Here is a 56,563-nt window from a genome sequence, read left to right as displayed (position 1 = left end):
AAGGTGTCGTACTCACCGGTGCGCCGGTCGATCTCGACCCGAACGCTCACGTCCTGACCTTCGAAACGCTTGCGCGAGGCGCTCGCGAGCGCCGCCTCAACGGCTTCGAAGATCACGTCTCGGGGAACGCTCTTCTCGTTGGAGATGGCGTCAACGACCAGCAGTATCTCTTTGCTCATGCCTATGCCTCGCCGAAAAACCGGTTCTGTGGAAACGCCTTGCTCGCATCGAAGCGTGGATCCGGCGCCTCTTCTTGTGATCGATGGGTGGTGTCGACAGCGCGATCGGCGGCTACCGATCCACCGACAGTGATGTTCGGCGTCAGTCGTCGAACTGCGGCACGACGCGCGCTTGATCGATGCTCTCGATGGGGAAGCAGTACTCTTCGCCATCGATCTGCAGCAGCACATCGTCGTCCTCGACGCCGGCCAGCAGCCCCTGGAACTTGCGCCGGCCATCGAACGCCGTGCGCAGCTTCAGCTGCACGACGTGACCACGAAAACGCGAGAAGTGATCCAGGGTATAGAGCGGGCGGTCGAGCCCGGGAGAGGAGACTTCCAGGCTGTAATGGCTCGTGATCGGATCCTCGACATCGAGCACACCGCTCACCTGGCGGCTGACGTCGGCGCAGTCGTCCACCGAGATACCGTTGGGGCTATCGATGAAGATCATCAACTTGGAGTGCTTGCCCTGAGCCAGATACTCCAGGCCCCACAGCTCGAAACCCATGGCGGTGACCACGGGTTCGATGATCGCATATAGTGCTGCGTCCTTGGTGACCACAGACGACTCCTACAGCAGTTGCATCAGGCACCTGACCGGGAGTTGAGAGACATGCAAGGTGCTAGGTGGCTGACTGACGTTGGCGTCAGCAGGCTAAGTTGAGAACGACAAAGCCGCTAACAAAAAGCCCCTTCTCTTGAAGGGGCCTTTCAAAAAACTTGGTAGCGGGGGCCGGATTTGAACCGACGACCTTCGGGTTATGAGCCCGACGAGCTACCAGACTGCTCCACCCCGCAACATCAGGTTGGCGATTATAGGAACGGCTCCGCGATGGGTCAAGGAGCGCCGCTATTCACGCAATCAACCGGTTTCGTTCAGAGGTCTGGAATCCAGATCGATTCTCAGGCTTGACGATGGTGCCGAAGGCGGGACTTGAACCCGCACGACCGTAAGGTCACTACCCCCTCAAGATAGCGTGTCTACCAATTCCACCACTTCGGCATCAGGGGAGTGTCACGCTCGATAGCGTTGACACAGACTCACGAACCCTAACCTGGCACTCGCGAGTTTTCCTTCTCACTCAAGGATTTGACGATTTTTGCGGCGTCCCTTCCTCGAGTGCTGGCGCAGCATTATTCCCGGTTTGGTCGCCGTCGTCAAGGGTCGGCGCACCATTATGTTGCTGCTCGATCACCTGGGCGTCGGGAATGCCGCTCTGCGGCGCGCTGCTGGCGCTGGATGCGAAGTAGGCCAGCGCCAGCGAGGTGACGAAGAACAGCGCGGCCAGACCACCGGTCAGCTTGGACAGGAAGCCGCCGCTGCCGCGGGAGCCGAACACCGTCTGCGAGGAGCCACCGCCGAATGCCGCACCGGCCTCGGCGCCCTTGCCCTGCTGCAGCAGGACGAGCACCACCAGTGCGATGGCGATGAGTACGTGGATCATCAAAACTGCTATCTGCATGAAATCAACCTGCTGACTGACAAATCGCTATGAAATCGTCGACCTTGAGCGACGCACCGCCGATCAGGCCGCCGTCGATATCCTGCTGTGCGAGCAGCTCGGCGGCATTGCTCGCATTCATGCTCCCGCCGTAGAGCAGGCGCAGCTCTGCGGCGAGTTCGCGGTCGAACCCCGCCTGATAGGCGCGGATCGCCGCCATGACTTCCTGGGCCTGCGCCGGGGTCGCCGTGCGTCCGGTACCGATCGCCCACACCGGCTCGTAGGCGATCGTCAACTGACGTCGCTGCGCCGGCTCGAGCCGCGACATGACATAGCCCACCTGGCGCAGCACCACCTCTTCGGTGCGCCCGGCGTCGCGCTCTTCGAGCGTCTCACCGACGCACAGGATCGGGCGAATGCCGACCCCCAGCGCCGCGATCACGCGATCGAACACCGCCTCGTCGTCCTCGCGGTAGAGCTGACGCCGTTCGGAGTGGCCGACGAGCACCGACTCGACGCCGAACTCCTTGAGCATCTGGCCGCTCACCTCACCGGTACGTGCGCCGGCGTGTAGCGGATTGAGCGTCTGCGCGCCGAGCCCGATCGGCGTGGCGGCGAAGGCTTCCGACGCGGCCTGCAGATAGGGAAAGGGAGGATGGATCAGCACCTCGACCGACGCCGGCAGCGTCGTCTCGGCAAACGCCCGCGCGAAGGTCTCGACCAGTTCCGCCGAGCCATTCATCTTCCAGTTACCCGCGATCAGCGGCTTGCGCATGCTACCTCCCGTCGGTGGTGCGACATGGTATAAAAGCCTTGACAGCAAGACAACAAGAGAACTCGCGCTCCCTGCCGCCTCAGGTGATCAGATTCTCGACGCTCGCGGCGATACGCCCGGCCATCGCGGCGACGTCGAAGCGCGGACGCCCCTCCACCATGACCCGAATCAGTGGTTCGGTGCCCGAGGGGCGCAGCAGCACTCGACCGCCATCGCCGAGCTCCTGCTCCACCGCCGCCACGCTCTGGTGCAGCTCGGGGCTTTCGAGCAGCGCCTTGGCATCGCTGCCGCCGGGCAGGCGCACGTTGACCAGCGCCTGGGGGGCCTTCTCGAAACCCTCCAGCAGCTGCGACAGGGTAGCACTTTCGCGCACCATCACCGCGAGCACCTGCAGCGCCGAGACGATACCGTCGCCGGTGGTCTGCACGTGGCGGCAGAGAATGTGCCCGGAAGACTCGCCGCCCAGCAGCCAGTCGTTGGCCAGCAGGCGCTCGGTCACGTAGCGGTCGCCGACCTTGGCGCGCTCGAACGGAATCCCCTGGCGCTCGAACGCCGCGGCCAGGCCGAAGTTGCTCATCAGCGTCCCCACCACGCCGCCGCGCAGCTTGTCACGGGCGTGCAGGTCGCGGGCGATGATGTAGAGGATCTCGTCCCCGTCGACCAGGGTACCGTCGGCGCCGACCAGCAGCACGCGATCGCCGTCGCCATCGAAGGCGATGCCGAGGTCCGCCTCGCGCTCGCGTACCGCCGCCTGTAGACGCTCGGGATGAGTCGAGCCGACGCCGTTGTTGATGTTGAGCCCATCCGGCTCGGCGCCGATCACGCTGACATCGGCCCCGAGCTCACGGAAGACGTTGGGCGCAATGTGATAGGTGGCACCGTGGGCACAGTCGAGCACGATGCGCAGGCCGTGCAGCTCGAGCCGGTTGGGCACCGTCGACTTGCAGAACTCGATGTAGCGCCCGGCGGCATCGTTGATACGTACCGCACGCCCCAGGCGATGGGGGGCCATGGTCTCGAGCGGCTGGTCGAGCTCGGCCTCGATCTCCAGCTCGACCGCATCGGCGAGCTTGAGCCCCTCGGCGGAGAAGAACTTGATGCCGTTGTCCTGATAGGGGTTGTGCGAGGCCGAGATGACGATACCGGCGTCGGCGCGAAAGGTCCGCGTCAGGTAGGCGATCCCCGGCGTGGGCATCGGCCCCAGCAGCGAGACATCCGCCCCCGCCGCCGACAGACCGGCCTCCAGCGCCGACTCGAACATATAGCCCGAAATGCGCGTGTCCTTGCCGATCACCACCTTGGGCCGCGGTGCCTGCTGGGATTTCTGACGCGTTTGCTGGTCGGCGATCCGACGCGCCAGCACCCGCCCCATGGCCCAGCCCAGCTTGAGAATGAAGTCGGCGGTGATCGGCGCCTCGCCGACCGTGCCGCGAATACCGTCGGTACCGAAATAGCGTCTACTCATGGACCCCTCGCTCCTGCAGCACTGCCCAAGCCATGTCGATCGCGTCACGCGTGGGGGCGACGTCGTGCACGCGCAGGATGCGCGCGCCACGCTCGAGCGCCATCACCGCCAGCGCCAGCCCACCGGGGAGGCGCTGACTGACCTCACGTCCCAGCGTCTCGCCGATCATGCGCTTGCGCGACACCCCTACCAGCAGCGGCAGGTCGAGCGCGTCGAGTGCGCCCAGCCGGTTGAGCAGTTGAAGATTGTGTTCCAGTGTCTTGGCAAAACCGAAGCCCGGGTCGACCAGCAGCCGCGCCCGCGGGATCCCCGCCTGCTCGCAGGCGGCGACGCGCTGGCGCAGGAAGTCGATCACCGCCGCCTCGATCGGCTCGGCATAGTGCGGCGCCTGCTGCATGGTCTGGGGCTCGCCCTGCATGTGCATCAGGCAGATCGGCAAGGCGCTCTGCGCCGCCGCGGCCAGGGCACCGTCACGGGTCAGCGCGCGCACGTCGTTGATCAGCCCCACCCCCGCCTGCGCCGACTCGGTGATGATCTGCGGCGCACTGGTATCCACCGACACCAGGGCATCAAACTCGCGCACCAGCATCTCGACCACCGGCAGCACCCGCTCGCGCTCGGCGTCGAGCGCCACCGGCTGCGCCCCGGGGCGGGTCGACTCGCCACCGACATCGATGATATCGGCGCCCTCGGCGAGCATGCGCTCGGCATGGCGCCGGGCATCGTCGAGGCGCTGATGCCGGCCGCCATCGGAGAACGAATCCGGGGTGACGTTGAGAATCCCCATCACGCGGGGACGGGTGAGGTCTAAGAGGTGCTTGCCGCAGCGCAGCATCGATCCGGCGTGGGGCGTTTCCGTCATGGGCCTCGGCTCGCCAAGAAGCGGGAAAAAGGAATGGCTCGAAAAAAGAGAGTCACTCTAAGCAGCGCCGCCGCTGGACGCAAGCGCTTGGCTTCCGAGCACAAGCACTACGCACCGGACACGAGCACTAAGCCACCAGACACAAGGGCGCTGACAGACTCACACCGCCGAGAACGCAGCAGGGCGCCCTGTCGGCGCCCTGCTGCGAGTGGAACGGTGTAAGCGGCGTCCGGCTCAGGAACCGGCGGGCCCGCCCAGCGGATCGGAGGGGCGTCGACCCGGCTCCTCGTCCTTGGGCTCGTCCTCGTCCGGCTGTGCCTCGCCGCCGCCGACCGGCTCGCCGGTACCGGCGCTCGGCCCCTGATCGTCCCAGTCCTTCGGCGGACGCGGCTTGCGCCCTTCCATGATGTCCTTGAGCTGATCGGCGTCGATGGTCTCGTACTGCATCAGCGCTTCAGCCATCAGGTCGAGCTTGTCGCGGTTCTCCTCGAGGATCTTCTCCGCCGTGGTATAGCACTCGTCGATGATGCGGCGGATCTCCTTGTCGAGACGCGTCGAGGTCTCGCCGGAGTTGAGCTTGCCGCCGCCCTGACCCGGGCCACCGAGGAACTGGTGCGACTCGTCCTCGTCGTACATCAGCGGCCCCATCTCGTCGGAGAGACCCCACTTGGCGACCATGCTGTGGGCCAGCTCCGTGGCGCGCTTGATGTCGTTGGAGGCGCCGGTGGTGACACCGTTGGGCCCCAGCGTCATCTCCTCGGCGATGCGGCCGCCGAACAGCGAGCAGATCTGGCTGATGATCTGCTGGCGCGAGTAGCTGTAGCGATCCTCCAGCGGCAGGAACATGGTCACCCCCAGCGCACGCCCGCGCGGGATGATGGTGACCTTGTAGACCGGGTCGTGCTCCGGCATCAGCAGGCCGATGATCGCGTGTCCGGACTCGTGATAGGCGGTGTTGAGCTTCTCCTTCTCGGACATCACCATCGAACGCCGCTCGGCGCCCATCATGATCTTGTCCTTGGCCAGCTCGAGCTCTTCCATGCTCACGGTGCGGCGATTGCGCCGCGCCGCGAACAGCGCCGCCTCGTTGACCAGGTTGGCCAGGTCGGCGCCCGAAAAGCCGGGCGTGCCGCGGGCGATGATACTGGCCTTGACGCCGTCACCCATCGGCACCTTGCGCAGGTGCACGTTGAGGATGTGCTCGCGCCCACGAATGTCGGGCAGCGGTACGGTGACCTGGCGGTCGAAGCGGCCCGGGCGCAGCAGCGCCGGGTCGAGCACGTCGGGGCGGTTGGTGGCGGCGATCACGATGATGCCGTCGTTGGCCTCGAAGCCGTCCATCTCGACCAGCAGCTGGTTGAGCGTCTGCTCGCGCTCGTCGTGGCCGCCGCCCATGCCGGAGCCGCGATGGCGGCCGACGGCGTCGATCTCGTCGATGAAGATGATGCAGGGCGCCTGCTTCTTGGCCTGCTCGAACATGTCACGCACACGCGAAGCGCCGACACCCACGAACATCTCGACGAAGTCGGAGCCGGAGATGGAGAAGAACGGCACCTTGGCCTCGCCGGCGATCGCCTTGGCCAGCAGCGTCTTGCCTGTCCCCGGCGGCCCCACCATCAGCACGCCGCGGGGAATCTGGCCGCCCAGACGCTGGAACTTGGAGGGGTCCTTGAGGAAGTCGACCAGCTCGACCACTTCCTCCTTGGCTTCGTCGCACCCGGCGACGTCGGCGAAGGTGGTCTTGATCTGATCCTGACTGAGCAGCTTGGCCTTGGACTTGCCGAAACTCATGGGGCCGCCGCGACCGCTGCCGCCGCCCTGCATCTGGCGCATGAAGAAGAAGAAGATGCCCAGGATCAGCAGGATCGGGAAGCTGGCGATCAACAGCCGCGTCCACAGGCTCTGCTCTTCCGGCTTCTTGCCGACCACGGTGACCTTGTGCGACAGCAGGTCATCCATCAGCTTGGGATCCTGCGCCGCCGGGCGGATGGTCTGGAACTGGGTGCCGTCGCTGCGCTCGCCACTGATGGTGTAGCCATCGATGGTCACGCTGCGCACTTGGTCGTTCTGCACCTGCTGCACGAATTGGGAGTAGCTCATCGTCTGCGGCGAGCTATCCACGCTGAAATTGTTGAACACCGTCAGCAGCACGGCTGCGATGACCAACCAGAGAATTAGATTCTTCGCCATGTCGTTCAAGACACCACCCTCATAGTACGAATCTCGCCGCCTGCGTCTGCCATGCTCTCGACCCTACCTCAGATGGGGGCTCGCGGCCATGCTTGCAAGCCGTGTCCGCGCGAAAGTCGGTCAGATAGACACCACGTGTATCGGCCTGCCGAGGTGGTGAATGCCGCCTCGAACCGGCCCTGAAATCTGCTCTATCCCGATACTGCCTTGTCTTTATCCCGATACTGATTTGTCTCTGCTCTCGATGGGCGCGCTGTCGAAGCCCAACCCTGGCTCGACGCCAAACCCGGGCGCTGCCTACCCCTTGAACCCCTGGGCCAGCAGGTAGACCTCACGCGAGCGAGCCCGGGACGCCTCCGGCTTGCGCGTCACCACCTTGGTGAAGCTGGCGCGCAGCTCGCGCAGGTAGTCATCGAAACCCTCCCCCTGGAACACCTTGGCCAGGAAGTTGCCCCCGGGCGAGAGCGTCTGCCGGGCCAGGTCGAGCGCCAGCTCGACCAGATACATCGCCTGCGGCTGATCGATCGCCGCCATGCCGCTCATGTTGGGCGCCATGTCCGACAGCACCAAGTCGACGGGGCGCTCACCGAGCTCGGCCAGAATCGCCTCGAGCACGCTCTCCTCGGTGAAATCGCCCTGAATGAAGCTGACCCCGGCCAGCGCATCCATCTCGAGGATGTCGGAGGCGATCACCACCCCTTCGGCGCCGACCTTCTCCGCCGCCACCTGACTCCAGCCGCCCGGCGCCGCCCCCAGATCGATCACGCCCATCCCCGGGCGCAGCAGCGCGTCGCGCTGATCGAGCTCGAGCAGCTTGTAGCTGGCCCGCGAGCGGTAGCCATCCTTCCACGACTGCTGCACGTAGCGGTCGTCGAAGTGCTCTTTGAGCCAGCCGGCGCTGCTCTTGCTCTGCCGCGTCGCGGCGCCGGTCTTGCCTGGTGTCGAGGAGCGGGTCACGAATGGCCACCTGCGGATACGAAAAATGATGGAACGAAAACGGGAATAGGCCGCTGGAACGGGCCGCTGGATGCTGCCGGACCACGCAACCAGGGGGGAGAAGCCGGGTGCAGCGGCCGGACACACGCCGGAATCGGCCGTGTCACAAAGGGCTTTGGCGCCTGCCGCCTTTCCTGGCGCTGCCGAAACCCGTACCATGCGCGTTTCGACAGTGCGGTGGTGGGACCGATTGCAGCACCGCTAAATCTTATTAGTGAAGTCCAACGGTCAGGTTACCATGAGCTTGTCATCGGCACAAAAGAAAGCCTTCCGCAGCATCGGCCATCATCTCCAGCCGGTCGTCACCGTGAGCGAGAACGGTCTTGGCGAGGGCGCCCAGCAGGAACTCGAGCGCGCGCTGCGCGACCACGAGCTGATCAAGGTCAAGCTGGCGATCCCCGAGCGCGAGGATCGCCAGGCGATGATCGAAGAGCTGGTCGCCGTCTCCGGCGCCGAGCTGGTCCAGAGCCTGGGCAAGGTGGCGCTGCTCTACCGCCACAACCCCAAGGCCAATCCCAAACTCTCCAACATCGCCCGCGCCGAGAACCACCACGGCCGCCACTGAGTCCGAGGCCTGCGAACCGCAGACATCAGAAGGCGCCCGAATGAAAAGAAGCCGCGACAGTGTCGCGGCTTCTTTCGCTTTCAACGCCGTTTGACCGACGCGCAGCTGCGCGCGTGCGATCAGATATGCTCGACGCCGGAGATCTCGTACTCCACGTCGCCACCCGGCGTGCGCACGTTGACCACATCGCCTTCGCTCTTGCCGATCAGGGCCCGGGCGATCGGCGAGGTGACCGAGATCTTGCCCGCCTTGATGTTGGCCTCGTCCTCACCGACGATGCGATAGCGCACCTCTTCGTCGGTTTCCAGGTTGAGCAGATCCACGGTGACCCCGAAGATCACCTTGCCGGTGCGCGGCATCTTGGCCACGTCGATCACCTGAGCATTGGAGAGCTTGCCCTCGATCTCCTGGATGCGCCCTTCGATGAAGCCCTGCTGCTCACGCGCGGCATGGTATTCGGCGTTCTCCTTGAGATCGCCATGCTCGCGCGCCTCGGCGATCGCCGCGATCACCCGCGGACGCTCCTCGCCCTTGAGATGGTTGAGCTCTTCGCGCAGCGCCTGCTCGCCGTGGACGGTCATCGGGACCTTATTCATTGACTGCTCCTGCATGCTGTTCCTGAAGCCGCCGCACCGTGATCTCGTTGCCATACTCCAGCGCCATGCAGACGGCACGCGCCCCGGCCAACGTCGTGGCATAGGGAACCTTGCGTGCCAGCGCGGTACGCCGGATGACCGAGGAGTCATTGATCGCCTGACGGCCTTCCGTGGTATTCACGATATAGGCGATCTCGTCGTTCTTGAGCAGATCGACGATATGCGGACGGCCTTCATAAACCTTGTTGACGACGGCGACCGTCAGCCCGGCCTGCTCCAGAGCCTGGGCCGTGCCACGGGTCGCCACGAGATCGAAGCCCAAGGCTAGCAGAGATTGGGCAACCTCGATAACACCCTGCTTGTCCGGCTCGCGCACCGACAGGAACGCCTTGCGCTCGCCGCTGAGCTTGGGAATCGCTTCCCCCGCGCCCAGCTGTGCCTTGTAGAAGGCCTCGGCAAAGGTGGTACCGCTGCCCATCACCTCACCGGTGGACTTCATCTCCGGCGACAGGATCGGATCCACGCCGGGGAACTTGTTGAACGGGAAGACCGCTTCCTTGACGCTGTAGTAGCCCGGGATGATCTCGCGGGTGAAGTCCTGCTCCGCCAGCGTCTTGCCGGCCATGCAGCGCGCCGCGATCTGGGCCAGCGAGGTGCCGATGCACTTGGAGACGAACGGCACCGTGCGCGAGGCGCGCGGGTTGACCTCGATGACGTAGATCTCGCCATCCTGCCACGCCAGCTGCACGTTCATCAGGCCGACCACGTTGAGCTCGACCGCCATCTGCTTGACCTGCTCGCGCATCGCGTCCTGGACGTCGGCGGGCAGCGAGTAGGGTGGCAGCGAACAGGCGGAGTCACCGGAGTGCACGCCGGCCTGCTCGATGTGCTGCATGATGCCGCCGATCACCACCTGCTCGCCGTCGGAGACGGCGTCGATGTCGATCTCGACCGCCGCCTTGAGGAAGTGGTCGAGCAGCACCGGCGAGTCGTTGGAGACCTTGACCGCGTGAGTCATGTAGCGCTCCAGCTCCTCGGCCGAGTAGACGATCTCCATCGCCCGGCCGCCGAGCACGTAGCTGGGGCGCACCACCAGCGGATAGCCGATCTTCTCGGCCTTGACGAAGGCGTCCTCGAAGCTGCGCGCGGTGGCGTTGGGCGGCTGCTTGAGCCCCAGCTTGTCGATCATCTGCTGGAAGCGCTCGCGATCCTCGGCGCGGTCGATCGCATCCGGCGTGGTGCCGATGATCGGCACGCCGGCGGCCTCCAGGGCGCGGGCCAGCTTCAGCGGGGTCTGGCCGCCGAACTGCACGATCACCCCGACCGGCTTTTCCTTGTCGGCGATCTCGAGCACGTCCTCCAGCGTCACCGGCTCGAAGTAGAGCCGGTCCGAGGTGTCGTAGTCGGTGGAGACGGTCTCCGGGTTGCAGTTGACCATGATCGTCTCGTAGCCGTCTTCGCGCATGGCGAGCGCGGCGTGGACGCAGCAGTAGTCGAACTCGATGCCCTGGCCGATCCGGTTGGGGCCACCGCCGAGCACCATGATCTTCTGACGGCTGGAGGGCTCGGCCTCGCACTCCTCTTCATAGGTGGAGTACATGTAGGCGGTGCTCGAAGCGAACTCGGCGGCACAGGTGTCGACACGCTTGTAGACCGGGCGGATATCGAGCTGGTGGCGACGTGCGCGCACCTCGCTCTCGGCCACGCCCAGCAGCGCCGCGAGACGCGCGTCGGAAAAGCCCTTGCGCTTGAGCCGGAACAGCTCGTCGGCATCGAAGTCGTGCAGCGCGCGCTTGGCCACCTCGCCTTCCAGACGCACCAGCTCCTCGAGCTGGACCAGGAACCAGCGGTCGATGTTGGTCAGCGCGAACACCTCGTCCACGCTCATGCCGCTGCGCATGGCGTCGGCGACGTAGAAGATACGGTCGGCGCCGGCGGCCTGCAGCTCACCCTGGATCAGCGCCATGTTCTCGGGACCGAAGTCGGTGACCTTGGGATCGAGCCCGTCGACGCCGATCTCCAGGCCGCGCAGCGCTTTCTGCATCGACTCCTGGAAGGTCCGGCCGATCGCCATCACCTCACCCACCGACTTCATCTGGGTGGTCAGGCGGTCGTTGGCCTGGGGGAACTTCTCGAAGGTGAAACGCGGAATCTTGGTGACCACGTAGTCGATCGACGGCTCGAAGGAGGCCGGCGTGGCACCGCCGGTGATGTCGTTCTGCAGCTCGTCGAGGGTGTAACCCACTGCCAGCTTGGCGGCGATCTTGGCGATCGGAAAGCCGGTGGCCTTGGACGCCAGCGCCGAGGAGCGCGACACCCGCGGATTCATCTCGATCACCACCATGCGCCCGGTGTTCGGATCGACGCCGAACTGCACGTTGGAGCCGCCGGTCTCGACGCCGATCTCGCGCAGCACCGCAAGCGATGCGTTGCGCATGATCTGATACTCCTTGTCGGTCAGCGTCTGCGCCGGGGCAACGGTGATGGAGTCGCCGGTGTGCACGCCCATGGGGTCGAAGTTCTCGATCGCACAGACGATGATGCAGTTGTCGTTCTTGTCACGAACGACCTCCATCTCGTACTCCTTCCACCCCAGCAAGGATTCGTCGATCAGCAGCTCGTGGTTGTTGGAGAGCTCGAATCCGCGACCGCAGATCTCCTCGAACTCTTCCTTGTTGTAGGCCACGCCGCCGCCGGAGCCGCCCATGGTGTAGGAGGGGCGGATGATCACCGGGAAGCCCAGCTCGCCCTGGATCTCCCACGCCTCGTCCATGGTGTGGGCGACCTTGGCCTTGGGGCACTCCAGGCCGATGTTCTTCATCGCCTTGTCGAACAGGTCGCGATCTTCGGCCTTGTTGATGGCGTCGGCGTTGGCGCCGATCATCTCGACGCCGTGCTTGGCCAGCACGCCGTGCTTGTCCAGATCCAGAGCGCAGTTGAGCGCGGTCTGCCCGCCCATCGTCGGCAGGATCGCCGAGGGGCGCTCGCGCTCGATGATCTTCTCCACCGCCTGCCAGGTGATCGGCTCGATGTAGGTGGCGTCAGCCATCACCGGGTCGGTCATGATGGTGGCCGGGTTGGAGTTGACCAGGATGACGCGATAACCCTCTTCGCGCAGCGCCTTACAGGCCTGGGCCCCGGAGTAGTCGAATTCGCACGCCTGCCCGATGACGATGGGGCCGGCGCCGATGATCAGAATGCTGTCGAGATCCGTACGTTTTGGCATGCGCTAACACTCGTCGAATAAGGTGGTGCCGGCGACGGCCGCCGGCCCTGAAAGAGTCAAATCCCGCTGCTGGCTGTTCGAATCAGCCACCGCTGTCGGCGCCTCAGGCGGCGCCCTGCTGATGCTGCTGCATCATCGACACGAAGCGATCGAACAGCGGCGCCACGTCCTGCGGCCCGGGGCTCGCTTCCGGGTGCCCCTGGAAGCTGAAGGCCGGGCGGTCGCGGAGCTCGATACCCTGCAGGGTGCCATCGAACAGCGAGCGATGGATCGCCCGCACGTTGTCCGGCAGGCTCGACTCGTCCACCGCGAAACCGTGATTCTGGCTGGTGATCATGACGTGACCGCTGTCGAGATCCTGCACCGGATGGTTGGCGCCGTGGTGGCCGTGGTTCATCTTGAGCGTGCGCGCGCCGGCGGCCAGCGCCAGCAGCTGGTGGCCGAGACAGATGCCGAACACCGGAATGCCGCTCTCCAGGATCTCGCGGATGGCCGCGATGGCGTAGTCGCACGGCTCCGGGTCACCGGGGCCATTGGCCAGGAACACGCCGTCCGGGTTCATCGCCAGCACCTCGCTGGCCGGGGTCTGCGCCGGCACCACGGTCAGACGGCAGCCGCGCGAGGCGAGCATGCGCAGGATGTTGCGCTTGACGCCGTAGTCGTAGGCCACCACATGGTAGGCCCGCTCGCCCTGGGCGGTGTCGGCGTAGCCCTGACCCAGGGCCCATTCGCCTTCGTCCCATTCGTAGGTCTCGCGGCACGACACCACCTTGGCCAGATCCATGCCCTTGAGCCCGGGGAAGGCACGCGCCGCTTCCAGCGCACGTGCCACCGCGTCGTCGCCGGCGGCCTCCGCGCCCGCCAGAATGGCGCCGTTGAGCGAGCCCTTGCTGCGCAGCAGCCGGGTCAGACGACGGGTGTCGATATCGGCGATGCCGAGCACGCCGTTGGCGGCGAGATAGTCGGACAGGCTCTGCTCGCTGCGAAAGCTGCTGGCCAGCAGCGGCAGATCGCGGATCACCAGCCCGGCCGCGGCGATCGCGCCGGACTCGACGTCCTCGCGATTGATGCCGGTATTGCCGATGTGCGGATAGGTCAGCGTGACGATCTGGCGGGTATAGGAGGGGTCGGTGAGGATTTCCTGATAGCCGGTCATGGCGGTGTTGAACACCACCTCGCCGCTGGTCTGCCCATCGGCACCCAGCGCAGTGCCGTGAAATACACTGCCATCTTCGAGCGCCAGTATCGCAGGTCTATTCAAGGCCTCATCCTCCTCAGCGGGTCACCAACGAATGGCAAGGGAACGACACCCCCTGCCCTAGGGTCTGCCGGCCGTCGCCAAGCGCGAGATCATGAGGTGCACAGTCGGGTCGTCGGGCTAAGCCAGGTCGTAAAAAAGCGGGACGAAATCCGGAAGACCGGTTCCATCCCGCTGTGTTGTCCTGATCGGAATCGTCCTGATCGACACGATCCTGGTCGACGTGCTCATCGACTGCATTGCCTGCGGCTGCTCTCTCGCGGTGGCGTTCGCCCGGCCAAATTGGCGCGATGATACCGGAAAGTGGCCGCCGGCTCTACCCCGAAGTCAATCCCACCTTGGCGGTAGCCGGCGACGCGACTCAGGCTTTCAGACCGAGCACATCCTGCATGTCGTAGCGCCCGACCCCACGCGTGGCGAGCCAGCGTGCCGCGCGTACCGCGCCCTTGGCGAAGGTCATGCGGCTGGAAGCCTTGTGAGTGATCTCGATGCGCTCACCCTCGGTGGCGAACATCACCGTGTGCTCACCGACGATATCGCCCGCGCGGACGGTGGCGAAGCCAATCTCTTTGTCGCTACGCGGCCCGCACTGCCCGATCCGCTCGAAGACGCCGTACTCCTTGAGCGGACGCGCCAGAGCATCGGCCATCACCTCGCCCATCTTCAGCGCGGTACCGGAGGGCGCATCGACCTTGTGACGGTGGTGGGCCTCGATCACCTCGATGTCGTAGCCCTCGTCGCCGAGCGCCCGCGCCGCGGTGGCGAGCAGATTGAGGGTGAGATTGACCCCGACGCTCATGTTGGGGGCGAAGACCATCGCCACGCGCTCGCGGTAGCCGTCGAGCTCGGCCAGTTGGGACTCGTCGAGGCCGGTGGTGCCGATCACGATCGCCTTGCCGTAATTGGCACAGAAGGCGAGGTTGGCCAGAGTGGTGGCGGGCGAGGTGAAATCGATCAGCACATCGAAGTCGTCGGCGATGGCAGCCAGGTCGTCCGTGGCGGCCACGCCCAGGCGCCCGAGGCCGGCGAGTTCGCCCAGGTCGGCGCCGACCAGCGAGCTGCCGGTGGAGACGCTGCCGCCGGCCAGGCTGACGTCGTCATCCTGCTGTACGGCACTGACCAGGGTGCGACCCATACGACCGGCGGCACCGACGATGGCGATACGGGGGGCGTGAGAAGGCATGCGATCTCCAGCGGTAGGGTAAGCGTCGCGGCAGTATAACAACTGCCGCCAGCGCCCGCGCGGCGCCGGCTGACGCCCCCAATGACGCGCTGGACGCCCCAGCGTCGCTGCGACATACTAGCGCGTCATCGCAAATAAGAATCATGCGTAACTAATCCATTCGCCCCTCATAGCCGGATCTCGCCGTGACTCAGCCACGCTCCCTCTTCGCCGGATACGCCGCCAGGCTCGCCCGCATCGCCGTCATCACCTTCGCCCTCGGCGGTGCCGCCAGCGCCTGGGCCGACCCGATCACGGTAACCGATATCGCCGGGCGTCAGGTGAGCGTCGATGCCCCCGTCAAGCGCGTCATCCTCGGCGAGGGGCGCCAGATCTATCTGCTCGCCGCGCTCGAGCCCGACAACCCGTTCGCCCATGTGGTGGGCTGGCGCCACGACCTCGCCGAGGCCGACCCGGACAATTACGCCGCCTACGCCGCCAAGTTCCCCGAGATGAAGCAGATCCCGACCTTCGGCGGCTTCAAGGATGGCACCTTCGATGTCGAGCAGGCCGCCAGCCTGCATCCGGACGTGGTGCTGATGAACCTCGAGGCCAAGGCCGCCACCGAAGACGCCGGCTATGACACCAAGCTGGCTGCGCTGGGCATTCCGATCGTCTACGTCGACTTCCGCGAGAAGCCGCTCGAGCACACCATTCCCTCGATGCGTCTGATGGGCCGCCTGCTCGGCGACAGTCAGCGCGCCGAGGCCTTCATCGACTTCTCCCAAGCGCAGATGGCCCGGGTCACCGACAAGATCGCCGCCGCCGACCCGGCGCGACCCAAGGTGTTCATCGATCGCGCCGGCGGCTACTCCGACGACTGCTGCATGAGCTTCGGCCCCGGCAACTTCGGCGAATATGTCGAGCTGGCCGGCGGCCACAACATCGCCGACGGCATCATTCCTTCAACCTTCGGCACCCTCAATCCCGAGCAGATCATCGCCGCCGACCCCGATCAGGTGGTGGTCACCGGCGGCAACTGGGGCGCCTACGTGCCCGGCGGCAACTGGGTCGGCGTGGGGCCGGGCGCGGACATGCAGAAGGCCCGGGCCAAGCTCGAGAACCTGACCCACCGCACCGCCATGAGCGGCATCGAGGCGGTGAAGAGCGGCCAGTTCCACGCCATCTGGCACCAGTTCTACAACAGCCCCTACTATTTCGTCGCCGTGCAGCGCCTGGCCAAGTGGTTCCACCCAGAACTCTTCGCCGATCTCGACCCCGAGGCCACCCTGCGCGAGCTGCATCGGCGCTTCCTGCCGGTGGACTACGCCCCCGGCTACTGGGTATCCCTGCATGACGACTGAGAGCTCCCGCGCGGCCGCCGCGCCGTCGCGTTCGGCTGCCTTCACGCCGGCCGCGGCCGACGATGCCAACCTCTATCGCCGGCTGGTGCTGCGACGCCAGCTGATCCTGGCCGCACTGGCCCTGGCACTGTTCGCCAGCCTGTGCGTCGACCTTGCTCTGGGGCCGGCGCGCTTCGGCCTCGACCAGGTGATCGCGGCGCTGTTCACGCCGGGCTCGGTCGAGGATTCGCTGCGCGTGATCCTGTGGCAGATCCGCATGCCGGTGGCACTGATGGCGCTGGTGGTGGGCGCCAGCCTGTCGATCGCCGGCGCCCAGATGCAGACCATCCTCAGCAATCCGCTGGCCAGCCCCTTCACCCTCGGTATCTCCGCCGGTGCAAGCTTCGGCGCCGCGCTGGCGCTGGCCTTCGGGGTGACTCTGGTGCCGGCACTGGTCGACTACGCGATCCCGCTCAACGCCTTCATCATGGCGATGCTGACCGCGCTGGCGATCCATTTCCTGAGCATGCGCCGCGGCGTGACGATCGAGACCATCGTGCTGCTGGGCATCGCCATGGTGTTCATCTTCAACTCGCTGATGGCGCTGATCCAGTTCTTCGCCAGCCAGCAGGCGGTCTCCGCGGTGGTGTTCTGGACCATGGGCAGCCTGACCAAGGCGACCTGGCCCAAACTCGGCATCGCCTTCGCCGTGCTCGCAGTGGTGGTGCCGCTGCTGGCGCGCCACGGCTGGGCGCTGACCGCCATGCGTCTGGGCGATGCCAAGGCCGAGAGCCTGGGCGTCAAACCGCGGGCGCTGCGCCTGGAGGTGCTGATCATGGTCTCACTGCTGGCGGCGATCGCGGTCTCCTTCGTCGGCACCATCGGCTTCGTCGGACTGGTCGGGCCGCACATCGCGCGCCTGCTGCTGGGTGAGGATCAGCGCTTCTTCCTGCCCGGCTCGGCGCTGTGCGGGGCACTGATGCTCTCGGTGGGCTCGGTGCTGTCGAAGGTGATCATCCCCGGCACCATCATTCCGATCGGCATCATCACCTCGCTGGTGGGGATTCCGTTTTTCCTGTTCTTGATCCTCAACCACAAGAAGAACGCATGGTAACGCTGACGCTAGACCGCCTCTCGGCGCGCTACGGCCGCCGCCAGATCCTCGCCGACATCTCCACGCCGCCGCTCCACGGCGGCCAGGTAGTGGCGCTGCTCGGCCCCAATGCGGCAGGCAAGTCGACCCTGTTCCGGCGCATCCTGGGGCTGCTCGAGGGGGATGGCGAAGTGCGCATCACCGGCACCCGCAGCGAGCGTCCGATCGCCTACATGCCCCAGGACAACGGCGCCACCGCGGTGCTGACGGTCTACGAAGCGGTGCTGCTGGCGCGTATGCAGGGGCGCCGTCTCAAGGTGGCGGATGCCGATCTCGCCGAGGTCGACAAGGCGCTGGCAGAGCTCGGCATCGACACTCTGGCCGGACGTGACATCGGCAATCTGAGCGGTGGCCAACGGCAGTTGGTGGGCGCGGCCCAGGCGCTGGTGCAGTCCCCAGACATCCTGCTGCTGGACGAGCCCACCTCGGCGCTCGACCTGCACCGCCAGATCAGCCTGCTCAGCATCCTGCGCCGGCTGGCTCAGGAGCGGAACATGCTGATCATCGCCGCACTCCACGATCTCGGCCACGCCCTGCGCTTCGCCGATCAGGCGCTGGTGATCGAAAGCGGACGGCTGGTCGACTGCGGCCCCTGCGAACAGGTGGTGACACCCCCGATGCTGCGCCACACCTTCCAGGTCGAGGCACGCATCGAACCCTGCTCCCAGGGGCGGCCACAGTTGATCGTCGAAGCCGCCATCTAGGTACTGCACGAAAACTACCTGCCCGCGGCGACTTCTCGTATACGACCTAGTCGCCCGCGCCCTGTCCACTGGTGCCCAGGCGCCGCCGTGGCCACCCCAGCCGCCGCCCTTCCAGCGCCGCCAGCATGGCGCCCCCAGGACCAGCGGCAGGGCCAGCACGAAGCCGCTCGAGAGCGGCTGCCCGAACAGCCACAGATCCGCCAGTATCGGCCAGATCAGCGCCACATACTCGAACGGCGCCAACCGAGAAACCTCGGTCATGCGCAGCGCCAGCGTCATGCAGATATGCGCCGCACCGCCGAACAGCCCCGCCAGCACCAGCAGCACCAGCGTCGGCCACGCCACCGTCACCCAGCCCAGGGTAGCGGTCGCCAACCCCGCCAGCGTGGTCACCAGCACGAAGTAGAACGCGATCGAGGCGGGTGTCTCGGTGCGCGAGATGCGCCGCACCGTGAGCAGCGCCCCGGCAGTGAGCAGCGCGGCGGCGATACCCAGGGCGTAACCGGTGATCCGCGCCGGCGCCGGGGCGCCGCGCAGCTCGGGCAAAATCAGCACACCCACGCCGACGAGCACCAGCGTCAGCGCCACCAGACGATGACGCGTGAGGCGCTCACCCAGTAGCAGGATGCCGCCCAGTGCCAAGGCCACCGGCGCCAGCTGGGCCAGCAGGGTCGCCTCGGCCACCGGCAAGCGCGCCACCGCCGCGAAGGAGGCGAACATCGCCGCCGCCCCCAGCCCCGAGCGCAGCAGATGGCCGAACGGGCGCCGGGTGGCCAGGGCGCGCGGGAACTCGCGCCGCCACAGCATGAAGACGACGATCGGCAGCAGCGCGAAGGCCGAGCGGAAGAACACGGTCTGCCCCAGCGGCACCTCGTCGCTGACCGCCTTGACGCAGACCAGCATGCCGGCGAACAGTAGCCCCGAGAGCAGACGCAGCAGAATGCCGGCCAGCGGCCGATCGGTGGTGTCATGCATGGTAAAGGCGTCTCCTCGAGGACGGGATGATTCGGCTTCAGCGAGCGCCACATTATACCCGGCTGCGCCGCATCGCGCCGAAGGGCAACGGTGCGGATGGCAATGGACTAGAGTAGAAAAGTCCCCTGATCACCGGAGCCGTCATGTCCGCGCGTTCCCGCTCTCGCTCCCCGCTGGCATCCGCCGCCCTGCTGGCCCTGACCACGCTGGGGCTGGCCGGCTGCAGCGCCACGCCGCAGCAAACCGCCCTGGCCCCCGATGCGCTGCTCGCCAGCACCCCCAACATCCGCTGGTGCGGCACCCTGGCACTGCCCGGCAAGTGGCAGGATGGGACTCCGGTCGGCGGGCTCTCCGATCTCGGCTGGGATGCCGACGAATCGCTGCTGTTCCTGATCTCGGACCGCGGCTGGCTGCACCGTGCCCGACTCAGCTTCAGCGGCAGCGGTGAACTGCGCGGCTACGAGCCGCTCGACACCTACCCGCTGCGCGACGTCAACGGGGCGATTCTCAGAAGCCGCCGCAGCGACGCCGAGGCGCTGGCACTCGAACACGCCAACGATGGCATTCGCGGCAACACCCAACTGGTCATCGGCTTCGAGGGCGCGCCGGCGGCGGATGGCAACGGCGACGCCCGGTGGCAGCGCTTCTACCCCTCGGGGCTGGCCAGCGAACCGCCCCACCGCCCCGCGGCGCTATCCGACGTCGCGGCCAACGGTGGGCTGGAAGCGCTGACCGATACCCCCGATCACGGGCTGATCGGAGGTATCGAGCAACCGCCCACGGGTTGGCCGCCCAAGCTCACCCGGCTGTTCACCCTCGATGGCCAGCACAGCTGGCGCTATCCGCTCAGCGACGACCCCCACGCTGCACTGACCGCCCTGGAGACCCTCGACGGCGATCTGCTCGCCCTCGAACGCGCCTTCACCCCGCCGGCCTCACTGATGATACGGCTGCGCCGTGCCCATCTCGCCAGCGACGGCAGCGTAACGGTCACCGACCTGGCCCGGCTGGCCAACGGCGACGGCTGGTCGGTGGACAACTTCGAGGGGCTGACCCGCCTCGGCGGCCGGCGCTATCTGATGGTGAGTGACGACAACTTCAGCCTGATGCAGCGCACTCTGCTGACCTGCTTTACCGTGGTCGAACCAGACGTGGTCGAACCAGACGTGGTCGAACCAACCGCTGCCGAACCAGCCGCTGTCGAAGCAGACATCGCACCCTGAGCGTACCGGCCGCGCCCGCCCCTATGCATATCCATGCATAATGATTTTCGCTAGTTGCCAGCCACCCCGGTGGGATTCGATCCTGCGCACGACGTCTTCCGTGACTGCCTGCGACCTGATAGGCACAGCTTTTCATAGGTGACGACTTCCTCAAGACGGCCGGCCCGCGGCCGATGTAGTGCACGCGGGTGCCATCCGGCCACCGCGTCTGCGCCGACGATACGAAAAACGAAAAGAGGATCGAGCATGAGTGGGATCGACCAAGCCGCCCAGGGCGCCAGCGGCAGTGCCGGTGCGGGGTTCTTCGCCCGCGAGCGCACCATCGCGGGCCCCAATTTCAATCGCTGGCTGGTGCCGACCGCGGCACTGGCCATTCACCTGTGTATCGGGATGGCCTATGGGTTCTCGGTGTTCTGGCTGCCGATGAGCCAGCAGATCGCCGATGCCCCGGCCAGCTGCAGCAATCTCGGGCTGCTGCAGGCACTGACCACCACCAGCTGTAACTGGAGCGTGGCCCAGGTCACCTATGTCTTTGGTATCTTCATCGCCATGCTCGGCGTCTCCGCCGCCATCTGGGGGGCCTGGCTCGAGCACGCCGGTCCGCGCAAGGCCGGCTGTATCGCCGCACTATGCTGGGGCGGCGGCCTGATCGTCGGCGGCATCGGGGTCATGCAGCATCAGCTGTGGTTGGTCTACCTCGGCTGTGGCGTGCTCGGCGGTATCGGCCAGGGGCTGGGCTACATCACCCCGGTCTCGACCCTGATCAAGTGGTTCCCGGACCGCCGCGGCATGGCCACCGGCTTCGCCATCATGGGCTATGGCGGCGGCGCCATGGTCGGCGCACCGCTGGCGGTGGTACTGATGAAGCACTACGCCGCCGACGGCGGCACCGGCGTGGCCATGACCCTGATCACCATGGGTGTGATCTACGCCATCGTCATGGCCTGCGGCGCCATCGGCTTCCGCGTCCCGCCCAACGGCTGGAAGCCGGCCGGCTGGGTGCCGCCGAAGAAAGCCAGTGCCAATGCCATGATCGCTCACGGTCACGTGCACCTGAACACCGCCTGGAAGACCAAGCAGTTCTGGCTGATCTGGGGCGTACTGTTCCTCAACGTGACCGCCGGGATCGCGGTGATCTCGATGGCAAGCCCGATGCTGCAGGATGTCTTCGGCGGCGCCCTGGTGGGTCTGGATGACCGCGAGGCGGTGCTCAGCGCCGCGCAGAAAGCCGCCGTGGTGGCCGCCGCGGCCGGCCTGGTGGGGCTGATCAGTCTGTTCAACAGCGTCGGACGCCTGTTCTGGGCCTCGCTGTCGGACAAGATCGGGCGCAAGAACACCTACTACTGCTTCTTCGTCATCGGCATCGTGATGTACTGCCTGCTGCCGATGTGGGGCCACCTGGGCATGGCCGGGCTGTTCGTGATCTCGATCTGCGTCATCCTGAGCATGTACGGCGGCGGCTTCGCCACGGTGCCGGCCTATCTCGCCGATATCTTCGGCACCCAGATGGTCGGCGCCATCCACGGCCGCCTGCTCACCGCCTGGACCGCTGCCGGTCTGGTCGGTCCGCTGATCATCGCCGCGCTGCGCCAGGCCCAGTTGGATGCCGGCGTCGAACCCAGCCTGGTCTATGACCGCACGCTCTACATCATGGCCGGCCTGCTGTTCCTGGGCCTGATCTGCAATGCCCTGGTCAAGCCGGTCAAGCCAGAGCAGCAGATGAGCGACGAGGAGCTGGCCCGCGAGCGCGCGCTGCAGAAGGAAGACACCGTCTCAGCCAACGCCGAGACCGCTGCCCGCGGCAGTTTCGGTATCGGCGGCGTGCTCGCCTGGCTGGGTGTCGGCGTGCCCTTCCTGATCGGGCTCTACATCGCCCTGGCCAAGGCTGCCGCTCTGTTCTGAGGCAGCGCTTCGCCCACCCGTGCCGGCGCGCCAAAGGCGTGGCTCGGCGCGGGTATCCTATGCCAGAGGCGCCCACATGGGCGCCTCTGGCGTTTCAGGTACCGCTCAAGGATCACACGCCAGCGTCCCGCCCTCCTCACCTCGATCTTCCGCCAGCAGCGCATCGAAGGTCTGCACCTCGCCACAGCGATCCGGCGCATAGCCGCTGAGCGCCTCCAGCCGAGCGCGAAAGGGCGCCGAACTCATGAACGCCAACAGCTCCTGAACGTTGTGACGCCGCAGACGCTCTTCGGGACACACCAGCAGATAGTGCTCGCTGGCCAGCCCCAGGAAATCGAGCCCGAACTGCGCCGCCGCGGCCTCCAGCCCGAAACCGACATCGGCCATGCCAGAGGCGACGTAGGCGGCCACCGCGGTATGCGTGAACTCCTCCTGCTCGGCGCCCTGGATCTGCGCTTCGGCGATCCCCGCCTCGGCCAGCAGCAGCCGGAACAGCAACCGCGTGCCGGAGTGGATGTCGCGGTTGATGAAACGCTCGCCGGGGCGGGTCAGGTCGGCCAGCCCGGCGACTCGCGCGCGCTCGCCGCGGCGCAGGATCAGCCCCTGGCGCCGGGTGACGAAGCGGATCACCCGCAGCCGCTGCCGCGACAGTGCCGGTTGGTAAGCCTGCATCACCTGCGCCGCCAAGCGCGGCGAGGTGGGTAGGTGAAAGCTGGCCAGATCGCAGTCACCGCGCTCCAGCGCGTTCAGCGCCTCTTCCGGCTGGCAGTAGCGCAGGTCGAGCTCGCCGGCGAAGCCCGGCAGCAGCGCCACGGCATAGCCGTGGGTGGCGTGCAGGCGCAGCACCGGGTGGGCGCCCGCGACCAGCTGCTGCAGCTGATGGTTGAGCTCCGAGGCCATGCTGTCGATCTGCGGCCCCAGACGCGCCTTGACCCGCTGCTCGGACCACGACAGCGTCTCGCCCAGTGGCGATAGCCAGGTGCCGTGCCCCTTGCGCATGTCCACCAGCGCCATGCCGAAAAAGTTTTCGGCGCGATTGAGCAGATTCCAGGCGTGGCGATAAGAGATTCCCGCGGACTGGGCCGCATGGGTCAGCTTGCCGCTCTCGCGCAGATTCGCCAGCAGCGCGAACAGTACCGGATCGAGCAGCTCGCCCTCATCGCTGCGAAACAGCCACGCGGGGGTGATATTCAACTTTTTTCTAAGCATTTTCGTTCATATTTTGCGCGCTCGATGGGAGTGCTAGTTTGGTCTTCAGCGGCATCCACTTAAATCAGTTAAGAACAATATTTCATATAAGACGATGGACTGACGCGGGCTCCTGACAAACCCGATCGCGGCAGGCCATGCACACGACCAGCCACCGACTCGATGAGAAACAGGCCATGTCACACCCCACTCCGCAGCCCGCCGACACGGCGCTGGTGGCGCAGCTCCAGGCCGTGATCGACCAGCACGCCGCGCGCCCCGGGGCCATGCTGCCATTGTTGCACGCCATCCAGGCGCAGCACGGCTATATCCCCGACGCCGCCGTACCCATGATCGCCGAGGCGCTGCGCCATACCCGCGCCGAAGTGCACGGCATCATCAGTTTCTACCACCACTTCCGCACCCATCCCCCGGGGCGCCACGTGATCCAGGTGTGCCGCGCCGAGGCGTGCCAGGCGGTGGGCGCGCGGGCGCTGGAAGCCCACGTCAAGTCCGCGCTGGGGGTCGACTATCATGAGACTACGGCGGATCGCGAGTTCACCCTTGAGCCGGTCTACTGCCTCGGCAACTGCGCCTGCGGGCCGTCGCTGCGGGTCGACGACGAGATCCACGGACGCATGGACGCCGCCGGCTTCGATCGGCTGGCGGCCCAACTGAGCGCCACCGTGGTGGAGGTGAAGTGATGACGACCACGATCTATGTGCCGTGTGACACCACCGCCCGCTCGCTCGGCGCCGACGCCGTGGCGGCGCGCCTGACGCGGGCCGCCGAGCGCCTGGGTGTGGACATCCAGCTCAAGCGCAACGGCTCCCGCGGGCTATTCTGGCTGGAGCCGCTGGTGGAGGTGGAGACCGCGGCGGGCCGGGTGGCCTATGGCCCGGTCGCCCCCACCGACGTCGACGCCCTGGTCGACGCCGGCCTGTTCGAAGGCCGGCAGGAGCACGACCTGGCCCTCGGCGACATCGAAGCCCACCCCTATCTGGCGCGCCAGCAGCGGCTGACCTTCTCGCGCATCGGTCTGACCGACCCGCTGTCGCTCGAGGATTACACCGCACGGCAGGGCTTCGCCGGCCTCAAGCAGGCGCTGGCGCTGACGCCCCAGGCTATCGTCGACGAGGTCAAGGCCTCGGGGCTGCGCGGACGTGGCGGCGCGGCCTTCCCCACCGGCATCAAGTGGCAGACCGTGCACGACACCCCGGCGGCGCAGAAGTACATCGTGTGCAACGCCGACGAGGGCGACTCCGGCACCTTCGCCGACCGCCTGGTGATGGAGTGCGACCCCTTCATGCTGATCGAGGGCATGACCATCGCCGGGCTCGCCGTGGGTGCCACCCAGGGCTATATCTATCTGCGCTCGGAGTATCCGCTGGCACAGGCGATGCTCGATGAGGCAATCGTCCGCGCCGAGGCCGCCGGCTACCTGGGTGAGAACATCCTCGACAGCGACCACGCCTTCCACCTCGAAGTCCGCCTGGGCGCCGGGGCCTATATCTGCGGCGAGGAGACCTCGCTGCTGGAGAGCCTGGAGGGCAAGCGCGGGCTGGTACGCGCCAAGCCGCCGCTACCGGCGATCGAGGGTCTGTTCGGCCAGCCCACCGTGGTCAACAACGTGCTCTCGCTGGCCGCGGTGCCGTTCATCCTCGACCAGGGCGGCCAGGCCTACGCCGACTACGGCATGGGCAAGTCCCGCGGCACCCTGGCGCTGCAGCTGGCCGGCAACGTCGCTCGTGGCGGGCTGGTCGAGCTGGCCTTCGGCACCACCCTGCGCGAGCTGATGGAGAGCTTCGGCGGCGGCACGCGCAGCGGCCGCCCGCTCAAGGCGGTGCAGGTGGGCGGCCCGCTGGGCGCCTATCTGCCGCAGAGCCAGTGGGATACCCCGCTCGACTATGAGGCCTTCGCTGCCTTCGGTGGTGTGGTCGGCCACGGCGGCGTGGTGATGTTCGACGACAGCGTCGACATGGGCGCCCAGGCGCGCTTCGCCATGGAGTTCTGCGCGGTGGAGTCCTGCGGCAAGTGCACCCCGTGCCGCATTGGCGCCGTGCGCGGCGTCGAGGTGATCGACCGTATCCGCGCCGGCGACGCTGCCGACGACAATCTGGTCCTGCTCGCCGACCTGTGCGAGACCATGGTGGACGGTTCGCTGTGTGCCATGGGGGGCATGACCCCCTTCCCGGTGCAGAGCGTGATGAAGCACTTTCCCGATGACCTGACCCGGCCCCAGGCCGAAGGCGGGAGGTAAGCATGTTGCAATATTTCGAACCCGACGCATCCCACGCCGCCCAGTTCGCCCGCGACCTGGGCACCCCGGCGCGTTTCTCCGAGACCCAGGTGGCACTGACCATCGACGGCCACAGCATCAGCGTGCCCGAAGGCACCTCGGTGCTGCGCGCCGCGGCGCTAGCCGGCATCACCATCCCCAAGCTGTGCGCCTCGGACAATCTCGAAGCGTTCGGCTCGTGCCGCCTGTGCGCGGTCGAGATCGAGGGCCGCCGCGGTCTGCCGGCCTCCTGCACCACGCCGGTCAGCGAGGGCATGGCAGTCACCACCCAGAACGCCCGGCTGGCCAAGCTGCGGCGCAACGTGATGGAGCTCTACATCTCCGATCACCCGCTGGACTGTCTGACCTGCCCCGCCAACGGTGACTGCGAGCTGCAGGACATGGCCGGCGCGGTGGGCCTGCGCGAGGTGCGCTACGGCTTCGAGGGGGCCAACCATCTCGACGCCGAGACCGACGCCTCCAACCCCTACTTCAGCTTCGACCCCAGCAAGTGCATCGTCTGCTCGCGCTGCGTGCGCGCCTGCAACGAGGTCCAGGGCACCTTCGCCCTGACCATCGAGGGGCGCGGCTTCGACTCCAAGGTCGCCGCCGGGCAGAACGAGCCGTTCATGGAATCCGAGTGCGTCTCCTGCGGCGCCTGCGTGCAGGCCTGCCCCACCTCGACGCTGATGGAAAAGAGCGTGATCGAGCAGGGCGTGCCCGAGCACAGCGTGGTCACCACCTGCGCCTACTGCGGCGTCGGCTGCTCGTTCGAGGCGCAGATGAAGGGCGACCAGCTGGTGCGCATGGTGCCCTACAAGGGCGGCGACGCGAACCACGGCCACTCCTGCGTCAAGGGGCGCTTCGCCTTCGGCTACGCCACCCACAAGGATCGCATCAAGGAGCCGATGATCCGCGACTCGATCGATCAGCCGTGGCGTGTGGTCTCGTGGGAAGAGGCGCTCGGCTTCGCCTCTCGGCGTCTGCGCGAGATCCAGACCCAGTACGGGCGCGAAAGCGTCGGCGGCATCACCTCCTCGCGCTGCACCAACGAGGAGACTTATCTGGTGCAGAAGCTGATCCGCGCCGCCTTCGGCAACAACAACACCGATACCTGTGCGCGGGTGTGCCACTCGCCCACCGGCTACGGGCTGAAGACCACCCTGGGCGAATCCGCCGGTACCCAGACCTTCGATTCGGTGATGCAGGCCGACACCATCCTGGTGATCGGCGCCAACCCCACCGACGCCCACCCGGTGTTCGCCTCGCAGATGAAGCGCCGCCTGCGTCAGGGCGCGACCCTGATCGTCGCCGACCCGCGGCGGATCGACCTGCTCAAGACACCCCACGGCGGCAAGAGCCTGCACCTGCCGCTCAAGCCCGGCACCAACGTGGCGCTGGTCAATGCCCTGGCCCACGTGGTGGTCACCGAGGGGCTGGAGGATCACGACTTCATCGCACGGCGCTGCGAAGGCGACGCCTATCGGCAGTGGCGCGACTTCATCAGCGAGCCGCGCAATGCCCCCGAGGCGCTGGAAGCCGAGACCGGCGTGCCGGCGGCCAAGGTCCGCGAAGCCGCCCGCGCCTATGCCACCGCCGGCAACGGGGCGATCTACTACGGTCTCGGCGTGACCGAGCACAGCCAGGGCTCGACCATGGTGATGGGCATCGCCAACCTCGCCATGGCCACCGGCAACATCGGTCGCGAAGGGGTCGGCGTCAACCCGCTGCGCGGTCAGAACAACGTCCAGGGCTCCTGCGACATGGGCTCCTTCCCGCATGAGCTGCCCGGCTACCAGCACGTCGCCGACCCGGCGGTGCGCGAGAAGTTCGAGGCGGTCTGGCACACCCCGCTGGACGACGAGCCGGGGCTGCGCATCCCCAACATGTTCGACGCTGCGATCGCCGGCACCTTCAAGGCGCTCTACGTGCAGGGCGAGGATATCGCCCAGTCGGACCCCAACACCCAGCACGTGGAGTCGGCCCTGCGCGCGCTGGACTGCCTGATCGTGCAGGACATCTTCCTCAACGAGACCGCCAAGTACGCCCACGTACTGTTGCCGGGGGCCACCTTCCTCGAGAAGAACGGCACCTTCACCAACGCCGAGCGGCGCATCAACCGGGTGCGCCGGGTGATGCCGCCGGTGGCCGGCAAGGAAGACTGGGAGGTCACCCAGGACCTGGCCAACGCCCTGGGCTATCCGATGCACTACACCCATCCGTCCGAGATCATGGACGAGATCGCCAGCCTCACGCCGACCTTCACCGGGGTCAGCTACGCCAAGCTGGAGAAACTCGGCAGCATCCAGTGGCCGTGCAACGACGCCTTCCCCGACGGCACGCCGACCATGCACGCGCTGGACTTCCCCATCGGCAAGGGGCACTTCGCGATCACCGAGTACGTCGCCACCGAGGAGCGCACCAGCCGCCGCTACCCGCTGCTGCTGACCACCGGGCGTATCCTCAGCCAGTACAACGTGGGTGCCCAGACGCGGCGCACCGCCAACAGCGCCTGGCATGCCGAGGACGTGCTCGAGATCCACCCCAGCGACGCCGAGCTGCGCGGCATCGCCGATGGCGACTGGCTCGGCATCAGCAGCCGCGTGGGCCAGACCGTGCTGCGCTGCCGTATCAGCGAGCGCATGGCACCGGGGGTGGTCTACACCACCTTCCACCACCCCGGCAGCGGGGCCAACGTGATCACCACCGACAACTCCGACTGGGCCACCAACTGCCCCGAGTACAAGGTAACGGCGGTCCAGGTGGAGAAGGTGTCGCAGCCCTCGTCGTGGCAGCAGCACTTCCAGCACTTCGACGCGCGCCAGCAGCACTATCTGGCCGCCGCCGACGACGCCCCGGCCGCGCTTAAGTGAGCGCGGCAGGATTCGGCCAACCGGGGAGAGACGGATATGAGCGATAACACGGCGTCGCTGATCAAGATGATCAATCAGATCAGCCTCAACAACCGCCATCACGGCGACGATGCCCAGGCGGCCGAACAGGTCGCTACCCATCTCAAGAAGTTCTGGGCGCGCCCCATGAAGCGCGACATCATCGCCTACGCCGACGAGGACGGCAGCCAGCTCGATCCGGTGTCGAAGCTGGCCGTCGAGCGGCTCAAGGCGCTCTCGAGTACGGTCAAGGACTGGGAGGAGACCTCGGACGCGGGCTAGCCGCCGCGACCCGCGGGTCGGCAATCACCACCAAGACAGCGCCACTAATACAGCGCCACCAAGAAAAAGCCCCCGCCGGACGAATCCGGCGGGGGCTTTCTCATGACCCTGCGAGCGGCGCCGGGGTCAGGGCTTCATGTCTTCGAAGAAGCGCTTCACGCCGTCGAACCAGCCCTCTTTCTTGGGCGAGTGGCGGCTGGCACTGCCCAGGCTCTCCTGGAACTTGCGCAGCAGCTCTTTCTGCTCTTCGGAGAGATTGACCGGCGTCTCCACCACGACCTTGCACAGCAGGTCGCCGGCGGGGCCGCCGCGCACCGGTTTCACGCCCTTGCCGCGCAGCCGGAACAGCTTGCCGGTCTGGGTCTCGGCGGGGATCTTGAGCTTGACCCGGCCCTCCAGGGTCGGCACCTCGAGCTCGCCACCCAGGGCGGCGTCGACGAAGTTGATCGGCACTTCGCAGTGCAGATGACGCCCGTCACGCTCGAAGATCGGGTGCGGCTTGATATCGGCCTGGACGTAGAGGTCGCCCGCCGGCCCGCCGTTGAGCCCGGACTCGCCCTCGCCGTTGAGACGAATACGGTCGCCGGTATCCACCCCGGCCGGGATCTTCACCGACAGCGTGCGCGTCTCGCGTACACGGCCCTCGCCATGGCACTTGCGGCACGGCACCTTGATCACCTGGCCGCTGCCGTGGCAGGTCGGGCAGGTCTGCTGCACGGCGAAGAAGCCCTGCTGCATGCGCACCTGGCCCTGGCCGTGACAGGTCGGGCAGGTCTCCTTGCTCGAACCGGGCTCGGCGCCGCTGCCGTCGCAGTGCTCGCACTCGACGTGGCGCGGTACGCGGATATCGACCGTGGTGCCGAAGACGGCATCCTCGAGATCGAGCTCCAGGTTGTAGCGCAGATCGCTGCCGCGCTGGGGCGCGTTGGGGTTGCGTCGACCACCGCCGCCGCCACCGAAGATATCGCCGAAGACATCGCCGAAGATATCGCTGAAACCGCCGGCCCCGGCACCGCCGAAACCGCCGCCACCGAAACCGCCGCCGGCCTGGCCGTCGACACCGGCATGGCCGAACTGGTCGTAGGCCGCGCGCTTCTGGTCGTCGGACAGCACCTCGTAGGCATCGGAGACCTCGCGGAATTTCTCCGCCGCCTGCTGATCGTCCGGATTGCGATCCGGATGGTACTTCTGTGCCAGCCGGCGATAGGCCTTCTTGATCTCCTTGCCGTCGGCGCCCTTGTCGACGCCCAGCACTTCGTAGTAGTCACGCTTGGACATGACGTTGTTCGCCTCCGTATCGATGCCGTGCAAACGACAACGCGGGAGTCGTGTCTGGCTCCCGCGCTGCTGCCGTCACACGACGTCAGACGTCGTGATTATTGCTTTTTCCGATCGTCGTTGACTTCCTCGAACTCGGCGTCAACCACGTCATCCTCTTTCTTGCCGCTGGCCTGGGCGTCGTCGGCCTGGGCACCCGCGTCCTGACCGGCGCCTTCGCCCTGCTCGGCGTACATCTTCTGCGCCAGGTTGCCGGAGGCTTCGGTGAGCGCGTCGAGCTTGGCCTGGATGGCGTCCTTGTCGTCACCCTTGAGCGCTTCCTCGAGCTCGCCGATGGCGCTCTCGATCTTGCTCTTCTCGTCGGCGTCGACCTTGTCGCCGGCCTCTTCCAGCGTCTTGCGCGAGGCGTGGATCATGCCGTCGGCCTGGTTGCGCAGGGCGACCAGCTCTTCGAACTTCTTGTCCTCGGCCTCGTGCGCCTCGGCATCCTTGACCATCTGATCGATCTCCTCGTCGGAGAGACCGCTGGAGGACTTGATCACGATCGACTGTTCTTTGCCGGTCGCCTTGTCCTTGGCCGTGATGTTGAGGATACCGTTGGCGTCGAGATCGAAGGCGACTTCGATCTGCGGCACGCCGCGCGGTGCCGGCGGAATGTCGGCGAGGTCGAAGCGACCCAGAGACTTGTTCTGCGCCGCCTGCTTACGCTCACCCTGCAGCGCGTGGATCGTCACGGCCGTCTGGTTATCCTCGGCGGTGGAGAAGGTCTGGGTCTTCTTGGTCGGGATCGTGGTGTTCTTCTCGATCAGCGGCGTCATCACGCCACCCAGGGTCTCGATGCCCAGGGTCAGCGGGGTCACGTCGAGCAGCAGCACGTCCTTGACGTCACCGCCGAGCACGCCACCCTGAATCGCGGCACCCATGGCCACGGCTTCGTCCGGGTTGACGTCCTTGCGGGCGTCCTTGCCGAAGAACTCGGCGACCTTCTGCTGCACCAGCGGCATGCGGGTCTGGCCGCCGACCAGGATGACGTCGTGAATCTCGCTGTTGGAGAGACCGGCGTCGTCCATGGCGGTCTTGCACGGACCCAGCGAGCGGCTGACCAGATCTTCGACCAGCGACTCGAGCTTGGCCCGGGTGACCTTGATCGCCAGGTGCTTGGGACCGGTGTTGTCGGCGGTGATGTAGGGCAGATTGACTTCGGTCTGCTGGGCCGATGAGAGCTCGATCTTGGCCTTCTCGGCGGCTTCCTTCAGACGCTGCATGGCCAGGCTGTCACCGGACAGGTCGATGCCCGAATCGCTCTTGAACTGCTGCACCAGGTAGTCGATCAGCTTGAGGTCGAAGTCCTCGCCACCCAGGAAGGTGTCACCGTTGGTGGCCAGCACCTCGAACTGCTTCTCGCCGTCGACGTCGGCGACTTCGATGATCGAGATGTCGAAGGTACCGCCACCCAGGTCGTAGACCGCGATAGTACGGTCGCCGGTGGAGCGATCCATGCCGTAGGCCAGCGCAGCCGCGGTCGGCTCGTTGATGATGCGCTTGACCTCGAGACCGGCGATGCGGCCGGCGTCCTTGGTCGCCTGACGCTGGGAATCGTTGAAGTAGGCCGGCACGGTGATGACCGCTTCAGTCACTTCTTCACCGAGATAGTCCTCGGCGGTCTTCTTCATCTTCTTGAGCACTTCCGCGCTCACCTGCGGCGGTGCCAGCTTCTTGTCGTTCACCTGCACCCAAGCGTCGCCGTTATCGGCTTCGACGATGCGGTAAGGCACCATCTTGATGTCCTTCTGGACGACGTCGTCCTTGAACTTGCGGCCGATCAGGCGCTTGACGGCGTAGAGCGTGTTGGTCGGGTTGGTGACCGCCTGACGCTTGGCCGCCTGGCCGACCAGGGTCTCGCCGTCATCGGTGTAACCGATGATCGAGGGCGTGGTGCGAGCGCCTTCGGCGTTCTCGATCACGCGAGTCTTGTCACCGTCGAGCACGGCGACGCAGGAGTTGGTCGTACCCAGGTCGATACCGATGATGCGTCCCATAATTCCTCACCTCTAACAATTCGTTGACGATTCGATACGTTGTCTTGGCGGCGCGTGTGTGGCGCGATTGACTGCTATCTGGGGGCTTTCGGGCGCCTTTCAAGCCCCGTCGGCCCAGATTGCGTCAGGCCGACTTGCTGACGATGACCATCGCCGGCCGCACCAGACGCCCGTTCAGGGTGTAACCCTTCTGCATCACATCCATGACCGTGTTGGGGTCGAGCTCCGGATTGGGCACCATGCTCATCGCTTCGTGGAACTGCGGATCGAACGGTTCACCCTGCGGGTCGATCTGCTCGACGCCGAACTTGGCGAGCACGTCGAGCTGCATCTTCAGGGTCATCGACACCCCCTCGCGGTGGGTCTCGTCGACCTCCTGCATGCTCTCCAGCCCCTTTTCCAGACTGTCGACCACCGGCAGCAGCTCCTTGACGAACTTCTCCAGGGCGAACTTCCGGGCCTTCTCGGCATCCTGCTCGGCGCGGCGACGGGCATTCTGGGCCTCGGCCGCGGCACGCATCGACTGATCCTTGGCGTCGGTGAGCGCCTGCTCCAGCTCTTCGACCCGCGCAGCCAGCACTTCTGCCTCGGGGTTGGCGTCGCCGCCGGTCTCGCCTGGCTCATGCTCGAGTTCGTCGGCAACCGCGTCGAGATCACCCTCGAGCGGCGCCTGGGTCGGCTGCGGTTCGCCATCGCGCTCGGCGCGCTCGATCTCTTCGTCGACGGGCTTCTGCGGATCTCTGACCATGAGTCTCTCCCGATATAGATGTGATGAAAGCACCAGTATGAAGACAGCGTCGGCGTCATCGACGCTCGCTATTGATGTCCAAGTGACTGCCTATATGGGGCTGCCCGCGACGATCTCAAGCGTTGGCAGGCGTTGCGTGAGCGTCCGTGCACGCCACACGAGCCTCGGGCACCGCGGGGTGGATTGAAGCGCCGAACCGACTACTGTATAAACGAACAGACTACTGTATGGCCGCCATCGATCCTCGGGAGGCAGCATGCTGATCCAACTCGCCATTCGCGACTTCGCCATCGTCGACACCCTCGATCTGGAGTTCCAGTCCGGCATGACCGCCATTACCGGTGAGACCGGGGCGGGCAAGTCGATCCTGCTCGGCGCCCTCGGGCTCTGCCTGGGCGAACGCGCCGATGCCGGCGGCGTGCGTCATGGCGCCGAACGCGCCGATCTCAGCGCGCGCTTCGATCTCAGCGGCCGCGCCGAGGCGCGGGCCTGGCTCGCCGCGCGCGAACTGCCGAGCGAGGATTGCCTGCTGCGCCGGGTGGTCACCGCTTCCGGACGCTCCAAGGCGTGGATCAACGGCCAGCCCTGCACCATCGCCGACCTGCGCGAGCTCGGCGAGTGTCTGATCGACGTTCACAGCCAGCATGCCCACCAGGCGCTGCTCAACGAGGAGACCCACCGCCGTCTGCTCGACGATGCCGCCGGCCAGCGCCGCGCGGTCGACGAGCTGGCGGCGCTGTACCGCCAGTGGCAGAGCCTGCGCAAGCAGTATCGTCAGCGCAGCGAGAACGACGAGGAGCGCGAGGCCAAGCGCCAACTGCTGCGCTATCAGGTGGAGGAGCTGGATCAACTGGCGCTGCAGGCGGACGAGCTGGAGTCGCTGGAGCAGGAGCAGGAGACCCTGGCGCATCTGGAGGAGACGCTGCGCGAGGCGCAGTTCGCCGCAGACTGCTGCGACCACGACGAAGGCGGCGCGCTGGGCCTGCTACTGCAGGCGCACACGCGCCTGTCGCGGGTGCCGGGCAGTGACCGCGGCAGCCTGGCGGAAGCGCTCGGCATGCTCAATGATGCCCAGATCCAGCTCGAGGAGGCGGCCCGGGAGCTGCATCACTTCGTCGAGTCCACCGAGCTCGATCCGCAAAGGCTGGCTTGGGTCGACGAGCGCCTCGGCGAGATCCATCGCATTGCGCGCAAGCACCACGTCATGCCCGACGAGCTGGTCGCGCTGCATCAGCGCCTGAGCGCCGAGCTGGCCGACCTCGATGGCGGCGACGACGATCTCGACAGCCTGCGCGCGCGGCTCGAGGAGACGCGCCAGCAATACCGCGACGCCGCCCGCCAGATCAGCGAAGCGCGCCAGACCAGCGCCACCGAGTTCGCCCGTCAGGTGCAGGAGCAGCTCGCCTTCCTGGGCATGGAGAAGGCGCGCTTCGCGGTCGAGGTCAACCCGCTGGAGACGCCGCAGCCCCACGGCGTCGACCGCGTCAGCCTCTTGATCAGTGCCAACCCCGGTCAACCACCGCGGCCGCTGGCCAAGGTCGCCTCCGGCGGCGAGCTCTCCCGCGTCAGCCTGGCGATCCAGGTGGTGGCGGCCAGCCACAGCACCCTGGCCACGCTGGTGTTCGACGAGGTCGACGTGGGCATCTCCGGGGCCACCGCCGAAATCGTCGGCCAGCTGCTGCGCCGGCTGGGCCAGAAAGCCCAGATCATGACCGTGACCCACCTGCCGCAGGTCGCCGCCCAGGCGCACCAGCATCTGCACATCGAAAAGCAGTCCAGCGACGAAGCCACCCGCACCCAGATGGCGCAGCTCGACGAGGCGGGCAGAGTGCGCGAGATCGCGCGCATGCTCGGCGGCGTCAAGCTCTCGGAGCGCACCCTGGCCCACGCCCGCGAGATGCTGGCGGCGAGCCAGACCGGGGCGCACTGAGCGTCACCGGCACCTCGCCACCGGGACCGATCCCACCACACACAACGCAGAACGCCGACCCCTGGGGGTCGGCGTTCTAGTGATGTATCCGGTGCCCTGGCGGGCCTGGGTGTCACTTCTTGCTGCTGTCCTGGCGCGTCGCCTTGGAGCCGCGCGGGCGGACGTAGAGCACCAGCGCGTGCTCGACCAGCTCGTAGCCGTGCTCCTCGACGATCTCGCGCTGGCGCCGCTCGATCTCTTCGTCATAGAACTCGACGATGTCGCCGGACTCCAGGTCCACCATGTGGTCATGGTGCTCTTCCTGGGTCATCTCGAACACGGCATGGCCGCCGTCGAAATTATGACGCACCACCAGGCCGGCGGCCTCGAACTGCGTCAGCACACGGTATACGGTAGCGAGGCCGACGTCTTCTCCCGACTCCAGCAGCGCCTTGTAGACGTCCTCGGCACTCATATGGAGCTCTTCTTCCATACGTGTCGCTTCGAGAATCTGCAGGATCTTGACACGCGGCAGAGTGACCTTGAGTCCCGCCTTGCGCAATTCTTGGTTTTCGTCTGCCATGGTCGCTCTTCGCAGTGGCGTCCCGTGTCGGGTATGATCAATCCACGCAACGATAGTGAAAGACGGACTCAAATGCAAAACCTGATCAGAACGGCCGTACTCGTGCTCGCAGCGTCTCTCATCGCTGGCTGTAGCTACTTTGGCGTCTACAAACGCGACCTCGTCCAGGGCAACCTCATCACCCAGGACATGGTGTCTCAGCTCCATACCGGCATGAGCCGCGCCCAGGTCGTTCAGGTCATGGGAACGCCGCTGATGGAAGCGCCCTTCTCCTCCGACCAGTGGGACTACGTCTTCTATCTCGACAAGGCCTACGGCGGCACGGTGGAGAAGCGGGTCACGCTCACCTTCGCCAACGACCAGGTGGTCGACATCAAGAAGTCCGGTGACATGAATGCCGACGTCGAACTCGACCAGGACAGCGGCCCGGGGCCGGCGGTCGAAGGTGCCGGCGAAGGTGCTGCGGTGCCGCAGGTCGGCCCCACAGGCCTCTAAGGAATCACTGCATAAATGCCTGCACGAGCGAATGACTACGTTGCGCGGTACTCGAAGGCTCGCCTAACCCCCAGTTATGTCTCGCCTTCTGCGTTCCGTGCGCCTTGTCCTTCATCTCGTTCGGCGATTTATTCAGCGCTTCCCTAAGCCCTCTCTATCGAGTGCCAGTCAGCGCGGCGGCCTGCGGGCCGCCCGCTCACGTCGCGCCTGCTTGGGATCGATACGCAGCGGACGGTAGACCTCGACCCGCTCCCCCGGCAGCAGTTCGCGCTGCTCGGGTTGGGCGAGACGTTCACCGAAGATCCCCAGCGGCGCACTCGCCAGCCAGGATTCGTCGAGGTCGGCAAAATAGGCCGGCAGATCGGCACGCATCACCGCCTCCCGCGCGGTCAGCCCCGCCGACCAAGCGAGCGTGACGATACGCTGATGCGTCGGCGTGGCGTAAGCCACCTCGACCAGCGCATCGCCTCCCACCGGCGCCTCGCCCGGCTCGGCATCGCTAACCTCGGAGACATCGGCTGCGAAAGGCATGGCGTCAGCGCCCATAGACCTGATCGGCGCGCCGGGTGAAAGCGTCGATCAGCTGCCCCGCCACCTGCTGGAACAGCCGACCGAAGGCCATCCCCAGCAGCCGGTTGCTGAACTCGAACTCCATCTCCAGCTCCACCTTGCAGGCGTTCTCGCCCAGATCACGGAACAGCCAGCACCCGTCGAGGCGCTTGAACGGGCCGTCGACCAGCGACAGATCGATGCGCCCGGGGCGCTTGAGATCATTGCGCGTGGTCACGGTCTGCTCGACACCGCCCTTGGCCAGGGTCATGCTGCCGATCAGATAATCCTCTCCGCGTTCGACCACCCGGGCTCGACGGCAGCCGGGGAGGAATTCCGGATAGCGTTCGAAATCATTGACCAGCTCGAACATCTGTTCCGGGGTATGCCGGACAAAAGCAGACCGGTGCACGCTTGGCATGTAGCTCTCCACTGATTTATCGCCCCGATGCGCGTATCATGGGGGCTATTTCTCACATGCTTGAATGGTAGCACGCTCGCCCCCAGGTCTGCGGGCGTACCGGATATCGCCGCGAAGAGGTGTCATGGGTAAGAAGAAAGGCAACGCGCCCGGCAACAACACGATCGCCCAGAACAAGAAGGCTCGTTTCGAGTATCACATCGACGAAACCTTCGAGGCGGGTCTCTCGCTGAGCGGTTGGGAGGTCAAGAGCCTGCGCGCCGGCAAGGCCCAGCTCACCGACACCTATATCCTGATCAAGAACGGCGAGGCCTGGCTGCTGGGCAGCCACATCACGCCGCTCAATACCGCCAGCACCCACGTGGTGGCGGAGCCCGATCGTACGCGCAAGCTGCTGCTGCATCGTAAGGAGATCGCCAGGATCTTCTCGCGGACCCAGGAGAAGGGTCACACCTGCGTGCCGCTCAAGCTCTACTGGAAGAAGAATCTGGTCAAGTGCGAGCTGGCGCTGGTGCGCGGCAAGCAATTGCACGACAAGCGCGCCACCCAGAAGGAGCGCGACTGGAATCGCGAGAAGGCGCGGGTGATGCGCGACCACGCCTGAGGCGCGACGTCGAGGGTTCGATTCGACGATTGAGATGGCGTGGGGTCATCCCCAACTGATAGAATGCTGGGGTTCCACGGGGGCGACATGGCTTCGACGCCGGTGACAATCCCTGAGGTGCATGCCGAGAGCGTAACGTATCTCGTAAATCCAACGTTACGATTAAATAGTCGCAAACGACGAAAACTACGCTCAAGGCGCACTGGCAGCCTAAGAACTGCTAGCTGTTGTCTGGCCTCGAAGCGATGTGCCCATTCATCGCGGAGAGGATACGAGCTAAAGCTGATGGGACCGCGTATGTCAGCGCTCTCCTGACATGCGTTAAACCTTAGAGAGATCGCAAGGTGTCATCCTGCCCGTCGGAGGTCACTGCGCTAAATCAAAAGACGGAACTAAGCATGTAGAGCCGATGGGTGAGTGCCGGCGGACGGGGGTTCAATTCCCCCCGCCTCCACCAAACAAGGGTTTCAGGGCATACCAAGACGTGTCACGAGACCAGCAAACAAGGGCCTTCGGGCCCTTTTTTGTTGTCTGGGCATATCCCCCCCCTGCGCCCACGCAATGCCCCTCAATGTCGCGCCCCACCAATCTGCAGGGTATCAGCAACCCTTTCAGCGCGATTTAGCTCCGTAGCGAAGGGGTTTCAGCAGCCTAGCAAAATCCTTAGACCCTCTTTCACGTCATGCCAGCGGCTTTCGAAAACCGAACACATCTATCCCACCAGTAGCTTAAAAGCTACAATGAAGATCATGATCGAGCTGACGCATTACCTCACTGCCGATGGCCATGACCCGTTCCAGCAATGGCTGGATACGCTCAAGGCGAAGGATCGGCAGGCAGCCATGCGGGTGCTGACCCGCCTTAACCGGCTGGCGGCGGGCAATCCGGGCGATGCCAAATCCGTGGGTGCTGGCGTGTTCGAGCTGCGAGTCGACTATGGGCCCGGCTATCGCGTCTATTACGCCAAGGTGGGCAAGCGTTGGGTCATGCTGCTGGCTGGCGGCAGCAAGAAGCGCCAGCAGACCGACATCGAACAGGCCAAAGCGTTTCTCGAGGACCATCACAGGAGGGTCAAGCGATGAGAAGTCACGACGATGTCGTGATCGAGATGCTGCGAGAAGATCCCACCATGGCGGTGGACTATCTGCGCACCGCATTCGATGAGCTGGACGAGGAAGGAGGAGAGACCGCCTTTCTCATCGCGCTGCGCCATGTGGTCGAATCCCAAGGTGGCATGGCAGCCGTTGCCGAGAAAGCCAAAGTGTCCCGAGAAAGCCTCTACCGGGCTCTTTCGCCTAAAGGCAACCCGACACTGCGCACCATGACCGCCGTCATCAAGGCGACGGGCATTCACTTCCACGATCTGACCACGCCGCGGCAGTCTGCTTGATGCGATGGTACCACCCCATCTCACTCTCGATGGGGGCATATCTGGGGGCACATCGGATCATGGATTACTGAAAACGCTTACTGGTCTGATACATAGGCGATTTTTTCAGTGGACCCCGCCTCCACCAACACCAGAAAAAAGCACCTCGAGAGAGGTGCTTTTTTTGTGCCTGCACGCTTGGCCCAAATCTTTAGCGCGGTCATCGCGCTAAAGGCTACAGCGCCGGGTGACGCCCACCGCGGCGGGGCCCGGCCGCCGCCATGGCGCGCTCCAGGTCCTGGCTCTTGCACTTGAATGCCGAGCAGCCGGCACAGCGAATATCCTGCGCCGTCTCGTCGAGTGTCGGCAGCAGAAAGCGCTCGCCGCCGCAGACGTTGCAGCGCAGTTCGAGGGTTACATTGAGCATGATCGATCCCTGACAGGGCACCAGCGCAGGCCGGCACCAGACTTGAGGTGGAAGAGACAGCGCGGCGGCCTCCGATCCGCCCACGCAGCGCCGCGCGGTGTCACAGCCGCGGCGGCTCGACTGAGCGTGGCAAAGAATCGCGCCTTGTCCAGCGCTATCGCCACCGTCGCTGGCAAATCCATCCCGATTCAGTGGCAAGCGGGCACGGATTGACTAGCCTCAAGAGATACGGCGGCGGCTGAATTTCCGCGCGACGATAAAATGTTACCCTAAGGATGTTTAAGTTGAGCGCGGACCGTCGTCAGCCGCCGCGTGTGCGTGCGTTCACCGCGCCGGCATGACGATATCCCCTCGTGGCACGGTCATTGAGACACGGTGCCCGAGACTGGCCCTGAAAACAGGGCCCTAAAGACATAGTCCTTAACGACATAGTCCTAACGACATAGCCCTTACTACCCTGCCCTTCAGACAAGGAGGTTGAAGCGTGCCCACCCCTCGCCCCGATCGCTGGCCGAGCCGCTGGCTACTCTTGATACTGCTGTTCTTCGCAGCCCCGCTGATGGCGCAACAGGGCGCCGGCTCGGAGGCGTCGTCGAGCGCGCCCGCCGAGCAGAACGCCCAGGAAGGCCCCGCCTACTCGACGATGGCCGACCTGCTGGAAAACGAGCAGTCGCGCCAGGCGCTGATCGACCAGCTGCGCAAGCTCGCCGCCGAGCAGCCCCAGGCCGGCGAGTCTCAAGGCAGTGCGCCCGCGCAGGCGAGTGCCAGCCAGGCCACCAGTGACAGTGCCGCGAGCACCGATAACGCCAAGGCTGCCGAGAGCGTCTCCTTCCCGCGGCGCATGGCGCAGATCACCAGCGCCTTCGCCGATGATATCGGCGGGCAGTTCACCGCCGTGGCGGCGCTGGTCGGTGGCTTCTTCGGCAGCGGCGACGCCGCCGCCAGCAGCGGCCCCGCCTTCAACCTGAGCGATTTCCTCGATGCCGCGCTGGAGCTCGCCATGGTGATCGTCGCCACCGTGGTCGCGTTCTTCGTGCTGCGGCGCCTCGCCGGGCCGCTGTTCAACCGGTTCAGTCGCTGGTCGCTGCAGGGTGATGGACGCGCCCACCTGCTGCGCGTGATCGTCAGCGTGATCCTGGCTGCCGTGGTCGACGTAGCCGTGGTAGTGCTGGCCTATGTCGCCGGCAACCTCGTCGCCACCTTCCTGGTCGGCGAGAGTGGCACCTTGAACACGCGCTTCTCGCTGTTCCTCAACGCCTTCCTGATGATCGAGCTGTTCAAGTGCGCACTGCGCGTGCTGTTCGCCTCCAGCCACGAAGGTCTGCGCCTGGTGCCGATCAGCGCCGCCCAGGCACGCTACTGCAACGGCTTCCTGGCCACCCTGGCCGGTTTCATCGGTTACGGCATGCTGGTAGTGGTACCGATTCTGAACATCAACCTCTCGCCGGCCTTCGGCAAGGTGATCAGCGTACTGATCATGCTGATCGCCCTGCTCGCGGCGATGACCGTGATCCTCAAGAAGCGTCTCGCCGTACGCGATCTGATTCTGGGCAAATCCGAGCAGGCCAGCATGGCCGCCTCGCGCATCGCCCTGCGTATGCTGGCCGGCGTGTGGCACGTGATCGCCATTCTGTATGCGCTGATGGTGTTCGGCGTGACCCTGCTGCATCCGGAAACCGCGCTGCCGTTCGTGCTCATCGCGACCCTGAAGACGATTCTCTACATCGGCATCGGCATGCTGGTTTCAGGCCTGCTGACCCAACTGATCGGGCGGCGTATCACGCTTGGCGATGACATTCGCCGGCGTCTTCCGATGCTCGAGGGGCGCCTCAACGCCTATGTGCCGAGCTTCCTCAAGGTGATCCGCATGATCATCCTGGTTGCGGTAGTGCTGTACACCCTGGACGCCTGGGGCGCCTTCGACCTGGCCGCCTGGTACGCCAGCGAAGCCGGCGCGCACGCCGTCGCCACCGTAATCCAGGTGATTCTGATTCTGGCCGTGGCCGCCATCGTGTGGATCGGTCTGGCCAGCCTGATCGAGAACTATCTCAATCCGGAAACTGGCGGCGGCGCCCCGACCGCCCGCGCCCAGACCCTGATGAGCCTGTTCCGCAACGCCCTGGCGATCACCCTTATCATCATGACGGTGATGATCGTGCTGTCGCAGATCGGCATCAACATCGGCCCGCTGATCGCCGGCGCCGGGGTGCTGGGTCTGGCCATCGGTTTCGGTGCCCAGAAGCTGGTCCAGGACGTCATCACCGGGGTCTTCATCCAGCTCGAGAATGCGATGAACACCGGCGACGTCGTCACCGTGGGTGGCGTCACCGGCACCGCCGAACGCGTCAGCATCCGCTCGGTGGCGATCCGCGACCTCTCCGGCACCTACCATATCGTGCCGTTCTCGTCGGTGGGCACGGTGTCCAACTTCATGCGTGAATACGGCAACCATGTCGGCGAGTACGGCATCGCCTACCGCGAGAACATCGATTACGCCATCGAGCAGCTGCAGGCGGCATTCGAGGAGCTCAAGGCGAGCGAGGAGCATGGCCACAAGCTGCTGGCACCGATGACCGTGGCGGGGGTGGTCGCCCTCGCCGACAGCTCGGTCAATATCCGTGTGGTGATCAAGACCACCCCGGGCGACCAGTGGGGTGTGGGCCGCGCCTACAACCGTCTGGTCAAGCTCTACTTCGACAAGGCCGGTATCGAGATCCCGTTCCCGCACACCACGCTCTACTTCGGCGAGGATCGGGACGGCTCGGCGCCGCCGGCCCACGTGCGCGTGCTGCGCGACGACAAGCGCGACATTCCGGGTACCGCTCACGAGGCCGCGTCCTCCGAGCAGCCCGATACGCGGTCGCACGATGCCACGCACAGCAAGCCGACCCACGACGACGTCGACGACGATGCCGGTGACGATCCGCGCTGAACGCCACGACGTCAAAGCACAAGTGAGAGAGTAAAAAATGAGGCCGCCCTTCGGGGCGGCCTCTTGCGTTCTGGGGGGGCATGTCGGCGGGTGGCGCCTACACCGCGTCGGGAAGGAAACCGGCCCCCCGCATGGCAGCCCCGCGCACGCCACTGGCGGCGCCCAGATGCGAGGCCACCACCCGCGGCACGACGACACCGGGAAAGAGATGACGCCCGAGCGCCGCCGGCAGCGCGGCGACCAGTTCGGGCAGGGAGGAGAGCCCACCGCCGATCACGATCGCCGCCGGGGCCAGTAGCTTGGTGACGTTGGCCAGCGCCTCACCGAGCAGATCGACGTGACAGCGGTGGGCCAGCTCCGCCGCTGGGTCGCCCGCCTGCCAGGCGGCGTACCAGGTCTCGGCGCGCTGCGCCTCGCCGCCGAAATGGCGAAACAACTCTACCAGCCCGGGGCCGGCGATATAGCGCTCGAGACAGCCGTGCAGACCGCAGCCGCAGGCCAGACGCGGCAGGTGGTAGCGCTCGCTGGCTGCCGCCGAGAGCGGCAAATGCCCCCACTCGCCGGCCAGGCCGCCACACCCGCCGAGCAGGCGCCCCTCGACGATCGCTCCGCCGCCGGCCCCGGTGCCCAGGATCGCACCGAAGGCGTGGCGCTCGCCGGCGGCGGCGCCGCCCGGTCCGACCTCCGAAAGGATGAAGCAGCGGCTATCGTTGTCGAACACCACCGGGCGGTCGAAGTGGGCGTGCAGCGAGGCCGCCAGCGGCAGCTCGCGCAGGCCGGGCAGATTGGCGGTGACGAGACAGCCGCGGGCATCGATCACCCCGGGCAGGCCGATCCCTAGAGTGCCCCGCGCGCCGAAGCGGGCGTCGGCCATGGCAACCATCGCTGCCAACCGCGCCAGCAGCGCCGGGCCATCCGCCGCGGGGGTCGCCTCGCGCCAGGTGGCGAGACGCTGCCACTGGGAATCGAACACCGCGAGCTCGATCTTGGTGCCGCCGACATCGATACCGTAGTGCATGCCTGTTCCTTGGATGAACGCCTCGCGGCGACAAAAAAGGGCGCCCACGGGCGCCCAGGAGAGCAATCGGTGGCCGACGTCAGCGCGTCACATCGCTGGGCTGGGGCAGCGCCGGCAACGACTTGTCCAGCAGCGTGACGCTCTGGCGGTAGTAGAGCTGGCTCTTGCTGTGGTCACCGAGGTTGGCATAGAGCCGTGCCAGCTCCGCACACACCACTCCGCTCGGGCGCTGGCGCTGGCTCGCCTCGAAGTACTCCTGCGCCTTGCCCCAGTAGGCGTTGCGCAGCGAGAGACGGCCCAGGGTGAGCAGCAGATCGGGGTCGTTGGGCCGCTCCTGCAGCCACTTCTCGGCGTACGCCAGCTGGCGCGCGGCGTCGACGTTGAGCAAGCCGTAGCGCAGCACCAGACGCGTGTCCCAGTGCTCCTTGAGGGCGTTGCGCAGCAGGCGTTCGGCATCGCCCTCCTCGCCGCCCTTGATCAGCGCATCGCTGTAGAGCAGAACCAGCTCGACGTCGCTGCGCAGCGCATCGGGCATATCCGCCCAGAGTGCCCGCACCCGCTGCAGATTGCCCTCCTGCTGAGCGGCGTGGATCAGCAGCTCGCGGTTGGCGCGCTGCTCGAGTTCGCGGCGCTCGTCGTCGGTGATCAGGCGGTGCTTGTCGAGCCGCGGCAGCAGCCGGCGCAGGCCGTCCCAGTCGTTGACGCTGAGATAAGCCTGCTTGAGCAGCTTGAGCACCTGCGGATGCTCCGGCAGTTGCTGCTCCAGGCGGGTCAGGGTGGCCAGCGCCTCCTCGAACTGTTGGCGGTCGAGCATCAGCTGCGCCTGCACCAGACCCACCGCAGTGTCGGCGCCCTCGGTGCTGTGGTGGGCGCGTTTGAGCAGCACGTCGGCCTGCTCGTAGCGGCCCTGATAGTGCGCTGCCAGCGCCGCCGAGAGGTAGTTGACCAGCGGCGTGCCGGAGTCGTCGGCAGCCTTGGTCAGCGCCTTTTCGGCACGTTTCCAACGCCCCTCGGCCAGCGCCACCAGGCCACGCACGGTGCGCTTCATGGCGGTACGGTGACGGGTGCGGCTGTTCCACACCTTGAGCCGGCTCATCGGCCGGCGTAGGCGCATCAGCGCGCGCAGGCCGAAGTGCAGGACCAGAAAGGCGATCAGCAGCAGCACGCAGCCGAACCAGAACGAGGTCTGGATCGAGGTATCGCCGACACGGATGAACCAGTATCCCGGCAGCGACTGCATCAACTGCCCGAACAGCGCGCCGACCGCCAGACCGAAGACGATCAGCAGGATCAGCTTTCTCATGCGCCCTCTCCCTGTGCCGATCCGTTCTGCGTCGCCTGACCGCCGTTCGCGTTACTACCACCGGTGCCGTTACCGAAGCGCTTCTCGATGAACTGCTTGAGCAGCTGCGACGACTGGCTGATGTCCGGCAGCTCCGGGCGCACGTTCTCGTCGCGCAGCGAGGAGAGCTTGTCGAGCGCGTTCTCGACGCCCTGATTGTCGGTGTCGTAGTAGCCCTTGATCAGCTCGATCGCCTTGCCCAGGCTGGCCTGATAGAGCTTGGGCTCGGCCTTGAGCAGCGCCAGCTGCGCCTGCTCCAGCAGCATGCGCACGTTCTGGCGCAGATAGGACTCCTGCTCAGGGGTGATCAGCGCCTCCAGCGGCTGGTCGTGGCGCCGCACGGTGACCAGATCCTTGAGCTCGCGCCCCAGGGTGGCGAGCTGCTCGCGCCAGCCGCCACTGGGCTGGGCGTCGCCCTTGCCGGCGGCGATCTGCTCGATGTCCTGTTTCAGCGGCAGGCGGGCCAGCTGCTCCTGCTGCGCCATCAGCGCCAGGTAGATACCGGTGCGGTCGATCACCGGCACCGAGTCGAGCGAAGCCAGCTCCGACTGGATCGCGCGGCGGATCGGCACCAGCGCCGGGTTGTCCGCCTCGCGCAGGCGGGCGTCGGCGGCCTCGAGCAGCGCCTTGGCGCCGGGCACGTCGCGCTCCAGCTGCAGCCGCTGGTTGGCCAGGCGCAGCAGGTACTCGGCTTCGGCGTGGAGCCACTCGCGCGGATCGGCCTGCTGCTGCTTGGCCAGCTCCGCCAGCACCTTGTCCAGGGTCTTGTCGAGGCTCTGGCGGTACTGGTCGAACTCGCCGCGCATCATCTTCAGCGACTGCTGACGGTTCTGGTCGAGATCGCCGACGCGCGCGCTCAGGTCGTCGATGGCGCCGCGGTTGGACTGGACCTGGTCCAGCTTCTGCTGCTGTTGCTGCAGCAGCTGCCAGCCGCGGTAGCCGATGAACGCCACGGCGATCGCCAGCACGATGACCAGGATCAGCGCCAGCAGGCCGAGCTTGCTGCTCTTGCCGTTCTTGCCGCCGCCACTGCGGCTGCCATCATGACTGCTGCCGCCTCCGCCGCTGCCGCCAGGCTTGGCGCTGGAAGACGCGGCCCCGCCGCCATCGCGCGACAGCGGACCGGCCGGCTTGGCAGCCTTGGTGCTCGTCTTGCTCTTGCCCTTGGCGGCGTCGCGCTTACCCTCACCGGCCTGGCTTTCGCCGCCAGCGCTCTTGGCAGCGCCAGTCTGGGCGCGCTCCTGTTTGGCAGTACTGGCCGCCTTGCCGCTGGCGCGAGAGGTACTGGGTTCGGCGCTGGCATCCGGCTGAGCCACGTCCGGCTTGACCGGATCGGTATGGCCGGCGGTATCGGCAGCGGTGTCGGGTGTCGACGCGGCAGTCGACGAAGCGGTCTTGTCCTGCTCGGCTTTCCGAGCGTCGCCGTCGGCCGGATTGTCGGAAGCGGAGGCCGACTGCGGTTGTTGATCGTTTCGTTGCTTGCTCATCTACGCTGCCTTTACTCGTGATCACCCTGATCGAAGGTGGCGCCCGGACGGCGCGTCGGGTTGGCGACGCTGCCATCGGAGCAGGATCGAACCGGCGCTCGACGGCGGGCCGGTAAGCCGGCACCGCCGAGCGCACGAGGTCAGCTCGCGCGCAGCGCAGTCACCGCCGCTGCCAGCGCCTCCGGCGCAGGCCCGGACGCCACGTGAAGCGAGCCGAATCCCAGCTGTCTCGCCAGTGTAGCCAACCGTCCACTCGAGACGATTAGCGGTTGGTTCAACGCTATCGGGCCACACCCGGTGGCCAGATGTTGCAATATTTCACCGCTGGTCACCACCAGCGCCGCATAGTCGCCCTGGGCCAGCCAGGTCGCCGCCGGGGGTGCCGGCGGGCGGTAGCGGCGGCGATAGAGCGTCAGCGTGTCGAGCAGCGCGCCGCGCGCCGTCAGCTGTTCAGCCAGCACCTCGCGCCCGCCCTCGCCGCGGGTCAGCAGCAGGCGCTTGCCTGCCACCGCCCGCAGCGACGGCGCCTCGAGCAACCCCTCACTATGCTCGCCGGCCCCCGTCGGGGGCAGCACGCAGGGCACCCCCAGCTCTTGATATAGCGTCGCCGCGGTGGCCTGGCCCACTGCATAGAAGCGTAGCCGCTGGGGTAGCTGCGGCCAGTATGACCCAATCGCCTCGGCCAGAGATACGCCCGCCTGCGGGCTCACCACGATGATGCCTTGAAAAGCGTCGAGGTCGAGCACCAGCGCCCGCGCGGCGGGCGACAGCGCCACCGGCTCGAACGCCAGCACATCCAGCGCCACCGGCTCGCAGCCGGCCGCGCGCAGCGCCTGCGCCAGCACCGCGCCACGCTCACCGGGACGCGTGATCAGGACCCGTGTCATCAGCCGTTACCGTAGACCTCGGCCAGAATGTCGCCGGCGCCCTGCTCCAGCAGTGACTCGGCGATACGAATCCCCAGCGCTTCCGGCTCCATCGCCGAGCCGCGCCCCTCGGCGCGCAGCACCTGCGAGCCATCCGGATGCCCGACCAGCCCGCGCAGCCACAGGGTGTCGCCATCGTTCTCGAGCACCGCGTAGCCGCCGATCGGCACCTGACAGCCGCCGTCGAGACGCGTGTTCATGGCGCGCTCGGCGCGCACCCGGGTCGCCGTGGGGCCGTGATCCAGAGCCGCCAGCAGCGCCACCAGCTCGGCGTCGTCGTGGCGGCACTCGATGCCCAGTGCGCCCTGACCGCAGGCGGGCAGGCTCTCCTCCGGCGACAGCTCGGCGGTGATCCGCTCGCCCAGCTGCAGCCGCTGGAGACCGGCGGTGGCCAAAATGATCGCCTCGAAATCACCGGCATCCAGCTTACCCAGCCGGGTCTGGACATTGCCGCGCAGTGGCAGCACTTCCAGATCCGGACGCCGCGCCGCCACCTGCAGCCCACGGCGCAGGCTGGACGTGCCCACCCGCGCCCCCTGGGGCAAGGCATCAACGCTCGCGTAGGTATTGGAGACGAAGGCGTCGGTCGGCGCCCCGCTCTCGAGAATCACCGACAGCCCCAGGCCATCGGGGAAGTGCATCGGCACGTCCTTCATCGAGTGCACGGCGAGATCGGCGCGACCGTCGAGCATCGCCTCCTCCAGCTCCTTGACGAACAGCGCCTTGCCGCCGATCTTGGCCAGCGGCGTGTCGAGGATCTTGTCGCCACGGGTGGAGAGCGGCACCAGCTCGATCTCCAGATGCGGGTGCTGCTGCGCCAGTAGCGCCTTGACGTGTTCGGCCTGCCATAGCGCCAGCGCACTCTTGCGGGTGGCGATTCTCAATCTGTTAGCGTCGAGCACGCGGGTCTCCGAAGTCTGGGGCACGGGGGCAAAGACCACCCGCCGCGGGGTGTACGTTCGTCGGCACGAATCTTGTAGGCATGATAAAGCAGTCACCCGGCCAGGAAAAATCACGCTCCCTCGACCTGGTAGCGGCCGCGCTCGCCCCCGTCCCACGCGGCCGCGACTCTGGTACACTCCAGACAGCGTTTCGCCGGCCCGCGCGCGCCATGCGCGACCCGCGATCACACCCGGCCACCCGGCACCCACACCCGGTCAACCTAGGCAGAGTTCGTATTCGATGACGCAGGCAACCAACCAATCCTGGGGCGGACGTTTCAGCGAGCCCACCGACGCATTCGTCGCCGCCTTCACCGCTTCGATCTCCTTCGACAAGCGGCTCTATCATCACGACATCCGCGGCTCCGTGGCCCACGCCACCATGCTGGCCCGGGTCGGCGTGCTGACCGAGGCGGAGCGTGATCGCATCATTCAGGGCCTGGGCGAGATCGAAGCCGAGATCGAACGCGGCGAGATCGAATGGTCGGTCGACCTGGAAGACATCCACATGAACGTGGAAGCGCGGCTCACCGACAAGATCGGCATCACCGGCAAGAAGCTCCACACCGGGCGCTCGCGCAACGACCAGATCGCCACCGACATCCGCCTCTACCTGCGCGACGAGATCGACGCCGTGGCGGCGGAGCTGGCGCGCCTGCGCCGCGGCCTGATCGAGCTCGCCGAAGCCGAGGCCGATACCATCATGCCCGGCTTCACCCACCTGCAGACCGCGCAGCCGGTGACCTTCGGCCACCATCTGCTGGCGTGGCAGGAGATGCTGGCGCGCGATCACGAGCGCCTCTTCGACTGCCGCAAGCGGGTCAACGTGCTGCCGCTGGGCGCCGCCGCCCTGGCCGGCACCACCTACCCGATCGACCGCCACGTCACCGCCGAGCTGCTGGGCTTCGAGCGCCCGGCGGAGAACTCGCTGGACGCGGTCAGCGATCGCGACTTCGCGATCGAGTTCACCGCCTTCGCCAGCATCCTGTTGATGCATCTGTCGCGCATGAGCGAAGAGATGGTGCTGTGGGCCAGCGCCCAGTTCGACTTCGTCGACCTGCCCGACCGCTTCTGCACCGGCTCCTCGATCATGCCGCAGAAGAAGAACCCCGACGTACCCGAGCTGGTGCGCGGCAAGACCGGTCGCGTCTACGGCCACCTGATGAGCCTGCTGACGCTGATGAAGTCGCAGCCGCTGGCCTACAACAAGGACAATCAGGAGGACAAGGAGCCGCTGTTCGACACCCTCGACACGGTCAAGGGCTGCCTGCGCGCCTTCGCCGACATGGCGCCGGCGCTGCGCGCCAAGCGCGCCAACATGCTCGAGGCGGCGCGCCGCGGCTTCTCCACCGCCACCGATCTGGCCGACTATCTGGTGCGCGCCGGCGTGGCCTTCCGCGATGCCCACGAGATCGTCGGCAAGGCGGTGGCCTACGGCATCGAGTCGGGCAAGGATCTCTCCGAGATGTCCCTCGACGAGCTCCAGCGCTTCTCCGACACCATCGGCGCGGACGTCTTCGAGGTGCTGACCCTGGAGGGCTCGGTGGCGGCGCGCAACCATATCGGCGGCACCGCTCCGGACCAGGTGCGCGCCGCGGCCAGCCGCGCCCGCGCGGCCCTCGACGCGCTTCAGGAGGCCCCGCATGTCGCGTAATCTGCTTCTCGTTGCCCTGCTCGCCCTGACCGGGCTGGCGGTGGCCGGCTGCGGCCAGAAAGGCCCGCTCTATCTGCCCGACAACGATCAGGCAGCCAAGACCTACGACCCCCAGGGCGCCCACGCCGAGGCACAGTCGGGTGATGCCGCAGCGCGCAGCGACGGCGCCAAGGCCCAGCCGCAGCCGCAGCCGCAGCCCGAGACTCGGTCCCAGGAACCCCAGGCGGAGACAATGCCTTGACGTTCGAAGCTTTTCCCCGGCATGACGGCGAACTGTACGCCGAAGCGGTCCCGCTGGCGCAGATCGCCGCCGACTACGGCACGCCCTGCTACGTCTACTCGCGCGCCGCGTTGACCCGACAGTTCCGCGCCTACAGCGACGCCCTGGGCGATATGCCACATCTGGTCTGCTATGCGTTGAAGACCAACTCCAACCTGGCGGTGATCGACCTGCTGGCGCGCCTCGGCGCCGGCTTCGACATCGTCTCCCAGGGCGAGCTGGAGCGCGTCCTGGCCGCCGGCGGCGATCCGGCCAAAGTGGTCTTCTCCGGTGTCGCCAAGCAGGCCGACGAGATGGCGCGGGCGCTGGAGGTCGGCATCAAGTGCTTCAACGTCGAATCGCGCCCGGAGCTCGAGCGTCTCGAGCGTGTCGCCGCCGAGCGCGGCCAGGTGGCCAACGTCTCGATCCGGGTCAACCCGGACGTCGACGCCGGCACCCACCCCTACATCTCCACCGGGCTCAAGGACAACAAGTTCGGCGTCGCCGCCGACGAGGTGCTCGATCTCTATACCTGGGCGGCCGAGCGCGAGCATCTCAAGGTCGTGGGGGTGGACTGCCACATCGGCTCCCAGCTCACCGAGCTCTCGCCCTTCCTGGATGCCCTCGACCGCCTGCTGGCACTGGTCGACCGCCTCGCCGAGCGCGGCATCGTGCTCGAACATCTCGATCTGGGCGGCGGCCTCGGCGTGGTCTACCAGGACGAAGTGCCGCCGCCGGCCGAGGCGCTGGTGGCCGCGGTGCGCGAGCGCCTGGCCGGGCGCGAGCTGACCCTGATCTTCGAACCGGGCCGCTCGATCGCCGCCAATGCCGGCGTACTGCTGACCCGGGTCGAGTACCTCAAGCCGGGCGAGAGCAAGAACTTCGCCATCGTCGATGCCGGCATGAACGACATGATCCGCCCCTCGCTCTATCAGGCGTGGCAGCGTATCGAGGCGGTCGACACCCGCACGCCGCGCCCCAGCGCCTGCTACGACGTGGTCGGCCCGGTGTGCGAAAGCGGCGACTTCCTGGGCAAGTCGCGCGAGCTGGCGGTGGCCGAAGGCGACCTGCTGGTGGTGCACGCCGCCGGCGCCTACGGTTTCGTCATGGCCTCGAACTACAACAGCCGCGGCCGCCCGCCGGAGGTGCTGGTGGATGGCGAGAGTTGCCACCTGGTGCGCCAGCGCGAGTCGCTGGCGTCACTCTGGGCGCTGGAGTCGCGGCTGCCGGAGACGTCGTGATGCTGTTGAATTTCACCAAGATGCACGGTCTCGGCAACGACTTCATGGTGGTCGACCTGATCAGCCAGCGCGCCTACCTGCGCGACGAGCAGATCCGCCGTCTCGCCGACCGCCACTTCGGGATCGGCTTCGACCAGCTGCTGCTGGTGGAGCCGCCGCGCCAGCCCGACATGGATTTCCGCTACCGTATCTTCAATGCCGACGGCGGTGAGGTGGAGAACTGCGGTAACGGCGCGCGCTGTTTCGCCCGCTTCGTGATCGACCAGCGCCTGACCCACAAGCGCGAGCTGCGCGTCGAGACCCTGGGCGGACCGCTGACGCTCAAGGTCGACTCCGATGGCCGGGTGCGGGTGGACATGGGCGCGCCGCGCTTCACTCCGTCCGCCGTGCCGTTCAGCGCCGAGCACGACGCCCCGCTGCATGAGCTTCAGGTCGAGGACCAGACGCTGACGCTGAGCGTCGCCTCGATGGGCAACCCGCACGCGGTGATCGAGGTCGAGGACGTCGACAGCGCCCCGGTGGAGACGCTCGGCCCGGCGCTGCAGCGCCACCCGAGCTTTCCGCGTCAGGTCAATGTCGGCTTCATGCAGATCGAGTCGCCCCACGCCATTCGCCTGCGCGTCTTCGAGCGCGGCGCCGGCGAGACCCTGGCCTGCGGTACCGGCGCCTGCGCGGCGGTGGCCTGCGGCATCCGCCGTGGCGTGCTCGCGAGCCCGGTCGAGGTGACCCTGCGCGGCGGAAACCTGACCCTGGAGTGGGCCGGGGGCGACGCGCCGATGATCATGACCGGCCCGGCCGAGCGGGTCTTCGAAGGGCGCGTGCCGCTGAGCTGAGCGCGCCCGCGGCGTCGCCACCAGCGTGACGCCGACACCATAACAACGATGGGACAACCACCGGTGGGCGCGGGTGCCGCCACGACGGCGCCCCGCCCCGCGCCCACCCGGGACGACAGGAGAACAGCCGCATGTCACGTGTCCAGGTCCCCGAGCCGCGCCAGACGCTCGACCCCGACCGGGTCGCCGAGTGGCTGGCCCAGCACACCGACTTCTTCGTCGGGCGCGAGGGGCTGCTGCAGCAACTCAAGGTGCCGCATCCGCATATCCCTGGCGCCGTCTCGCTGCTCGAACGCCTGGTGGCCGACCTGCGCCAGCGCGCCGAGAGCGCCGAGTGGCGGCTGGAGAACCTGCTCGAGTCGGCGCGCTACAACGAGGCGCAGTACCGGCGCACCCGCGAGCTGGTGCTGGGACTGATCGAGGCCGAGGATGCCGACGCCCTGGCCGAAGCGCTGTCGACCCAGCTCGCCGAGCGCTTCCGCACCCAGGCCATCGGGCTGTGGCTGGAGGCCGCGCCGGACTGCCACGCCACGCCCCGCGATGCGCGCCAGTGGCAGCCGCCGCGCTTTCGCCTCGATGCCGAGGCGCGCCGGCGTCTGGAACTGCTGCTCAACGAGCAGAGCAGCCGCTGCACCACGCTCTCCAGCGCCGACTGGGGGCACCTGTTGCCCCACTGCCAGGCCCCGGAGAGCGCCGGCTCCTGCGCCATCACCCGGCTCACCCAGGGCGAGACGCTGGGCTTTCTGATCCTGGCCAGCCACGACAGCGAGCATTTCCGGGCCACTCTCGACACCCTTTTCACCGAGTATCTCGGCGAGGTAGTCAGCCGTCTGCTCAAACGCGCCGAGCGCCCCCATGCAGGCGACGCTTGACGCCTTTCTGGCGCGCCTGGCCCGGCGCGCCAGCCCGGCCACGCTCGACGCCTACCGGCGCGACGTGACCCAGCTCGCAACCTGGCTCGAGACCCAGGGCATCGCTACCTGGCAGGCGCTCGATGTCGCTCTGGTGCGCCGCTACCTGGCCCACGAGCGCACCCGCGGGCTGGCGCCGCGCACCCTGGCCCGGCGCCGCGCGGCGCTATCGCGCTTCGCCGACTTCCTGGTCAGCCAGGGCGAGCTCGACCACAACCCGGTCAAGCTGACCCAGGCGCCGCGCCAGCCGCGCCATCTGCCCAGCCCGGTCGATGTCGACCTGCTCGGTCGCTTTCTCGACACGCCCCACGACGGCGATCCGCTGGCCATCCGCGATCAGGCCATGCTCGAACTCTTCTACGCCTGCGGGCTGCGCCTGGCGGAGCTGGCGGGGCTCGATCTGGACGCCCTCGACGCACGCCACGTGCGCGTACTGGGCAAGGGCGGCAAGCCGCGTCAAGTGCCGGTCGGGCGCCGCGCGGCAGCGGCCATCCACGACTGGCTGGGGATACGCAGCACGCTCGCCGGCGACGGCGAACGCGCGCTGTTCGTGGCCCAGCACGGCGGCCGGCTCGGCCACCGTGCGATCCAGAGCCGGCTGGCCGAGTGCGCCAAGCGCCGCGGCCTGCCCGAACATCTGCACCCGCACCGCCTGCGCCACTCCTTCGCCAGCCATCTGCTCGAATCGAGCCAGGACCTGCGCGCGGTGCAGGAGCTGCTGGGACACGCCAATCTCTCGACCACCCAGATCTACACCCGGCTCGACTGGCAGCAGCTCGCCGAGGTCTACGATCAAGCCCACCCGCGTGCCCGGCGCAAGCCGGGTGCCCCCCACGACGAAACCTGATCGCCATGCCGCTCGACGCCATCACCTTCGATCTCGACGACACTCTGTGGCACAACGGGCCGGTCATGGCCCATGCCGAACCCACCCACTACGCCTGGCTGCTGGAGCAGATCGACGCCCGCCCGCAGGCCGACGGCCGGCGCCTGGCGGAGACCTTTCCGCTGGAGGCCTACCAGCAGGTGCGTCAGCGCTTGATGCAGCGCTTTCCGCTCAGCCGCGGCGACCACAGCTGGATCCGCGAGCGCGCCATGCTCGAGCTTTTGCGCGAGCACGGCCTGCCCGAGGCGGAGGCAGAGCGCTGGGCCGCCGCCGGCTTCGAGCGCTTCATGCAGCTGCGCCATGCGGTGGAGCCATTCCCGGAAGTGGTGCCGATGTTCGAGGCTTGGGCGCGGCGCTACCGCCTGGGAGTGATCACCAACGGCAACGTCGACGTGCGCCGCCTGGCGCTGGGCGACTATTTCGACGTGATCATCCTGGCCGGCGAGATGCACGCCCCCAAGCCCGACACCCGCCCGTTTCTCACCGCCATGGCGCGTCTCGGCACCCAGCCGCACCGGGCACTGCACGTGGGCGACCATTGGCAGGAAGACGTGCTCGCGGCGCAGCGCCTGGGCATGCATGCGGTATGGATCGATGCCAAGCAGGAGGGAGAGCGCGAATTACCCCCGCGGGTGACGCGGATCACCCACGTCAGGGAGCTACCAGCGGTGGTCGAACGGATTGATCGAGAGGCATAACGGGTGAGGCGGTGCATCGCCCGCTCAATGGAACTCAGCCTTGTCTCGACAATGCAAACGCATTACCTTGTCACACCATGCACGCATCGTTCTGGAAAGGGGGCACCAACATGTCTATCGAAGCCGACTCTACCTTGACGGACCGCTTCCAGACGACGGTACCGGCCTCGGTCCGACAAGCGTTGAAGCTCAAGCGCCGCGACCGAATCCACTATTCGATTCGTGGCAACGGGGAAGTCGTACTGACCCGCGCCGAGGAACCGGCAGCGGCCGATCCCGTGATCACCAGCTTTCTGGCGTTCCTGGAGCGCGACATGCAGGCGCACCCAGAAAATCTGCACGCCCTGACGGCCGCCAGCGTGGCACGGGCCCAGCAGCTGACGGCGGATATCGACGTCGATCTCGACGAAAGGCTGCCAGAGGATGACGATGACCTCTGAGCCGCTGGTCATCAACGGATGGACGCTTCTAGCGCATCCGCTGTTCCTGGATCAGGTCGCTACGCTCACCGCACGCGTCGAGCGACTGGCAGCCAAGGATCCCACCGGCTACCGCAGCAGGCCAGCCACCAAACGCCTGGCGGCTATCATCAAACTGACGACTCACGATATCCCTCAGGACCCTGCTGGGGACCACTATCGGCAAGGCAAGACGCTGGGGTCTGAATATACCCACTGGCGCCGCGCCAAGTTCTATCAGCAGTATCGACTCTTCTTTCGCTACGACCTCGCCAGTCGCATCATCGTCTATGCATGGGTCAACGATGAAACCGCCAAGCGGGCGTTCGACAGCAAGAGCGATGCGTACGTCACCTTTAGCCGCATGCTCGATAGCGGCAATCCACCCGACAGCTGGCAAACATTACAGCAAGCCGCCCTGGCCCAGGCCGATCGCGCGACGCTATTGCTGAACAAGCCAGACGACCCGGACTGATTGCGCCCTTGCCCGCCTGCACCCGGGGCCAGCGACCCGAAGCAAGCGTTACCGTGCCTCCCCGCTCAGCCAGCGATCCATCACCGCGTAGGTCTGGTCGAGGCCCTGGCGCTTGAGCGCTGAGAACAGCTGCACGCTGACCAGATCCTCCCACTCGGCGAGCTGACGCTTGACCTGATGCAGCGACGCCTTCGCCGGCCCCTGCTTCAGCTTGTCGGCCTTGGTCAGCAGGATATGCACCGGCAGTTCACGGGCATCGGCCAGCTCCAGCAGCTGGATGTCGAAGTCGCTCAGCGGGTGGCGCACGTCCATCAGCAGAATCAGGCCGGCGAGGCCGCTGCGCCTTTTCAGATAATCGGCGAGATGCGACTGCCACTCTTTCTTCATCGCCTCGGGCACCTTGGCGTAGCCGTAGCCGGGCAGGTCCACCAGGCGCAGAGTGTCACCGTTCTCCAGACCGAAGAAGTTGATCAGCTGGGTCCGACCCGGGGTCTTGGAGGTCCGCGCCAGCGCATTCTGCTGGGTGAGCGCGTTGATCGCGCTCGACTTGCCGGCGTTGGAGCGCCCGGCAAAGGCGATCTCGACGCCATCGTCCGGCGGGCACAGCGCCAGCTTGGGGGCGCTGATCAGAAAGCGGGCCGTCTGGTAGTTGCGGCGCGGGGGCGTCGAGGTCATGGCAAGGGCTCTGCGGGCGGGCGTGATCGGTCGCGCGCAGTGTATCACGCCTGTGCCACCGGCGAATGCGGCATCAATATGTGGCGCGCCGAGCCTCTCCCCGGCTGTGCCGCTCTACTTTTCCCTGTCATTCTGGCAGGCTACCCTCAGTGACATGAGGAGACGTCGGCCGCGATGGGCAGGGAACCTCCTCCTCCCCGGGTGCTCAAACCCGAGTAGCTCGTCGCCGCAACGACCCCGCGTCGAGACGTCCGTTTTCGATCCATCAGGAGCAGTACACGCATGATCAAGTCGCTTGTGGCGCTAATGGCAGGTCTCACCTTCTCCGGCGCCGTGATGGCCGCCGGCATCGTCGAAGGCAAGGATTATCAGGTCATCGATCAGCCGATGAAGTCCGAGGCCCCGGCGGACAAGATCGAAGTCACCGAGGTGTTCTGGTACGGCTGCCCGCACTGCTATGCGCTGGAGAAGCCGCTCAACGAGTGGGTCGCCACCCTCCCCGACGACGTCGAGTTCGACCGCATGGCGGCACCGCTGGGCAAGGTGTGGGAGCAGCATGCCAAGGCCTTCTACGCCGCCAAGTCGCTGGGTATCGAGCACGAGATGCGCCAGGACTTCATGGATGCGATCCACAAGCAGGGCAAGCGCCTGACCGACGAGGATGACATCGCCGAGTTCTTCACCCACTATGGGGTGACCAAGGAGCAG

51 protein-coding genes, 2 tRNA genes, 1 other RNA gene and 2 pseudogenes (2 of these 56 running past the window's edge) are annotated in these 56,563 nt (G+C 66.6%); 27 read left to right on the top strand and 29 right to left on the bottom strand.

Going from position 1 to position 56,563, the window contains the following annotated elements; translation table 11 throughout:
• The 10 genes from nusA to rlmE all read right to left on the bottom strand — a co-directional run.
• Positions 1-179, bottom strand: the 5' end (the start) of a protein-coding gene (gene nusA, locus QO259_RS20105; protein WP_035476175.1) for a transcription termination factor NusA. Its footprint begins 1,315 nt before the window's first position; only the first 179 of its 1,494 coding nucleotides appear in the window; it begins with the start codon at positions 177-179; the stop codon falls past the left edge of the window.
• Positions 180-321: 142 nt separating this feature from the next.
• Positions 322-783, bottom strand: coding sequence for a ribosome maturation factor RimP (rimP, locus tag QO259_RS20100; RefSeq protein WP_106418827.1), 462 nt, complete (start codon positions 781-783; stop codon positions 322-324).
• A 159-nt stretch (positions 784-942) separates the two neighbouring features.
• Positions 943-1,019, bottom strand: a tRNA-Met gene (locus tag QO259_RS20095).
• 118 nt (positions 1,020-1,137) lie between these two features.
• Positions 1,138-1,224, bottom strand: a tRNA-Leu gene (locus tag QO259_RS20090).
• 79 nt (positions 1,225-1,303) lie between these two features.
• Positions 1,304-1,684: a preprotein translocase subunit SecG gene (secG, locus tag QO259_RS20085; protein WP_207036194.1), complete on the bottom strand. Its 381-nt coding sequence runs from the start codon at positions 1,682-1,684 to the stop codon at positions 1,304-1,306.
• Positions 1,685-1,688: 4 nt separating this feature from the next.
• Complete coding sequence (tpiA, locus tag QO259_RS20080) at positions 1,689-2,438, bottom strand: triose-phosphate isomerase (protein ID WP_207036196.1); 750 nt, start codon at positions 2,436-2,438, stop codon at positions 1,689-1,691.
• Between the two features lie 79 nt (positions 2,439-2,517).
• Positions 2,518-3,903 (bottom strand): phosphoglucosamine mutase, encoded by a 1,386-nt coding sequence (gene glmM / locus QO259_RS20075; protein ID WP_285951331.1) that lies wholly within the window; start codon positions 3,901-3,903, stop codon positions 2,518-2,520.
• Positions 3,896-4,765 (bottom strand): dihydropteroate synthase, encoded by an 870-nt coding sequence (gene folP, locus QO259_RS20070; protein ID WP_285951330.1) that lies wholly within the window; start codon positions 4,763-4,765, stop codon positions 3,896-3,898. Before folP ends, glmM begins: the two co-directional genes overlap by 8 nt.
• 234 nt (positions 4,766-4,999) lie before the next feature.
• Positions 5,000-6,964: an ATP-dependent zinc metalloprotease FtsH gene (gene ftsH / locus QO259_RS20065; RefSeq protein ID WP_035476169.1), complete on the bottom strand. Its 1,965-nt coding sequence runs from the start codon at positions 6,962-6,964 to the stop codon at positions 5,000-5,002.
• A gap of 288 nt (positions 6,965-7,252) precedes the next feature.
• A complete protein-coding gene (gene rlmE / locus QO259_RS20060; protein WP_207036202.1) occupies positions 7,253-7,912 on the bottom strand; it encodes a 23S rRNA (uridine(2552)-2'-O)-methyltransferase RlmE in 660 nt (219 codons plus the stop codon).
• 277 nt (positions 7,913-8,189) lie between these two features.
• Between rlmE and yhbY the strand changes: the two genes are divergently transcribed.
• Positions 8,190-8,516, top strand: a complete 327-nt coding sequence (gene yhbY / locus QO259_RS20055) for a ribosome assembly RNA-binding protein YhbY (protein WP_035476168.1) — start codon at positions 8,190-8,192, stop codon at positions 8,514-8,516.
• Positions 8,517-8,635: 119 nt separating this feature from the next.
• Here yhbY and greA read toward each other — a convergent pair whose 3' ends face one another.
• The 4 genes from greA to dapB all read right to left on the bottom strand — a co-directional run bounded on the left by greA (position 8,636) and on the right by dapB (position 14,779).
• Positions 8,636-9,112 (bottom strand): transcription elongation factor GreA, encoded by a 477-nt coding sequence (gene greA, locus QO259_RS20050; RefSeq protein ID WP_035476167.1) that lies wholly within the window; start codon positions 9,110-9,112, stop codon positions 8,636-8,638.
• On the bottom strand, positions 9,105-12,338 hold the full coding sequence (gene carB / locus QO259_RS20045; protein WP_285951329.1) for a carbamoyl-phosphate synthase large subunit: 3,234 nt from the start codon (positions 12,336-12,338) through the stop codon (positions 9,105-9,107). The genes greA and carB overlap by 8 nt, the downstream gene beginning before the upstream one ends.
• Positions 12,339-12,441: 103 nt before the next feature.
• A complete protein-coding gene (gene carA / locus QO259_RS20040; RefSeq protein WP_285951328.1) occupies positions 12,442-13,599 on the bottom strand; it encodes a glutamine-hydrolyzing carbamoyl-phosphate synthase small subunit in 1,158 nt (385 codons plus the stop codon).
• Positions 13,600-13,957: 358 nt separating this feature from the next.
• Positions 13,958-14,779: a 4-hydroxy-tetrahydrodipicolinate reductase gene (dapB, locus tag QO259_RS20035; protein ID WP_285951327.1), complete on the bottom strand. Its 822-nt coding sequence runs from the start codon at positions 14,777-14,779 to the stop codon at positions 13,958-13,960.
• Positions 14,780-15,015: 236 nt separating this feature from the next.
• Between dapB and QO259_RS20030 the strand changes: the two genes are divergently transcribed.
• The 3 genes from QO259_RS20030 to QO259_RS20020 are packed head-to-tail and all read left to right on the top strand — an operon-like array spanning position 15,016 to position 17,958.
• Entirely contained in the window at positions 15,016-16,122 is a 1,107-nt protein-coding gene (locus tag QO259_RS20030) for an ABC transporter substrate-binding protein (RefSeq protein WP_207036878.1), read from the top strand.
• Entirely contained in the window at positions 16,112-17,215 is a 1,104-nt protein-coding gene (locus tag QO259_RS20025; RefSeq protein WP_207036213.1) for a FecCD family ABC transporter permease, read from the top strand. The genes QO259_RS20030 and QO259_RS20025 overlap by 11 nt, the downstream gene beginning before the upstream one ends.
• Positions 17,209-17,958 (top strand): ABC transporter ATP-binding protein, encoded by a 750-nt coding sequence (locus QO259_RS20020; RefSeq protein ID WP_035476162.1) that lies wholly within the window; start codon positions 17,209-17,211, stop codon positions 17,956-17,958. The genes QO259_RS20025 and QO259_RS20020 overlap by 7 nt, the downstream gene beginning before the upstream one ends.
• Positions 17,959-18,564: 606 nt before the next feature.
• On the opposite strand, the pseudogene QO259_RS20420 reads toward QO259_RS20020, so the two are convergent.
• Positions 18,565-18,861 (bottom strand): annotated as a pseudogene (locus QO259_RS20420) (EamA family transporter); the annotation flags it as partial.
• A 215-nt stretch (positions 18,862-19,076) separates the two neighbouring features.
• On the opposite strand from QO259_RS20420, the gene QO259_RS20010 reads away from it, so the two are divergent.
• Both QO259_RS20010 and QO259_RS20005 read left to right on the top strand, forming a co-directional pair.
• On the top strand, positions 19,077-20,156 hold the full coding sequence (locus QO259_RS20010; RefSeq protein WP_285951326.1) for an esterase-like activity of phytase family protein: 1,080 nt from the start codon (positions 19,077-19,079) through the stop codon (positions 20,154-20,156).
• 246 nt (positions 20,157-20,402) lie between these two features.
• Positions 20,403-22,058: an OFA family MFS transporter gene (locus tag QO259_RS20005; RefSeq protein ID WP_285951325.1), complete on the top strand. Its 1,656-nt coding sequence runs from the start codon at positions 20,403-20,405 to the stop codon at positions 22,056-22,058.
• 105 nt (positions 22,059-22,163) lie between these two features.
• Here QO259_RS20005 and QO259_RS20000 read toward each other — a convergent pair whose 3' ends face one another.
• Complete coding sequence (locus QO259_RS20000) at positions 22,164-23,252, bottom strand: substrate-binding domain-containing protein (protein ID WP_285951324.1); 1,089 nt, start codon at positions 23,250-23,252, stop codon at positions 22,164-22,166.
• Between the two features lie 191 nt (positions 23,253-23,443).
• Here QO259_RS20000 and QO259_RS19995 point away from each other — a divergent pair, with 191 nt between their 5' ends.
• From QO259_RS19995 to QO259_RS19980, 4 genes are read left to right on the top strand one after another with little or no spacing between them, the layout of a single operon-like run.
• Positions 23,444-23,950, top strand: a complete 507-nt coding sequence (locus tag QO259_RS19995) for a formate dehydrogenase subunit gamma (protein ID WP_207036224.1) — start codon at positions 23,444-23,446, stop codon at positions 23,948-23,950.
• The gene (locus QO259_RS19990) at positions 23,950-25,506 is read left to right on the top strand and encodes a formate dehydrogenase beta subunit (protein WP_285951323.1); all 1,557 of its coding nucleotides are present in this window, start codon (positions 23,950-23,952) and stop codon (positions 25,504-25,506) included. Before QO259_RS19995 ends, QO259_RS19990 begins: the two co-directional genes overlap by 1 nt.
• Positions 25,507-25,508: 2 nt before the next feature.
• On the top strand, positions 25,509-28,397 hold the full coding sequence (gene fdhF, locus QO259_RS19985) for a formate dehydrogenase subunit alpha (protein ID WP_285951322.1): 2,889 nt from the start codon (positions 25,509-25,511) through the stop codon (positions 28,395-28,397).
• A gap of 36 nt (positions 28,398-28,433) precedes the next feature.
• Positions 28,434-28,697 carry a formate dehydrogenase subunit delta gene (locus QO259_RS19980; RefSeq protein WP_285951321.1) on the top strand — a complete coding sequence of 88 codons (264 nt, stop codon included), beginning with the start codon at positions 28,434-28,436 and terminating at the stop codon, positions 28,695-28,697.
• Positions 28,698-28,823: 126 nt separating this feature from the next.
• Here the strand turns inward: QO259_RS19980 and dnaJ are convergent, their stop codons facing one another.
• The 3 genes from dnaJ to grpE all read right to left on the bottom strand — a co-directional run bounded on the left by dnaJ (position 28,824) and on the right by grpE (position 32,762).
• Positions 28,824-29,975 (bottom strand): molecular chaperone DnaJ, encoded by a 1,152-nt coding sequence (gene dnaJ, locus QO259_RS19975; RefSeq protein WP_207036230.1) that lies wholly within the window; start codon positions 29,973-29,975, stop codon positions 28,824-28,826.
• 98 nt (positions 29,976-30,073) lie between these two features.
• The gene (dnaK, locus tag QO259_RS19970; RefSeq protein WP_207036232.1) at positions 30,074-32,014 is read right to left on the bottom strand and encodes a molecular chaperone DnaK; all 1,941 of its coding nucleotides are present in this window, start codon (positions 32,012-32,014) and stop codon (positions 30,074-30,076) included.
• 124 nt (positions 32,015-32,138) lie between these two features.
• Entirely contained in the window at positions 32,139-32,762 is a 624-nt protein-coding gene (gene grpE, locus QO259_RS19965; protein WP_285951320.1) for a nucleotide exchange factor GrpE, read from the bottom strand.
• A 256-nt stretch (positions 32,763-33,018) separates the two neighbouring features.
• Between grpE and recN the strand changes: the two genes are divergently transcribed.
• Positions 33,019-34,692, top strand: coding sequence for a DNA repair protein RecN (gene recN, locus QO259_RS19960; RefSeq protein ID WP_285951319.1), 1,674 nt, complete (start codon positions 33,019-33,021; stop codon positions 34,690-34,692).
• 112 nt (positions 34,693-34,804) lie between these two features.
• Here the strand turns inward: recN and fur are convergent, their stop codons facing one another.
• Positions 34,805-35,254: a ferric iron uptake transcriptional regulator gene (fur, locus tag QO259_RS19955; RefSeq protein ID WP_035476150.1), complete on the bottom strand. Its 450-nt coding sequence runs from the start codon at positions 35,252-35,254 to the stop codon at positions 34,805-34,807.
• A 72-nt stretch (positions 35,255-35,326) separates the two neighbouring features.
• Between fur and QO259_RS19950 the strand changes: the two genes are divergently transcribed.
• A complete protein-coding gene (locus QO259_RS19950; protein WP_285951318.1) occupies positions 35,327-35,749 on the top strand; it encodes an outer membrane protein assembly factor BamE in 423 nt (140 codons plus the stop codon).
• Positions 35,750-35,917: 168 nt separating this feature from the next.
• Here the strand turns inward: QO259_RS19950 and QO259_RS19945 are convergent, their stop codons facing one another.
• Together QO259_RS19945 and QO259_RS19940 are read right to left on the bottom strand one after the other, a co-directional pair.
• Positions 35,918-36,280 (bottom strand): RnfH family protein, encoded by a 363-nt coding sequence (locus tag QO259_RS19945; protein WP_285951317.1) that lies wholly within the window; start codon positions 36,278-36,280, stop codon positions 35,918-35,920.
• A 4-nt stretch (positions 36,281-36,284) separates the two neighbouring features.
• A complete protein-coding gene (locus tag QO259_RS19940) occupies positions 36,285-36,719 on the bottom strand; it encodes a type II toxin-antitoxin system RatA family toxin (RefSeq protein ID WP_035476148.1) in 435 nt (144 codons plus the stop codon).
• 124 nt (positions 36,720-36,843) lie between these two features.
• Between QO259_RS19940 and smpB the strand changes: the two genes are divergently transcribed.
• The 4 genes from smpB to QO259_RS19920 all read left to right on the top strand — a co-directional run bounded on the left by smpB (position 36,844) and on the right by QO259_RS19920 (position 38,713).
• On the top strand, positions 36,844-37,323 hold the full coding sequence (smpB, locus tag QO259_RS19935; protein WP_035476147.1) for an SsrA-binding protein SmpB: 480 nt from the start codon (positions 36,844-36,846) through the stop codon (positions 37,321-37,323).
• 78 nt (positions 37,324-37,401) lie between these two features.
• Positions 37,402-37,780, top strand: a transfer-messenger RNA (tmRNA) gene (gene ssrA / locus QO259_RS19930).
• 292 nt (positions 37,781-38,072) lie between these two features.
• Complete coding sequence (locus QO259_RS19925; RefSeq protein ID WP_285951316.1) at positions 38,073-38,405, top strand: type II toxin-antitoxin system RelE/ParE family toxin; 333 nt, start codon at positions 38,073-38,075, stop codon at positions 38,403-38,405.
• Positions 38,402-38,713: an addiction module antidote protein gene (locus QO259_RS19920; protein ID WP_285951315.1), complete on the top strand. Its 312-nt coding sequence runs from the start codon at positions 38,402-38,404 to the stop codon at positions 38,711-38,713. Before QO259_RS19925 ends, QO259_RS19920 begins: the two co-directional genes overlap by 4 nt.
• A gap of 214 nt (positions 38,714-38,927) precedes the next feature.
• On the opposite strand, the gene QO259_RS19915 is transcribed toward QO259_RS19920, so the two are convergent.
• The gene (locus QO259_RS19915; protein WP_207036242.1) at positions 38,928-39,119 is read right to left on the bottom strand and encodes a hypothetical protein; all 192 of its coding nucleotides are present in this window, start codon (positions 39,117-39,119) and stop codon (positions 38,928-38,930) included.
• A 484-nt stretch (positions 39,120-39,603) separates the two neighbouring features.
• Between QO259_RS19915 and QO259_RS19910 the strand changes: the two genes are divergently transcribed.
• Positions 39,604-42,051 (top strand): mechanosensitive ion channel domain-containing protein, encoded by a 2,448-nt coding sequence (locus QO259_RS19910; protein WP_502949123.1) that lies wholly within the window; start codon positions 39,604-39,606, stop codon positions 42,049-42,051.
• Positions 42,052-42,148: 97 nt separating this feature from the next.
• Here QO259_RS19910 and QO259_RS19905 read toward each other — a convergent pair whose 3' ends face one another.
• From QO259_RS19905 to hemC, 5 genes are all read right to left on the bottom strand, one after another.
• On the bottom strand, positions 42,149-43,069 hold the full coding sequence (locus QO259_RS19905; RefSeq protein WP_285951314.1) for an ROK family protein: 921 nt from the start codon (positions 43,067-43,069) through the stop codon (positions 42,149-42,151).
• 79 nt (positions 43,070-43,148) lie between these two features.
• Positions 43,149-44,372: a heme biosynthesis HemY N-terminal domain-containing protein gene (locus tag QO259_RS19900; protein ID WP_035476143.1), complete on the bottom strand. Its 1,224-nt coding sequence runs from the start codon at positions 44,370-44,372 to the stop codon at positions 43,149-43,151.
• Positions 44,369-45,898, bottom strand: a complete 1,530-nt coding sequence (locus QO259_RS19895; RefSeq protein WP_285951313.1) for a uroporphyrinogen-III C-methyltransferase — start codon at positions 45,896-45,898, stop codon at positions 44,369-44,371. The genes QO259_RS19900 and QO259_RS19895 overlap by 4 nt, the downstream gene beginning before the upstream one ends.
• A 140-nt stretch (positions 45,899-46,038) precedes the next feature.
• Entirely contained in the window at positions 46,039-46,785 is a 747-nt protein-coding gene (locus QO259_RS19890; RefSeq protein ID WP_353057310.1) for a uroporphyrinogen-III synthase, read from the bottom strand.
• The gene (gene hemC / locus QO259_RS19885) at positions 46,785-47,726 is read right to left on the bottom strand and encodes a hydroxymethylbilane synthase (protein WP_285951312.1); all 942 of its coding nucleotides are present in this window, start codon (positions 47,724-47,726) and stop codon (positions 46,785-46,787) included. The genes QO259_RS19890 and hemC overlap by 1 nt, the downstream gene beginning before the upstream one ends.
• Positions 47,727-48,006: 280 nt before the next feature.
• Here hemC and argH point away from each other — a divergent pair, with 280 nt between their 5' ends.
• The 9 genes and pseudogenes from argH to QO259_RS19840 all read left to right on the top strand — a co-directional run bounded on the left by argH (position 48,007) and on the right by QO259_RS19840 (position 55,180).
• Positions 48,007-49,419, top strand: coding sequence for an argininosuccinate lyase (argH, locus tag QO259_RS19880; protein WP_035476140.1), 1,413 nt, complete (start codon positions 48,007-48,009; stop codon positions 49,417-49,419).
• Positions 49,409-49,513 (top strand): annotated as a pseudogene (lptM, locus tag QO259_RS20415) (LPS translocon maturation chaperone LptM); the annotation flags it as partial. The gene argH and the pseudogene lptM, both read left to right, overlap by 11 nt.
• Positions 49,514-49,656: 143 nt before the next feature.
• Positions 49,657-50,919 (top strand): diaminopimelate decarboxylase, encoded by a 1,263-nt coding sequence (gene lysA / locus QO259_RS19870; protein ID WP_285951310.1) that lies wholly within the window; start codon positions 49,657-49,659, stop codon positions 50,917-50,919.
• On the top strand, positions 50,919-51,752 hold the full coding sequence (gene dapF, locus QO259_RS19865; protein WP_285951309.1) for a diaminopimelate epimerase: 834 nt from the start codon (positions 50,919-50,921) through the stop codon (positions 51,750-51,752). Before lysA ends, dapF begins: the two co-directional genes overlap by 1 nt.
• A gap of 131 nt (positions 51,753-51,883) precedes the next feature.
• Positions 51,884-52,624: a DUF484 family protein gene (locus QO259_RS19860; RefSeq protein ID WP_285951308.1), complete on the top strand. Its 741-nt coding sequence runs from the start codon at positions 51,884-51,886 to the stop codon at positions 52,622-52,624.
• Positions 52,608-53,510: a tyrosine recombinase XerC gene (locus QO259_RS19855; protein WP_285951307.1), complete on the top strand. Its 903-nt coding sequence runs from the start codon at positions 52,608-52,610 to the stop codon at positions 53,508-53,510. Before QO259_RS19860 ends, QO259_RS19855 begins: the two co-directional genes overlap by 17 nt.
• Before the next feature lie 5 nt (positions 53,511-53,515).
• Positions 53,516-54,247 carry an HAD family hydrolase gene (locus QO259_RS19850; RefSeq protein WP_207036261.1) on the top strand — a complete coding sequence of 244 codons (732 nt, stop codon included), beginning with the start codon at positions 53,516-53,518 and terminating at the stop codon, positions 54,245-54,247.
• Positions 54,248-54,357: 110 nt separating this feature from the next.
• Positions 54,358-54,687 carry a type II toxin-antitoxin system PrlF family antitoxin gene (locus tag QO259_RS19845; protein WP_285951306.1) on the top strand — a complete coding sequence of 110 codons (330 nt, stop codon included), beginning with the start codon at positions 54,358-54,360 and terminating at the stop codon, positions 54,685-54,687.
• On the top strand, positions 54,671-55,180 hold the full coding sequence (locus QO259_RS19840) for a type II toxin-antitoxin system YhaV family toxin (protein WP_285951305.1): 510 nt from the start codon (positions 54,671-54,673) through the stop codon (positions 55,178-55,180). The genes QO259_RS19845 and QO259_RS19840 overlap by 17 nt, the downstream gene beginning before the upstream one ends.
• A 48-nt stretch (positions 55,181-55,228) precedes the next feature.
• On the opposite strand, the gene yihA is transcribed toward QO259_RS19840, so the two are convergent.
• Complete coding sequence (gene yihA / locus QO259_RS19835; RefSeq protein ID WP_285951304.1) at positions 55,229-55,855, bottom strand: ribosome biogenesis GTP-binding protein YihA/YsxC; 627 nt, start codon at positions 55,853-55,855, stop codon at positions 55,229-55,231.
• Between the two features lie 282 nt (positions 55,856-56,137).
• Here yihA and QO259_RS19830 point away from each other — a divergent pair, with 282 nt between their 5' ends.
• A protein-coding gene (locus QO259_RS19830; RefSeq protein ID WP_035476132.1) for a thiol:disulfide interchange protein DsbA/DsbL crosses the window boundary here: on the top strand, positions 56,138-56,563 show its 5' portion. Its footprint extends 213 nt past the window's final position; 426 of the gene's 639 nt are visible here — the first part of the coding sequence; its start codon is at positions 56,138-56,140; its stop codon lies off the right edge, out of view.

The sequence above is a fragment of the Salinicola sp. JS01 genome (assembly GCF_030284585.1).
In the GTDB taxonomy this organism is placed as follows: domain Bacteria; phylum Pseudomonadota; class Gammaproteobacteria; order Pseudomonadales; family Halomonadaceae; genus Salinicola.
Note: the sequence above shows the minus strand (reverse complement) of the source record. Positions and strands in the feature narration are given on the sequence as shown.

Excerpts from the sequence above, each read along its gene's own strand:
- secG (WP_207036194.1), bottom strand. The coding sequence starts at position 1,684 with ATGCAGATAGCAGTTTTGATGATCCACGTACTCATCGCCATCGCACTG.
- tpiA (WP_207036196.1), bottom strand. The coding sequence starts at position 2,438 with ATGCGCAAGCCGCTGATCGCGGGTAACTGGAAGATGAATGGCTCGGCG.
- glmM (WP_285951331.1), bottom strand. The coding sequence starts at position 3,903 with ATGAGTAGACGCTATTTCGGTACCGACGGTATTCGCGGCACGGTCGGC.
- folP (WP_285951330.1), bottom strand. The coding sequence starts at position 4,765 with ATGACGGAAACGCCCCACGCCGGATCGATGCTGCGCTGCGGCAAGCAC.
- yhbY (WP_035476168.1), top strand. The coding sequence starts at position 8,190 with ATGAGCTTGTCATCGGCACAAAAGAAAGCCTTCCGCAGCATCGGCCAT.
- greA (WP_035476167.1), bottom strand. The coding sequence starts at position 9,112 with ATGAATAAGGTCCCGATGACCGTCCACGGCGAGCAGGCGCTGCGCGAA.
- carB (WP_285951329.1), bottom strand. The coding sequence starts at position 12,338 with ATGCCAAAACGTACGGATCTCGACAGCATTCTGATCATCGGCGCCGGC.
- dapB (WP_285951327.1), bottom strand. The coding sequence starts at position 14,779 with ATGCCTTCTCACGCCCCCCGTATCGCCATCGTCGGTGCCGCCGGTCGT.
- QO259_RS20025 (WP_207036213.1), top strand. The coding sequence starts at position 16,112 with ATGACGACTGAGAGCTCCCGCGCGGCCGCCGCGCCGTCGCGTTCGGCT.
- QO259_RS20020 (WP_035476162.1), top strand. The coding sequence starts at position 17,209 with ATGGTAACGCTGACGCTAGACCGCCTCTCGGCGCGCTACGGCCGCCGC.
- QO259_RS20010 (WP_285951326.1), top strand. The coding sequence starts at position 19,077 with ATGTCCGCGCGTTCCCGCTCTCGCTCCCCGCTGGCATCCGCCGCCCTG.
- QO259_RS20005 (WP_285951325.1), top strand. The coding sequence starts at position 20,403 with ATGAGTGGGATCGACCAAGCCGCCCAGGGCGCCAGCGGCAGTGCCGGT.
- QO259_RS19995 (WP_207036224.1), top strand. The coding sequence starts at position 23,444 with ATGTCACACCCCACTCCGCAGCCCGCCGACACGGCGCTGGTGGCGCAG.
- QO259_RS19990 (WP_285951323.1), top strand. The coding sequence starts at position 23,950 with ATGACGACCACGATCTATGTGCCGTGTGACACCACCGCCCGCTCGCTC.
- fdhF (WP_285951322.1), top strand. The coding sequence starts at position 25,509 with ATGTTGCAATATTTCGAACCCGACGCATCCCACGCCGCCCAGTTCGCC.
- QO259_RS19980 (WP_285951321.1), top strand. The coding sequence starts at position 28,434 with ATGAGCGATAACACGGCGTCGCTGATCAAGATGATCAATCAGATCAGC.
- dnaJ (WP_207036230.1), bottom strand. The coding sequence starts at position 29,975 with ATGTCCAAGCGTGACTACTACGAAGTGCTGGGCGTCGACAAGGGCGCC.
- dnaK (WP_207036232.1), bottom strand. The coding sequence starts at position 32,014 with ATGGGACGCATCATCGGTATCGACCTGGGTACGACCAACTCCTGCGTC.
- grpE (WP_285951320.1), bottom strand. The coding sequence starts at position 32,762 with ATGGTCAGAGATCCGCAGAAGCCCGTCGACGAAGAGATCGAGCGCGCC.
- recN (WP_285951319.1), top strand. The coding sequence starts at position 33,019 with ATGCTGATCCAACTCGCCATTCGCGACTTCGCCATCGTCGACACCCTC.
- fur (WP_035476150.1), bottom strand. The coding sequence starts at position 35,254 with ATGGCAGACGAAAACCAAGAATTGCGCAAGGCGGGACTCAAGGTCACT.
- QO259_RS19950 (WP_285951318.1), top strand. The coding sequence starts at position 35,327 with ATGCAAAACCTGATCAGAACGGCCGTACTCGTGCTCGCAGCGTCTCTC.
- QO259_RS19945 (WP_285951317.1), bottom strand. The coding sequence starts at position 36,280 with ATGCCTTTCGCAGCCGATGTCTCCGAGGTTAGCGATGCCGAGCCGGGC.
- QO259_RS19940 (WP_035476148.1), bottom strand. The coding sequence starts at position 36,719 with ATGCCAAGCGTGCACCGGTCTGCTTTTGTCCGGCATACCCCGGAACAG.
- smpB (WP_035476147.1), top strand. The coding sequence starts at position 36,844 with ATGGGTAAGAAGAAAGGCAACGCGCCCGGCAACAACACGATCGCCCAG.
- QO259_RS19925 (WP_285951316.1), top strand. The coding sequence starts at position 38,073 with ATGATCGAGCTGACGCATTACCTCACTGCCGATGGCCATGACCCGTTC.
- QO259_RS19920 (WP_285951315.1), top strand. The coding sequence starts at position 38,402 with ATGAGAAGTCACGACGATGTCGTGATCGAGATGCTGCGAGAAGATCCC.
- QO259_RS19915 (WP_207036242.1), bottom strand. The coding sequence starts at position 39,119 with ATGCTCAATGTAACCCTCGAACTGCGCTGCAACGTCTGCGGCGGCGAG.
- QO259_RS19905 (WP_285951314.1), bottom strand. The coding sequence starts at position 43,069 with ATGCACTACGGTATCGATGTCGGCGGCACCAAGATCGAGCTCGCGGTG.
- QO259_RS19900 (WP_035476143.1), bottom strand. The coding sequence starts at position 44,372 with ATGAGAAAGCTGATCCTGCTGATCGTCTTCGGTCTGGCGGTCGGCGCG.
- QO259_RS19895 (WP_285951313.1), bottom strand. The coding sequence starts at position 45,898 with ATGAGCAAGCAACGAAACGATCAACAACCGCAGTCGGCCTCCGCTTCC.
- QO259_RS19890 (WP_353057310.1), bottom strand. The coding sequence starts at position 46,785 with ATGACACGGGTCCTGATCACGCGTCCCGGTGAGCGTGGCGCGGTGCTG.
- argH (WP_035476140.1), top strand. The coding sequence starts at position 48,007 with ATGACGCAGGCAACCAACCAATCCTGGGGCGGACGTTTCAGCGAGCCC.
- dapF (WP_285951309.1), top strand. The coding sequence starts at position 50,919 with ATGCTGTTGAATTTCACCAAGATGCACGGTCTCGGCAACGACTTCATG.
- QO259_RS19860 (WP_285951308.1), top strand. The coding sequence starts at position 51,884 with ATGTCACGTGTCCAGGTCCCCGAGCCGCGCCAGACGCTCGACCCCGAC.
- QO259_RS19855 (WP_285951307.1), top strand. The coding sequence starts at position 52,608 with ATGCAGGCGACGCTTGACGCCTTTCTGGCGCGCCTGGCCCGGCGCGCC.
- QO259_RS19850 (WP_207036261.1), top strand. The coding sequence starts at position 53,516 with ATGCCGCTCGACGCCATCACCTTCGATCTCGACGACACTCTGTGGCAC.
- QO259_RS19845 (WP_285951306.1), top strand. The coding sequence starts at position 54,358 with ATGTCTATCGAAGCCGACTCTACCTTGACGGACCGCTTCCAGACGACG.
- QO259_RS19840 (WP_285951305.1), top strand. The coding sequence starts at position 54,671 with ATGACGATGACCTCTGAGCCGCTGGTCATCAACGGATGGACGCTTCTA.
- yihA (WP_285951304.1), bottom strand. The coding sequence starts at position 55,855 with ATGACCTCGACGCCCCCGCGCCGCAACTACCAGACGGCCCGCTTTCTG.